At 68.8% G+C, this 54,366-nt stretch carries 67 protein-coding genes (2 of these 67 running past the window's edge); 56 read left to right on the top strand and 11 right to left on the bottom strand.

Annotated elements, in window-relative coordinates; translation table 11 throughout:
• The 4 genes in view from ABD793_RS10675 to ABD793_RS10690 are tightly spaced (at most 12 nt apart) and all read right to left on the bottom strand, a layout consistent with a single transcriptional unit that may run on beyond the window.
• Positions 1-183, bottom strand: partial view of a hypothetical protein gene (locus ABD793_RS10675; RefSeq protein WP_344858226.1) — the start only. 1,326 nt of this gene lie to the left of the window's left edge; 183 of the gene's 1,509 nt are visible here — the first part of the coding sequence; its start codon is at positions 181-183; its stop codon lies beyond the left edge, outside the window.
• Positions 184-193: 10 nt separating this feature from the next.
• Positions 194-1,351 carry a hypothetical protein gene (locus ABD793_RS10680; RefSeq protein WP_344858228.1) on the bottom strand — a complete coding sequence of 386 codons (1,158 nt, stop codon included), beginning with the start codon at positions 1,349-1,351 and terminating at the stop codon, positions 194-196.
• Between the two features lie 12 nt (positions 1,352-1,363).
• Entirely contained in the window at positions 1,364-1,684 is a 321-nt protein-coding gene (locus ABD793_RS10685; RefSeq protein WP_344858231.1) for a type VII secretion target, read from the bottom strand.
• The gene (locus ABD793_RS10690; protein ID WP_344858233.1) at positions 1,681-2,256 is read right to left on the bottom strand and encodes a YbaB/EbfC family nucleoid-associated protein; all 576 of its coding nucleotides are present in this window, start codon (positions 2,254-2,256) and stop codon (positions 1,681-1,683) included. Before ABD793_RS10690 ends, ABD793_RS10685 begins: the two co-directional genes overlap by 4 nt.
• A gap of 627 nt (positions 2,257-2,883) precedes the next feature.
• Between ABD793_RS10690 and ABD793_RS10695 the strand changes: the two genes are divergently transcribed.
• From ABD793_RS10695 to ABD793_RS10715, 5 genes are all read left to right on the top strand, one after another.
• The gene (locus tag ABD793_RS10695) at positions 2,884-4,746 is read left to right on the top strand and encodes a hypothetical protein (RefSeq protein WP_344858235.1); all 1,863 of its coding nucleotides are present in this window, start codon (positions 2,884-2,886) and stop codon (positions 4,744-4,746) included.
• Positions 4,747-4,810: 64 nt separating this feature from the next.
• Positions 4,811-6,571, top strand: a complete 1,761-nt coding sequence (locus ABD793_RS10700) for a hypothetical protein (protein WP_344858237.1) — start codon at positions 4,811-4,813, stop codon at positions 6,569-6,571.
• Positions 6,572-6,605: 34 nt separating this feature from the next.
• On the top strand, positions 6,606-6,836 hold the full coding sequence (locus ABD793_RS10705; protein ID WP_344858239.1) for a hypothetical protein: 231 nt from the start codon (positions 6,606-6,608) through the stop codon (positions 6,834-6,836).
• A gap of 18 nt (positions 6,837-6,854) precedes the next feature.
• The gene (locus ABD793_RS10710) at positions 6,855-7,103 is read left to right on the top strand and encodes a hypothetical protein (RefSeq protein WP_344858241.1); all 249 of its coding nucleotides are present in this window, start codon (positions 6,855-6,857) and stop codon (positions 7,101-7,103) included.
• Between the two features lie 70 nt (positions 7,104-7,173).
• Positions 7,174-7,671 (top strand): MmpS family transport accessory protein, encoded by a 498-nt coding sequence (locus tag ABD793_RS10715; RefSeq protein WP_344858243.1) that lies wholly within the window; start codon positions 7,174-7,176, stop codon positions 7,669-7,671.
• Positions 7,672-7,705: 34 nt separating this feature from the next.
• Here ABD793_RS10715 and ABD793_RS10720 read toward each other — a convergent pair whose 3' ends face one another.
• Positions 7,706-8,185, bottom strand: a complete 480-nt coding sequence (locus ABD793_RS10720) for a GNAT family N-acetyltransferase (RefSeq protein ID WP_344858245.1) — start codon at positions 8,183-8,185, stop codon at positions 7,706-7,708.
• A gap of 96 nt (positions 8,186-8,281) precedes the next feature.
• Between ABD793_RS10720 and ABD793_RS10725 the strand changes: the two genes are divergently transcribed.
• The 38 genes from ABD793_RS10725 to truA all read left to right on the top strand — a co-directional run bounded on the left by ABD793_RS10725 (position 8,282) and on the right by truA (position 31,349).
• Positions 8,282-8,431 carry a hypothetical protein gene (locus ABD793_RS10725; protein ID WP_344858248.1) on the top strand — a complete coding sequence of 50 codons (150 nt, stop codon included), beginning with the start codon at positions 8,282-8,284 and terminating at the stop codon, positions 8,429-8,431.
• A gap of 356 nt (positions 8,432-8,787) precedes the next feature.
• Positions 8,788-9,162, top strand: a complete 375-nt coding sequence (gene rpsL, locus ABD793_RS10730) for a 30S ribosomal protein S12 (protein ID WP_003102113.1) — start codon at positions 8,788-8,790, stop codon at positions 9,160-9,162.
• Positions 9,162-9,632, top strand: a complete 471-nt coding sequence (rpsG, locus tag ABD793_RS10735) for a 30S ribosomal protein S7 (protein ID WP_344858250.1) — start codon at positions 9,162-9,164, stop codon at positions 9,630-9,632. Before rpsL ends, rpsG begins: the two co-directional genes overlap by 1 nt.
• 63 nt (positions 9,633-9,695) lie before the next feature.
• Positions 9,696-11,795: an elongation factor G gene (gene fusA, locus ABD793_RS10740; protein ID WP_344858252.1), complete on the top strand. Its 2,100-nt coding sequence runs from the start codon at positions 9,696-9,698 to the stop codon at positions 11,793-11,795.
• A gap of 127 nt (positions 11,796-11,922) precedes the next feature.
• Positions 11,923-13,116 carry an elongation factor Tu gene (gene tuf / locus ABD793_RS10745; protein WP_344858254.1) on the top strand — a complete coding sequence of 398 codons (1,194 nt, stop codon included), beginning with the start codon at positions 11,923-11,925 and terminating at the stop codon, positions 13,114-13,116.
• 398 nt (positions 13,117-13,514) lie between these two features.
• Positions 13,515-13,820 (top strand): 30S ribosomal protein S10, encoded by a 306-nt coding sequence (rpsJ, locus tag ABD793_RS10750; RefSeq protein WP_098511615.1) that lies wholly within the window; start codon positions 13,515-13,517, stop codon positions 13,818-13,820.
• A 32-nt stretch (positions 13,821-13,852) separates the two neighbouring features.
• Positions 13,853-14,503, top strand: coding sequence for a 50S ribosomal protein L3 (rplC, locus tag ABD793_RS10755; protein ID WP_344858260.1), 651 nt, complete (start codon positions 13,853-13,855; stop codon positions 14,501-14,503).
• Between the two features lie 2 nt (positions 14,504-14,505).
• Entirely contained in the window at positions 14,506-15,195 is a 690-nt protein-coding gene (gene rplD / locus ABD793_RS10760) for a 50S ribosomal protein L4 (RefSeq protein WP_344858262.1), read from the top strand.
• Entirely contained in the window at positions 15,192-15,503 is a 312-nt protein-coding gene (gene rplW / locus ABD793_RS10765; protein ID WP_098511610.1) for a 50S ribosomal protein L23, read from the top strand. Before rplD ends, rplW begins: the two co-directional genes overlap by 4 nt.
• A 15-nt stretch (positions 15,504-15,518) precedes the next feature.
• A complete protein-coding gene (gene rplB / locus ABD793_RS10770) occupies positions 15,519-16,352 on the top strand; it encodes a 50S ribosomal protein L2 (RefSeq protein ID WP_344858266.1) in 834 nt (277 codons plus the stop codon).
• Positions 16,353-16,370: 18 nt separating this feature from the next.
• Positions 16,371-16,652 carry a 30S ribosomal protein S19 gene (gene rpsS, locus ABD793_RS10775; RefSeq protein WP_153035997.1) on the top strand — a complete coding sequence of 94 codons (282 nt, stop codon included), beginning with the start codon at positions 16,371-16,373 and terminating at the stop codon, positions 16,650-16,652.
• A gap of 31 nt (positions 16,653-16,683) precedes the next feature.
• Positions 16,684-17,112, top strand: coding sequence for a 50S ribosomal protein L22 (gene rplV, locus ABD793_RS10780; RefSeq protein ID WP_344858269.1), 429 nt, complete (start codon positions 16,684-16,686; stop codon positions 17,110-17,112).
• Positions 17,112-17,954, top strand: a complete 843-nt coding sequence (gene rpsC / locus ABD793_RS10785) for a 30S ribosomal protein S3 (RefSeq protein ID WP_344858271.1) — start codon at positions 17,112-17,114, stop codon at positions 17,952-17,954. The genes rplV and rpsC overlap by 1 nt, the downstream gene beginning before the upstream one ends.
• Before the next feature lie 3 nt (positions 17,955-17,957).
• Complete coding sequence (gene rplP, locus ABD793_RS10790; protein WP_344858273.1) at positions 17,958-18,377, top strand: 50S ribosomal protein L16; 420 nt, start codon at positions 17,958-17,960, stop codon at positions 18,375-18,377.
• Entirely contained in the window at positions 18,377-18,622 is a 246-nt protein-coding gene (gene rpmC, locus ABD793_RS10795; protein ID WP_020662794.1) for a 50S ribosomal protein L29, read from the top strand. Before rplP ends, rpmC begins: the two co-directional genes overlap by 1 nt.
• Positions 18,619-18,897 carry a 30S ribosomal protein S17 gene (gene rpsQ, locus ABD793_RS10800; protein WP_344858277.1) on the top strand — a complete coding sequence of 93 codons (279 nt, stop codon included), beginning with the start codon at positions 18,619-18,621 and terminating at the stop codon, positions 18,895-18,897. Before rpmC ends, rpsQ begins: the two co-directional genes overlap by 4 nt.
• Positions 18,898-18,987: 90 nt before the next feature.
• Positions 18,988-19,356, top strand: coding sequence for a 50S ribosomal protein L14 (gene rplN, locus ABD793_RS10805; RefSeq protein ID WP_004558867.1), 369 nt, complete (start codon positions 18,988-18,990; stop codon positions 19,354-19,356).
• On the top strand, positions 19,356-19,670 hold the full coding sequence (gene rplX, locus ABD793_RS10810; protein WP_020662792.1) for a 50S ribosomal protein L24: 315 nt from the start codon (positions 19,356-19,358) through the stop codon (positions 19,668-19,670). Before rplN ends, rplX begins: the two co-directional genes overlap by 1 nt.
• 1 nt (position 19,671) lies before the next feature.
• Positions 19,672-20,235, top strand: coding sequence for a 50S ribosomal protein L5 (gene rplE, locus ABD793_RS10815; protein ID WP_344858278.1), 564 nt, complete (start codon positions 19,672-19,674; stop codon positions 20,233-20,235).
• Positions 20,236-20,239: 4 nt separating this feature from the next.
• Entirely contained in the window at positions 20,240-20,425 is a 186-nt protein-coding gene (locus ABD793_RS10820; RefSeq protein ID WP_344858280.1) for a type Z 30S ribosomal protein S14, read from the top strand.
• Positions 20,426-20,533: 108 nt separating this feature from the next.
• Complete coding sequence (gene rpsH, locus ABD793_RS10825) at positions 20,534-20,932, top strand: 30S ribosomal protein S8 (protein WP_344858282.1); 399 nt, start codon at positions 20,534-20,536, stop codon at positions 20,930-20,932.
• Between the two features lie 16 nt (positions 20,933-20,948).
• Entirely contained in the window at positions 20,949-21,488 is a 540-nt protein-coding gene (rplF, locus tag ABD793_RS10830) for a 50S ribosomal protein L6 (protein WP_344858284.1), read from the top strand.
• A 2-nt stretch (positions 21,489-21,490) separates the two neighbouring features.
• Positions 21,491-21,892: a 50S ribosomal protein L18 gene (gene rplR / locus ABD793_RS10835; RefSeq protein WP_344858286.1), complete on the top strand. Its 402-nt coding sequence runs from the start codon at positions 21,491-21,493 to the stop codon at positions 21,890-21,892.
• A 31-nt stretch (positions 21,893-21,923) separates the two neighbouring features.
• Positions 21,924-22,571, top strand: coding sequence for a 30S ribosomal protein S5 (gene rpsE, locus ABD793_RS10840; protein ID WP_344858289.1), 648 nt, complete (start codon positions 21,924-21,926; stop codon positions 22,569-22,571).
• 1 nt (position 22,572) lies between these two features.
• Positions 22,573-22,758, top strand: a complete 186-nt coding sequence (gene rpmD / locus ABD793_RS10845) for a 50S ribosomal protein L30 (RefSeq protein WP_344858291.1) — start codon at positions 22,573-22,575, stop codon at positions 22,756-22,758.
• Positions 22,755-23,201 carry a 50S ribosomal protein L15 gene (gene rplO / locus ABD793_RS10850; RefSeq protein WP_344858293.1) on the top strand — a complete coding sequence of 149 codons (447 nt, stop codon included), beginning with the start codon at positions 22,755-22,757 and terminating at the stop codon, positions 23,199-23,201. The genes rpmD and rplO overlap by 4 nt, the downstream gene beginning before the upstream one ends.
• Before the next feature lie 354 nt (positions 23,202-23,555).
• The gene (secY, locus tag ABD793_RS10855; RefSeq protein WP_344858295.1) at positions 23,556-24,863 is read left to right on the top strand and encodes a preprotein translocase subunit SecY; all 1,308 of its coding nucleotides are present in this window, start codon (positions 23,556-23,558) and stop codon (positions 24,861-24,863) included.
• Complete coding sequence (locus ABD793_RS10860) at positions 24,860-25,414, top strand: adenylate kinase (RefSeq protein ID WP_344858297.1); 555 nt, start codon at positions 24,860-24,862, stop codon at positions 25,412-25,414. The genes secY and ABD793_RS10860 overlap by 4 nt, the downstream gene beginning before the upstream one ends.
• Before the next feature lie 44 nt (positions 25,415-25,458).
• Positions 25,459-26,244 carry a type I methionyl aminopeptidase gene (map, locus tag ABD793_RS10865; protein WP_344858300.1) on the top strand — a complete coding sequence of 262 codons (786 nt, stop codon included), beginning with the start codon at positions 25,459-25,461 and terminating at the stop codon, positions 26,242-26,244.
• Positions 26,245-26,452: 208 nt separating this feature from the next.
• A complete protein-coding gene (infA, locus tag ABD793_RS10870) occupies positions 26,453-26,674 on the top strand; it encodes a translation initiation factor IF-1 (RefSeq protein ID WP_098511584.1) in 222 nt (73 codons plus the stop codon).
• A gap of 37 nt (positions 26,675-26,711) precedes the next feature.
• On the top strand, positions 26,712-26,825 hold the full coding sequence (gene rpmJ / locus ABD793_RS10875; protein WP_004558882.1) for a 50S ribosomal protein L36: 114 nt from the start codon (positions 26,712-26,714) through the stop codon (positions 26,823-26,825).
• 197 nt (positions 26,826-27,022) lie between these two features.
• Entirely contained in the window at positions 27,023-27,403 is a 381-nt protein-coding gene (gene rpsM / locus ABD793_RS10880) for a 30S ribosomal protein S13 (RefSeq protein ID WP_344858304.1), read from the top strand.
• A complete protein-coding gene (locus ABD793_RS10885) occupies positions 27,400-27,585 on the top strand; it encodes a hypothetical protein (protein WP_344858306.1) in 186 nt (61 codons plus the stop codon). The genes rpsM and ABD793_RS10885 overlap by 4 nt, the downstream gene beginning before the upstream one ends.
• A gap of 18 nt (positions 27,586-27,603) precedes the next feature.
• Positions 27,604-28,008: a 30S ribosomal protein S11 gene (rpsK, locus tag ABD793_RS10890; protein WP_344858308.1), complete on the top strand. Its 405-nt coding sequence runs from the start codon at positions 27,604-27,606 to the stop codon at positions 28,006-28,008.
• Positions 28,009-28,031: 23 nt separating this feature from the next.
• Positions 28,032-28,637, top strand: a complete 606-nt coding sequence (gene rpsD / locus ABD793_RS10895) for a 30S ribosomal protein S4 (protein ID WP_344858311.1) — start codon at positions 28,032-28,034, stop codon at positions 28,635-28,637.
• Between the two features lie 121 nt (positions 28,638-28,758).
• The gene (locus ABD793_RS10900) at positions 28,759-29,835 is read left to right on the top strand and encodes a DNA-directed RNA polymerase subunit alpha (RefSeq protein WP_344858313.1); all 1,077 of its coding nucleotides are present in this window, start codon (positions 28,759-28,761) and stop codon (positions 29,833-29,835) included.
• 41 nt (positions 29,836-29,876) lie between these two features.
• A complete protein-coding gene (gene rplQ, locus ABD793_RS10905) occupies positions 29,877-30,440 on the top strand; it encodes a 50S ribosomal protein L17 (RefSeq protein WP_344858315.1) in 564 nt (187 codons plus the stop codon).
• A gap of 21 nt (positions 30,441-30,461) precedes the next feature.
• On the top strand, positions 30,462-31,349 hold the full coding sequence (truA, locus tag ABD793_RS10910) for a tRNA pseudouridine(38-40) synthase TruA (protein ID WP_344858317.1): 888 nt from the start codon (positions 30,462-30,464) through the stop codon (positions 31,347-31,349).
• A 583-nt stretch (positions 31,350-31,932) separates the two neighbouring features.
• Here the strand turns inward: truA and ABD793_RS10915 are convergent.
• Positions 31,933-32,652, bottom strand: a complete 720-nt coding sequence (locus ABD793_RS10915; RefSeq protein WP_344858319.1) for a hypothetical protein — start codon at positions 32,650-32,652, stop codon at positions 31,933-31,935.
• A complete protein-coding gene (eccE, locus tag ABD793_RS10920) occupies positions 32,649-33,878 on the bottom strand; it encodes a type VII secretion protein EccE (RefSeq protein ID WP_344859176.1) in 1,230 nt (409 codons plus the stop codon). Before eccE ends, ABD793_RS10915 begins: the two co-directional genes overlap by 4 nt.
• A gap of 810 nt (positions 33,879-34,688) precedes the next feature.
• Between eccE and eccB the strand changes: the two genes are divergently transcribed.
• The 3 genes from eccB to ABD793_RS10935 are packed head-to-tail and all read left to right on the top strand — an operon-like array spanning position 34,689 to position 37,728.
• Positions 34,689-36,320: a type VII secretion protein EccB gene (eccB, locus tag ABD793_RS10925; protein WP_344858321.1), complete on the top strand. Its 1,632-nt coding sequence runs from the start codon at positions 34,689-34,691 to the stop codon at positions 36,318-36,320.
• A 56-nt stretch (positions 36,321-36,376) separates the two neighbouring features.
• Positions 36,377-36,721, top strand: coding sequence for a hypothetical protein (locus ABD793_RS10930; RefSeq protein ID WP_344858324.1), 345 nt, complete (start codon positions 36,377-36,379; stop codon positions 36,719-36,721).
• Positions 36,718-37,728, top strand: coding sequence for a WXG100 family type VII secretion target (locus ABD793_RS10935; RefSeq protein WP_344858326.1), 1,011 nt, complete (start codon positions 36,718-36,720; stop codon positions 37,726-37,728). Before ABD793_RS10930 ends, ABD793_RS10935 begins: the two co-directional genes overlap by 4 nt.
• Before the next feature lie 59 nt (positions 37,729-37,787).
• Here the strand turns inward: ABD793_RS10935 and ABD793_RS10940 are convergent, their stop codons facing one another.
• A complete protein-coding gene (locus ABD793_RS10940; RefSeq protein WP_344858328.1) occupies positions 37,788-39,443 on the bottom strand; it encodes a S8 family serine peptidase in 1,656 nt (551 codons plus the stop codon).
• An 8-nt stretch (positions 39,444-39,451) separates the two neighbouring features.
• Positions 39,452-40,849, bottom strand: coding sequence for a type VII secretion integral membrane protein EccD (gene eccD, locus ABD793_RS10945; RefSeq protein WP_344858330.1), 1,398 nt, complete (start codon positions 40,847-40,849; stop codon positions 39,452-39,454).
• 320 nt (positions 40,850-41,169) lie between these two features.
• Here eccD and eccCa point away from each other — a divergent pair, with 320 nt between their 5' ends.
• From eccCa to ABD793_RS10970, 5 genes are all read left to right on the top strand, one after another.
• A complete protein-coding gene (gene eccCa, locus ABD793_RS10950; RefSeq protein WP_344858332.1) occupies positions 41,170-45,177 on the top strand; it encodes a type VII secretion protein EccCa in 4,008 nt (1,335 codons plus the stop codon).
• A 40-nt stretch (positions 45,178-45,217) separates the two neighbouring features.
• Positions 45,218-47,533: a type VII secretion-associated protein gene (locus ABD793_RS10955; protein ID WP_344858335.1), complete on the top strand. Its 2,316-nt coding sequence runs from the start codon at positions 45,218-45,220 to the stop codon at positions 47,531-47,533.
• A gap of 11 nt (positions 47,534-47,544) precedes the next feature.
• The gene (locus ABD793_RS10960; RefSeq protein ID WP_344858337.1) at positions 47,545-47,904 is read left to right on the top strand and encodes a hypothetical protein; all 360 of its coding nucleotides are present in this window, start codon (positions 47,545-47,547) and stop codon (positions 47,902-47,904) included.
• Positions 47,905-48,144: 240 nt separating this feature from the next.
• Positions 48,145-48,465 (top strand): WXG100 family type VII secretion target, encoded by a 321-nt coding sequence (locus tag ABD793_RS10965; protein ID WP_344858339.1) that lies wholly within the window; start codon positions 48,145-48,147, stop codon positions 48,463-48,465.
• A 55-nt stretch (positions 48,466-48,520) separates the two neighbouring features.
• Positions 48,521-48,811, top strand: a complete 291-nt coding sequence (locus tag ABD793_RS10970; protein ID WP_344858342.1) for a WXG100 family type VII secretion target — start codon at positions 48,521-48,523, stop codon at positions 48,809-48,811.
• A gap of 151 nt (positions 48,812-48,962) precedes the next feature.
• Here ABD793_RS10970 and ABD793_RS10975 read toward each other — a convergent pair whose 3' ends face one another.
• A complete protein-coding gene (locus ABD793_RS10975) occupies positions 48,963-49,256 on the bottom strand; it encodes a DUF4333 domain-containing protein (RefSeq protein WP_344858344.1) in 294 nt (97 codons plus the stop codon).
• Between the two features lie 592 nt (positions 49,257-49,848).
• Positions 49,849-50,706, bottom strand: a complete 858-nt coding sequence (locus ABD793_RS10980) for a hypothetical protein (protein WP_344858346.1) — start codon at positions 50,704-50,706, stop codon at positions 49,849-49,851.
• Between the two features lie 297 nt (positions 50,707-51,003).
• Between ABD793_RS10980 and rplM the strand changes: the two genes are divergently transcribed.
• From rplM to ABD793_RS11005, 5 genes are all read left to right on the top strand, one after another.
• The gene (gene rplM, locus ABD793_RS10985; protein ID WP_344858349.1) at positions 51,004-51,456 is read left to right on the top strand and encodes a 50S ribosomal protein L13; all 453 of its coding nucleotides are present in this window, start codon (positions 51,004-51,006) and stop codon (positions 51,454-51,456) included.
• A 14-nt stretch (positions 51,457-51,470) separates the two neighbouring features.
• Positions 51,471-51,971 (top strand): 30S ribosomal protein S9, encoded by a 501-nt coding sequence (rpsI, locus tag ABD793_RS10990; protein WP_344858351.1) that lies wholly within the window; start codon positions 51,471-51,473, stop codon positions 51,969-51,971.
• 245 nt (positions 51,972-52,216) lie between these two features.
• Positions 52,217-53,554: a phosphoglucosamine mutase gene (gene glmM, locus ABD793_RS10995; protein ID WP_344858353.1), complete on the top strand. Its 1,338-nt coding sequence runs from the start codon at positions 52,217-52,219 to the stop codon at positions 53,552-53,554.
• A gap of 74 nt (positions 53,555-53,628) precedes the next feature.
• Positions 53,629-54,063 carry a hypothetical protein gene (locus ABD793_RS11000; protein WP_344858356.1) on the top strand — a complete coding sequence of 145 codons (435 nt, stop codon included), beginning with the start codon at positions 53,629-53,631 and terminating at the stop codon, positions 54,061-54,063.
• 28 nt (positions 54,064-54,091) lie between these two features.
• Positions 54,092-54,366, top strand: the 5' portion of a protein-coding gene (locus ABD793_RS11005; RefSeq protein WP_344858358.1) for a hypothetical protein. It continues 43 nt past the right edge of the window; the window shows 275 of its 318 coding nt (coding positions 1-275); its start codon is at positions 54,092-54,094; its stop codon lies beyond the right edge, outside the window.

Raw genomic sequence — 54,366 nt, forward strand, 5'->3', positions numbered from 1 at the left:
GTCGCTGTCCGTGCCGGCGGACAGCCAGTACAGCGTCGACTCGGAGACTGCGATCCCGCAGAGCACGTAGCACACCACCGAGGCGGCCCGGCTCCTCCGTTCTGTCCACCCGGCGATCCAGAGCAGCACGAACGCGAGCAGGTAACCGCCGACGATGAACCAGGGGCCGAACAGGTCTTCCATCCGGCGGACCCTACTGGTCCATGTCGAGGTTCTTGCGGGTCTCCTCGGCGCTGTGGTGGCCTGCGTCGTCGCCGGCTCCGGACGCGCCGGAGATGTCGCGGGTGTTGCTGATCGCCTTGTCGGCGACATCGAACACGGCCTTGCCGTCGGATGCCGCACCCTTGCCCAAGTCGCCGGGTTTCACGCCGATCACCTGCTTGACCGCCTCGCCAGGGGCGTTCTTGAGCGTGTCCAGCGCGACGTCGCCGAAGGTGCTTGCCTTGGTACCGGTGGCGTTGGCGAACGCACCGGCGATCGCCTTCTCCTCGCCGGGGGTCACGAGCCTGCCCGAGCGGCTGAGCTTCGAACCCTGCTTGATCAGGTCGTCGGTCCACTTCAGCAGGAACGTCATGAACTTCTCGAGCAGCTGGCCGAGCTTGCCGAGGTGCTTGGTGATCTTGCTCATCACGCTGGCCGCCTTGGCCACCGAAGCGGCCATCGCACCGGCGACCGAGGAACCGAGACTGACCACGGAGGCCGCGAGTGCGGGTAGCCAGAGGTAGATCAGCCAGCTGACCAGTTCGGAGATGATGGCCTTGATGACCTCTTCGATGACGGTCATGACCATCGACCACATCTGCAGGGTCTCGGCGACCGCGCCTGCGCTGGAGCCGATGCCCTTGATGCCCTCGGAGAACTCGGCCAGCGCCTTCTTGGCCGCCGCCCCGCCCTCGCCCTGCCAGTCCTTGAGCGCCTCGTCTCCGGTCTTGACGAAGTCGTCGGCCAGCGTGACGAAGCCCTTGCCGATCTCGACGAAGTTGCCGGACGCGGTCTTGAGCGACGGGCCGTCGCCGGTCACGAAGTGCAGTGCGTCCTGGAGTGGCTGGATGAGCTCCAGCAGCATGTTCAGTCCGTTGCTGACCAGCCAGCCCACCGGGTCGAGCGCGAAGCTCGCGACGTCAACGGCCGCACCGGCGACGAAGCCGGCGCCGTCCTGCACCAGCTGCCCGCCGGCCGCGACGACGTCGCCTGCGTCCTTGGCCGAGCCGAAGTTCTCGATGGCGCCGGAGATCGTGCTGACCCCCTTGCCCGCGACCGGTACCTTCTTGGCCGCGTCGAGCGCGTTCTGCCCGAAGCTGTCGTCATAGCCCTTGACCTTGACGCCGTCGGCGACGCTGTCCTGTCCCATCGTTTCCCCCGCTCAGAGTGGTCCGTCGATCTCGGCCTTGAACTTGCCGAAGGTCAGCACGGTGTCCTTCTCGTGGCCGTCGTAGATGCCGGCCGCCTGGTTGAGCTTGCCCTGGAACGCCTCGACGCCGGTCTTCATGTCTTCGAGCAGTTGTTTCAGCTCGTCGAGTTTGCTCGTGTAGGTCTGTTTCACCGCAAGGCCGATCAGGCCCCACGACTTGTCGGTCACGTCCGCCTGGTCGACCAGGTTGCCGAACTTGCCCGCCTCGGACTTGTAGTGGTCCAGGCCGGTCGCGTACTTCGTGAGCGCGGCGGTGTCGACGGTGTGGCTCATCGCTGGTCTCCTCGGCCGAACAGGTTCTGGTCCTGGAAGTAGCCGTCGTCGTCCGGATCGGGGTCCGGGCGGCGTGCGCGCGGACGCGCGGGTGGCGCCGGCGGCGGGGCGGCCGCTTCGGCGGCTTCGCGGCGGAGGACGTCGTTGTGGTCGAACTCCGCGTTCGCGGGCTCCGGGGGCAGCTGTGCGGACAGCTCCTCCGAGGTGGTGCCCAGCGCTTCGGCCTGTGCTTCCAGCACCTGCTCGGAGACGTCGATGCCGAACGCCTCGCCCACGTGTGCGTCGACGATGCCGGCCTGCCGCCGGGCGGACTCGGCGACCGCCCGGTGCAGTGTCTGCAGGATGGTCGACGCCAGCTGCTGGGGCGCCAACCGCAGTGCGTCGGCGGTCAGCCGGATGTCCTTGATCGATCCGCTCGGTCCCGCGACGACGGTGATCGCCCGGTCCGGCGAGGTCGCCTCGGCCTCGAGGTCGGACAGCTCCTGCTGCATCTCGCCGACCTGGGCGAACTGGGTCTCCGCCTGTTTGATCTTCGCCTGGAACTTGTCGAACTCAGCGACGAGACGATCCATCTCTGCCGACACGTCGGTCCCCCTCACTTGCCTACGGTGTTGATGTGCGGATTATGCCGGTTCGGTCCGTTTCCCGCCGCAAGCCCGGCCGATGTCCGCTTTGCTTCGTCGGGCGGGCGGACGTCCGGGTTCCCGAAATTCGGTAACGAAATCATCACGAACATTAAGGCCGGGAGAGGGTGGCCATGGCGCCATGGTGACTACCCGTGATGCGTCCGAACGGCGGAGCGCAGGTCAGCGACTGCCGCACCGGCTCGATGCCGGAAATGTCGCGCAAGTCGAGTCCAGCGGGTGGGATTTTCACCCCTTCGGTGGATGTTCCAGCTATTGATCACAAGATTGACAGTAAGTCCGCTTCCGCACAGTATTCCGCGCATGTCCTCTCCGATTGCGCTGGTGTGGCGCCGGCACGTTGATCTGCGGCAGCAGGCCAGCGCGCTGTGCCGGAATTCCTGAAGTCTTTCCCGCACCGCGCTGACGCGGCGGGTTTCTCTTGCCCCGTAACGAATCCACGGTGATCGGGGCGAATGCTTTCCCCGTTCTCGCCGGTGTTTTCGCCGCTGGTCGCACAACGGGGAAAGAGGTGCCTTCAAGGCGCTTCGCCGGAACAAGAAACAGGGAGACACAATGCGATTCAGCTCCTCCTCGGGTGCCCCACCCCGATGGCGGAAAGCGCTGACCGTCGCGGGCGCGCTGGCGCTCGCGATCGGCGCGGTGACCTACACCGGGTCAACCACCAGCGCCTACGCCGACGTGCAGGTGGTCACCGACGCGAAAACCGCGGCCGACGGCAAGCAGTACTGGGTGCAGAATCACCTGGTCTCCAAGGACCTCGCCGCACAGGCGCGGTCGGCGGACGGCACGCCGAAGAAGTGGCTGCTGGTCTGGGCCGGTGACGAGAACATCGCGGACACCGCGGTGAAGGACGTCAAGAACCTGCCCGGTTCGCTCGGCGGCGGACTGGACAAGGCGAAGAACGCCTTGCCGGGTCCCGACTTCCTCGCCGTGATCGACGCGACGCAGGGCTCGCCGACCTACGGCAAGGTGGTGAACACCGCGACCGTCGGGCCGCTCGTCGAGAACGAGCCGCACCACATGCAGTACGTGTGGCACAAGGGCGACACGATCTACGCCGGCGCGCTGTTCGCCGCGGCGACGTACGCGTTCGACGTGAGCGCGCTGCCGCAGCTGAAGCTGAAGGGCGTGAGCCTGCCGACGCAGACGCTCGGCGGTTCCGTGCCGGACGCCTACTGGGTGCTCAAGGACGGCACCGCGTACGGCACGTACATGGGCGGTCCGGTCGCCCCCGGTCCGTACACCTACCAGGACGGTTCCACGCAGGTCGGCAACGGCTTCGCGGGCAGTCCGGGTGAGGTCGTGCACTTCGACCAGAAGGGGCAGGTGCTGTCGGAGAATCCGGCGGCGACCCCGCAGGGCGACAACCCCAAGCTGTGCGACAACCTCCCGCAGCTGGGCAAACCCTCCTGTGCGAACCCGCACGGCGTGCAGGCCCGTGAGGACCTCAACACGCTGGTCACCAGTGACTACGCCGAACCGCGCAACATCATCCTCGATCCGGTGAAGCAGCCCTCGCCGTACCTGCGCCGGCCGACCATCCGGACCTGGGACATCTCCGACCGCAACCACCCGAAGCTGAAGTCGGTGTCCTACCTGCAGGACGGTCCACGCGCCGATCCGAAGGACCCGCTGCACGCGGAGAGCCGCGCGGTGATGGAGACCACCGTGACGAACCAGCCGGGGCACAAGGGCGCGTTCGCCGAGACGATGCAGGGCGGCGCGGTCTACTACACACCGGACATCACGGCGAAGGACCCGCACTGGATCGAGGTGTTCGACGACGGCACCGCCAACAAGCCGATCTACGCGCAGAACGACTCGAACGGTGCCAGCTCGAACGGTGGCTGGATCCAGACCAGCCCGGACGACAAGTACCTCTACCGCGCGATCGTCGGGCGGCAGAAGGGCACGCTGGGTCCGGACGACCCGGGTACCACCGGCGGCGTCTACGTGCTCGACATCCAGAAGCTGGTGAACGCCGGCGACAAGGTCGAGGACATCAAGGGCCGCATCGACACCAAGGAGAAGGCGCAGCAGGGCGGTGGGGACGACCTCCCGACCGTCTCGGGCGCCGCGCCGATCAACCCGGGGCAGCCGGGTGCGGGCCCGCACTGGGGCGCGTACGACAACCTCACGCTCGGTTCGGACGGCTTCTACCACGAGACGGCCCAGCCGCAGCACCTCGCGGTGTCGAACTACTTCGTCGCCCGGTCCGGTTTGGACGGTGACCACAAGGTCAACCTGCTGAACCTGTCACCGGACGGGAAGGTCGACGTCGACCAGAACTTCCGGGACGAGTTCACCGGACAGGTCGGCATCAACTTCAACCGCAAATCGTGGCCACACGGAGACTTCGGCAACGCCAAGCCGCACTCCGAGCTGTTCGTGACCGCTGACGCGAACGTGAAGTGACCCCCGGGCCGGGGTGCGGGCACCGCCCGCACCCCGGCCTGCTCGCCCCTCCCGGAAGGTCCCCATGGATCACCACGTCACCCCGGTGAGCACCGGTTCGTCCGGTGTGGACAGTGCCGCGCTGGTGCTGCGGCTCGTCCTGCTGCTCGCGACGGCGTTCCTCGCCGGCACCGGGATCCTGCGTCCGCTCGTCGCCGCGCTGCCGCGCAGGCTGTGGTTCACCGTCGGTGCGCTCGGTCTGGTGTCGGCGGTGCTGGCCGGGGTCTCGGCGGCCACGGTCGAGGTCAACCCGGTCGCACTGATCATCCACATCCTGCTGGCGCTGGCCGTGCCGGTGCTGCTGCGGTGGCCTTCGGCCGGCCGCTGGGCAGCGCTCGCACTGGTGGTGCTCGTGGTGCTGGAGACGTCGATCGACGGCTCTGGCATCGACTTCGCCATCGACACCGTGTACGTCGCAGCTGCCGCGCTCTGGTTCGGCGTCACACTGCTGTCGGCCTGGGTGCCGTTGGACCAGTGGCGTTCCACGCCGTTGCGCGTCGGTCCGCTGTCGGTGACGCTCGGCGGTCTGCTGACCATCGCCGGTCTCGTGCAGCTCGCCGTGTCCGGGGTCGGATTCGACCGGCGGCTGTACGAATCGCTGTTCGGTATTTCCTTGATCGTCGTGGTGCTGCTGCCCGCGGCGGTCTCGGTAATCGCATTGATCTTCTTGTCCCGCAATGCTTCCAGCCGCGTCTACCGCTACGGCGCGGCCGGGGTCGCCGCGGGGTTCGTGGCGTGGAGCGCGCTGGCCGCCGTGCCGCAGCCGCCGCCGTTGCCGGTGCCGGGCGTTCCGCTGCTGGCCGATTCGACGGTCGGCGGGGCCTCGGTGCCGGTGCTCGTGAGCCCGCAACGACCGGGGCACAACCTCGTGCACTTCCCGGCGAGCGCCGGAACGGACCTGTCGACCGGGGTGGCGGACGGCATCGTCTCGCCCGCGGTGGCCCGAGCCGGTGCCGAGGGCAGCTGGGCCGAAGTGGACCTCCCGCCCGGCCGTAGCACGCTCGTCGTGCACAAGGGAGACGCCACCACCACTGTCGACGTGGACGCGGGCACCGCGCCGGGACCGACCGTCCCCGACGCCGACGCCCCGGAGTGCGCCGAAGCCGCCCTCGGCGGGTTGGTGGCGGAGAAGCACGACGTACTGACCAGCTGCCCGTCCGACGCACTGTCGCCGGAGGACAGCGGTTCCCTCGTGAAGCTCGTCGAATACCTCAACACGCGTAAGCCGTCCGCGATCACGCTCGTCGAAGATCGTTCTCCGCGTGGCGTACAGGCCGCGAAGCTCGTCCGTGACACTGCTGCGCGTTACGGCCTGCCGGTGCGTTCCGACGCCGCGGCCGACACCGCGCTCGTGGTCGTCTCCGGATGGTCCGACGGGTACCTGGCGATGAGCCGTGCCGCGGAGTCGCAACGGTTGAAGCCGACGCACCAGTTCGGCCTCTACCTGGCGCCGTGGCTGCTCAACGGGCCCATCGTGAACGCTGTGGCCAGTGCGGCGATGCCGTTGCGCTTCGATCCGCGCGACCAGCTGGCGGTGACCTACGCGGTGACCGTCGGCAGCTCGTTCGGCGGGGAAAGCCCCAGTCTCGGCGGTTTCCGGAGCTGGCTCGGCCCGCAGTGGCCGGAGGTCAACGGCGAGGTGCAGCTCTTCGCGGCCGCGCAGGTCAACGCCATGCCGATGTACCCGAACGAACCGCACGCGCCCGGGATGCAGGCCGCCCGCGACTACGCGGGCCAGTGGATCCCGGACGGCACCATCGTCCCGATCAGCGGCGTCCTGCGGTGATCGGGCACAGCCCATCCCAGAAAGAGAGGAATCCATGAAACGCACAGCTGCCCGAATCCTCCTGCCGCTCGTGCTGGCCGGCGGGTTCGCCGGGGTCGCCGGGGGAGTGGCGAGCGCCGCGACCCAGGAACCGCCCGCGGCCTCGGAACCGCCTGCGATCTGGGTGGTGCCCGGTCTCGACGCGGGCAGCCTGCTCGCCCCGACCGTGCAGGCACCGACCCAGCTGCTCGCCCCGGTGGTCAACCTCATCACGCCGATTTCCTGACCGGAAAGGACGAAGAACATGCGCAAGACCGTTGCTCGGGCCGCCGCCGTCGTGGCCATCGCCGGAGCCGGAGTGCTCGGGGTGGCCGTGCCCGCGCTCGCGGCCACCCAGGACGAGCCGGGCGTCACCGTGGTCGACGAACCGGACACCAGCGACCTCAACAACATCTGGACGGTCGCGCCGCTCGGCGTCCCGGTCCTCGGGCTGATCGACTCGATCAACGACGTGCCGGGCAAGATCCTGCCCTCGCCTGGCGGCGGGTACTGAGCCGATCCGCCTCCGGTGGCTCCCCGGCGCGGGGAGCCACCGGTCACCCGAGGGAGAAAGCGGACCGAACATGGACAGACAGCTCACCGGACGGCTCGCGATCGCGGGCATTGCGGTGGCGGCGGTGGCCGCGGTCGTGGTGATCCTCGGCACCGGCAACGATCCGGCCCCCGCTCCGGCCGCCGCCGACGCTCCCACGACCTCCGCGCCGGCGCCACAGCGCGCGCCGGACCGCACGGTGACCCGGACGCTGGCACCGTCGACTTCGGCCGGTCCCGCTCCGGCCGCCGCGGACGGCTGGCACATCACCTACGACCTGGCCGGCTCCGGCACCGCCACGGTGGTCTACGACGACAACGGCCTCGGCCTCGTGCACCAGGAGCTGTCCGTGGCGCTGCCGTGGCACCGGGAGCTGAACTGGCCGAAGTCCGCCGTGGCGCCGACCGTGCAGCTCATGGCGCAGTCGGCCGGCACGGTGGAATGCCGGGTCTCGGTCAACGGCGTCGTCGTCCGGTCGCAGAAGGCCGCGAACGGCGAAGTGGCCGGCTGCACCGGGCGGCTCGGCTGAGCCGTGGCTTCACCCCGGTCCGCGGAGAGTGCCCTCAGCCGAGCTGTTTCGCGAACCAGTGCTCGGCGTACTGGTCGTCGTTGAACGGTTCGACCTCGGCGTACCCCGTCGCCGCGTACAGCGCGCGAGCCTCCACCAGGTCGTGTCTGGTGTCGAGGCGCATGCGCACCGAACCCAGCCGCCTGGCCGCAGCCTCGGCCGCCGCGACGAGTCGGCGGCCGCTGCCGTGCCCGCGGTGCGCCGGTCGCACGTAGACCTTGGTCAGCTCGGTCAGGCCAGGGCACACCACTCGGACACCGGCACAGCCAACCGCTTCCGCGCCGTCCGTGGCGAGCAGGAACGCGCCTTGCGGCGGAACCAGATCGGCTGCGGGTTCTTCGGCGAGCGCAGCGTCCACTTCGGCCGGTGTCGCCTGCCGCCGGTAGTACCGCGACGCGACTTCACCGAGGTATTCCCTGATGATCGCCACGGCGTCCGCACACCCGGCCGGGATCTCGGTGACCGTCCACGCCATTCCCCCATCCTGGGGAGCTCGTCCACCGATTTCCGTGCCCGTTTCCGCGCCCGGTACCGTGCGATCCGCAGGGGAAGCCGAAATGAGGAGTGCGTCATGGACGGCAGCGAGAACGCCGACCGGCCGGGGGAGAAGAAGGGCGGCAGTCACGCCGCACCGGAGGGGGCGGGAGTGCACCCGCTGATCGATCTGTCGCGGGACCCGAACCCGGGGCACCCCGACCACGCGAAGCCGGACGAGGAATAGCAGGGACACCGGTCACGTTCCACTCCGCGGGTCCCCGCGCGGCACCGCCACGACAAGCGCGATCTGGGGTTACGATGGCCGGTCGCCGTCCGCCAAAGACCCCCCGCCCGTACCACGCGTGTGGTGGCCGGGTATCTTTGGAGACCGTGCCCGGCAGGCGTCGGGCCGCTCCGCGTGCCGTGCGGCATGAGCGGGGTGCTCGCGCACCCGGTTCACCGGCCTCGTCCACGTGGGGTTCCGACGGAAAACCCCTCCGGGAAGTTATCGGTCGCGAGACCGTGACGCGGGCCGACACGCCCGACCGCGGGGACCGGTGAAGACACGAAGAAGCAAGATCACGACAGGAAGCTGGTCCATTGCCCACGATCCAGCAGCTGGTCCGCAAGGGCCGCCAGGACAAGGCTGCCAAGCAGAAGACCGCGGCCCTCAAGGGGAGCCCGCAGCGTCGTGGCGTGTGCACCCGGGTGTACACCACGACCCCCAAGAAGCCGAATTCGGCGCTGCGCAAGGTCGCTCGTGTGAAGCTGACCAGCGGCATCGAGGTCACCGCTTACATCCCCGGTGAGGGCCACAACCTGCAGGAGCACTCGATGGTGCTCGTGCGCGGCGGCCGGGTGAAGGACCTGCCGGGTGTTCGGTACAAGATCATCCGCGGTTCGCTCGACACCCAGGGTGTGAAGAACCGTAAGCAGGCGCGCAGCCGCTACGGCGCGAAGAAGGAGAAGAGCTAATGCCTCGCAAGGGTCCGGCGCCGAAGCGGCCGCTGATCTCCGACCCCGTCTACGCCTCGCCGCTGGTCACCCAGCTGGTGAACAAGGTGCTCAAGGACGGCAAGCGGTCCCTGGCCGAGCGCATCGTCTACGGCGCGCTGGAAGGCGCCCGCGAGAAGACCGGCACCGACCCGGTCGTCACCCTGAAGCGCGCGCTCGACAACGTCAAGCCCACCATCGAGGTGAAGAGCCGCCGCGTCGGTGGTGCCACCTACCAGGTGCCGATCGAGGTCAAGCCCGGCCGCTCCACCACGCTGGCGCTGCGCTGGCTGGTCTCCTTCTCGCAGGCCCGCCGCGAGAAGACGATGGTCGAGCGCCTGCAGAACGAGCTGCTGGACGCGAGCAACGGCCTTGGCGCCAGCGTCAAGCGCCGCGAAGACACGCACAAGATGGCCGAGTCCAACAAGGCCTTCGCGCACTACCGCTGGTGATGACTGCCCGGCTGTCGAGAGAAGCCATGCCGGGCCCCACGCTTGAGACAGGGGAACATTCTCGTGGCACGTGACGTGCTGACCGACCTCAACAAGGTCCGCAACATCGGCATCATGGCGCACATCGACGCCGGTAAGACCACCACCACCGAGCGGATCCTGTTCTACACCGGGATCAACTACAAGCTCGGCGAAGTCCACGACGGCGCCGCCACCATGGACTGGATGGAGGAGGAGCAGAAGCGGGGGATCACCATCACCTCGGCTGCCACCACCACCTTCTGGGCCGACCACCAGATCAACCTGATCGACACCCCCGGGCACGTCGACTTCACCGTCGAGGTGGAGCGCAACCTGCGGGTGCTCGACGGCGCGGTTGCCGTCTTCGACGGCAAGGAAGGTGTCGAGCCGCAGTCCGAGCAGGTCTGGCGGCAGGCGGACAAGTACGACGTCCCGCGCATCTGCTTCGTCAACAAGATGGACAAGCTGGGTGCGGACTTCTACTACACCCTGAAGACCATCGAGGACCGCCTCGGCGTGCGACCGGTGGCGATCCAGCTGCCGATCGGCGCGGAGAACGAGTTCGAGGGCGTCGTCGACCTGGTGCGCATGAAGGCACTGGTCTGGCGCGGCGAGGTCAAGAAGGGCGAGGACTACGCCGTCGAGGACATCCCGGCCGAGCTGACCGAGCTGGCCGCGGAGTACCGCGAGAAGCTCATCGAGGCCGTCGCCGAGACCGACGACTCGCTGATGGAGAAGTTCCTTGAGGGCGAGGAGCTGACCGAGGACGAGATCAAGGGCGGCATCCGCAAGCTGGTCGTCACCCGTGAGGCGTTCCCCGTTCTGGCCGGCTCCGCGTTCAAGAACAAGGGCGTGCAGCCGATGCTGGACGCGGTCATCGACTACCTGCCGTCTCCGCTGGAGGTGCCGCCGGTCGAGGGCCTGCTGCCCGACGGCGAGACCGTGGTCAGCCGCAAGGCCTCGACCGAGGAGCCGTTCTCCGCACTCGCGTTCAAGATCGCCGCACACCCGTTCTTCGGCAAGCTGACCTACATCCGGGTCTACTCGGGCAAGGTCGCCTCCGGCGCCCAGGTCGTCAACGCGACCAAGGAGCGCAAGGAGCGCATCGGGAAGATCTTCCAGATGCACTCCAACAAGGAGAACCCGGTCGACGACGCACAGGCGGGCCACATCTACGCGGTCATCGGGCTGAAGGACACCACGACCGGTGACACCTTGAGCGACCCGCAGAAGCCGATCGTCCTCGAGTCGATGACCTTCCCCGAGCCGGTCATTCGGGTGGCCATCGAGCCGAAGACGAAGGCCGACCAGGAGAAGCTGTCGGTCGCGATCCAGCGGCTGGCCGAGGAAGACCCCACCTTCCAGGTCAACCTCGACGAGGAGACCGGGCAGACGATCATCGCCGGGATGGGCGAGCTGCACCTCGAGGTGCTCGTCAACCGGATGAAGTCCGACTACAAGGTCGAGGCGAACATCGGTAAGCCGCAGGTGGCCTACCGCGAGACCATCAAGAAGACGGTGGACAAGCTCGACTACGTCCACAAGAAGCAGACCGGTGGTTCCGGCCAGTTCGCGAAGGTCATCGTGAAGCTGGAGCCGCTCGAGCGCACCGACGGTGCCCTCTACGAGTTCGACAACAAGGTGACCGGTGGTCGCGTGCCGCGGGAGTACATCCCGTCGGTCGACGCGGGCGCCCAGGACGCCATGCAGTACGGCGTGCTGGCCGGCTACCCGCTCGTCGGGTTGAAGTTCACCTTGTTGGATGGCGCGTACCACGAGGTCGACTCTTCGGAGATGGCGTTCAAGATCGCCGGTTCGATGGCGATGAAGGAGGCCGCGAGGAAGGCCTCCCCGGCCATCCTCGAGCCGATGATGGCCGTCGAGGTCACGACTCCCGAGGACTACATGGGTGACGTGATCGGCGACCTCAACTCCCGCCGTGGCCAGATCCAGGCCATGGAGGAGCGCGCCGGTACCCGTGTCGTCAAGGCACTGGTCCCGCTGTCGGAGATGTTCGGTTACGTAGGCGACCTGCGGTCCCGTACCCAGGGTCGTGCGAACTACTCCATGGTGTTCGACTCCTACGCCGAGGTTCCCGCGAACGTCGCGAAGGAAATCATCGCGAAGGCGACAGGGGAGTAATCCCCTCCGCTCGCGGGCTTGAGGGAAATACTCCTGAACGTCCGCAGCACTGACGAGAAACATCGTGGGCCGGCAGCCACGCCGGGCCCGCGGGCACAAGCGAAATCCAGTCCAGGAGGACATTCCAGTGGCGAAGGCGAAGTTCGAGCGGAGCAAGCCGCACGTCAACATCGGCACCATCGGTCACGTCGACCACGGCAAGACCACGCTGACCGCGGCGATCACCAAGGTTCTGCACGAGGCGTACCCGGAGCTGAACGAAGCCCGTGCGTTCGACCAGATCGACAACGCGCCGGAAGAGAAGCAGCGCGGTATTACGATCAACATCTCGCACGTCGAGTACCAGACCGAGAAGCGGCACTACGCCCACGTGGACGCTCCCGGCCACGCGGACTACATCAAGAACATGATCACCGGTGCCGCCCAGATGGACGGCGCGATCCTGGTGGTCGCGGCCACCGACGGCCCGATGCCGCAGACCCGTGAGCACGTGCTGCTCGCCCGTCAGGTCGGCGTGCCCTACATCGTCGTGGCGCTGAACAAGTCCGACATGGTCGACGACGAGGAGATCCTCGAGCTCGTCGAGCTCGAGGTCCGTGAGCTGCTGTCTTCGCAGGAGTTCCCGGGCGACGACGCGCCGGTCGTGCGCGTCTCCGGTCTCAAGGCTCTCGAGGGCGACGAGAAGTGGTCGGCCGCCGTGCTCGAGCTCATGCACGCCGTCGACGACAACGTGCCGGACCCGGTGCGTGAACTCGACAAGCCGTTCCTGATGCCGATCGAGGACGTCTTCACGATCACCGGCCGCGGCACCGTGGTGACCGGTCGCGTGGAGCGTGGCCAGGTCAACGTGAACGAAGAGGTCGAGATCGTGGGTATCCGCGAGAAGTCGACCAAGACCACGGTCACCGGCGTCGAGATGTTCCGCAAGCTGCTCGACTCGGGCCAGGCCGGTGACAACGTCGGCCTCCTGCTGCGCGGTATCAAGCGCGAGGACGTCGAGCGCGGCCAGGTCGTCGTGAAGCCGGGCACCACCACCCCGCACACCGACTTCGAGGGCCGGGTCTACATCCTGGCCAAGGACGAGGGCGGGCGGCACACGCCGTTCTTCAACAACTACCGCCCGCAGTTCTACTTCCGCACCACCGACGTGACCGGTGTCGTGACCCTTCCCGAGGGCACCGAGATGGTCATGCCGGGCGACAACACGGACATCAGCGTTGTGCTGATCCAGCCGGTCGCGATGGACGAGGGTCTGCGGTTCGCCATCCGTGAGGGTGGCCGGACCGTCGGCGCGGGTCAGGTTACCAAGATCAACAAGTGATTTCGACGCCCGGCCCGGGGGCATACACCCCCGGGTCGAGGGCGTCAAATCACGTGTGCGACACTAATCAGGTTGCTCGTTCTGGGGCGGCCGAATCCTCCGGGGTTCCGGCCGCCCCCGTGCGAGTGGCCACGGTCCGTAGAGCTCTTCCTTCGGGTGAGGCTGGCGGGCAAGGGCCGGTGGGACGGCGCGGTGCTGATTCAGGACTGGCGGCCCGCGGCCTCCTCACGTAGAGGAAGACCAGGCACGACGACGATCCTGCGGGATCCGACTGTGCGGCGGGCGCGACACGCCCGACCGCGTGGACCGGAGACCGGGCCGTTGAACTGCTGAAACCCGGGTCCCGGCCCAGGGTTGACGAGACAAAGCGGCACGAGACGACAAGGAACGCAGCCACCATGGCGGGACAGAAGATCCGCATTCGGCTCAAGGCCTACGACCACGAGGCGATCGACAGCTCTGCGCGCAAGATCGTGGAGACGGTCACGCGCACCGGCGCCCGGGTTCTCGGGCCGGTGCCGCTGCCCACCGAGAAGAACGTTTACTGCGTCATCCGCTCGCCGCACAAGTACAAGGACTCGCGCGAGCACTTCGAGATGCGCACGCACAAGCGTCTGATCGACATCCTCGACCCGACGCCGAAGACGGTGGACGCGCTCATGCGCATCGACCTCCCGGCGAGCGTCGACGTCAACATCCAGTAAAGCGTTGGGCGAGCGGCGGAGATAAGAGACTCATGTCTGACAGGCAGGTAAAGGGCATCCTGGGCACCAAGCTCGGCATGACCCAGGTCTTCGACGAGCAGAACCGGATCGTTCCGGTGACCGTCGTCAAGGCCGGTCCGAACGTGATCACCCAGGTTCGGACCCAGGACAAGGACGGCTACGAGGCCGTGCAGCTGGCGTTCGGCGCGGTCGACCCGCGCAAGGTGAACAAGCCGCGCACCGGCCACTTCGACAAGGCGGGCGTGACGCCGCGGCGGTTCCTCGCCGAGCTGCGCACGACCGACGCCGGGACCTACGAGGTCGGCCAGGAGATCACCGCCGAGGTGTTCGACGCCGGCGCTTCGGTCGACATCACCGGCACCAGCAAGGGCAAGGGCTACGCCGGTGTCATGAAGCGGCACGGCTTCAAGGGCCAGGGCGCGAGCCACGGTGCACAGGCCGTGCACCGCAAGCCGGGTTCGATCGGTGGCTGCGCGACGCCGGGCCGGGTGTTCAAGGGCCTGCGGATGGCGGGCCGGATGGGCAACGACCGGGTCACCACGCAGGGCCTGACCGTGCACGCGGTGCGTGCCGACGACGGCCTGCTGCTGATCAAGGGCGCCGTGCCCGGTCCCAAGGGCGGCCTGCTGTTCGTGCGCAGTGCCGCGAAGGGTGGTAACTGACAATGACCAGCGTCGAGCTGAAGACCCCGGCCGGTAAAGCCGACGGCACCGTCGAACTCCCCGCGGAGATTTTCGACGTGCAGGCCAACATCGCGCTGATGCACCAGGTCGTGGTGGCCCAGCAGGCCGCCGCGCGCCAGGGCACGCACGACACCAAGACCCGTGGCGAGGTCGCCGGTGGCGGCAAGAAGCCGTACCGGCAGAAGGGCACCGGTCGTGCCCGCCAGGGTTCGACCCGCGCACCGCAGTTCGTCGGCGGTGGCACCGTGCACGGCCCCACGCCGCGTGACTACGCGCAGCGCACCCCGAAGAAGATGAAGGCCGCCGCACTGCGTGGCGCCCTCTCGGACCGGGCCCGCGCAGGCCAGTTGCACGTGGTGACCGAGCTCGTGAGCGGCGAGAAGCCGTCCACCAAGGCAGCGAAGACCGCGCTCGCCGCGGTCACGCAGGCCAAGCGCGTGCTCGTGGTGCTGCACCGGGACGACGAGCTGAGCTGGGTGTCGCTGCGGAACCTCGCGGAGATCCACCTGATCTGGGCCGACCAGCTCAACACCTACGACGTGCTCGTCAACGACGACGTCGTGTTCACCAAGGCCGCTTACGACGCTTTCGTCGCCGGTCCCGTTCGGGGCAAGGGCGCGAAGGCTGTCGCGCGGGAGAGCGAAGTTGCGGAAGGGAGTGACGCGAAGTGAGCTCGATCGCCATCCCCGACCCCCGCGACATCCTGCTCGCGCCGGTCATCTCGGAGAAGTCCTACGGGCTGCTCGAGGACCACAAGTACACGTTCATCGTGCGTCCGGACGCCAACAAGACCCAGATCAAGATCGCGGTCGAGAAGGTGTTCGGCGTCAAGGTGGTCAGTGTCAACACGGCCAACCGGCAGGGCAAGCGGAAGCGGACTCGCGCCGGCTTCGGCAAGCGCAAGGACACCAAGCGCGCCATCGTGACTCTTTCGCCTGAGAGCAAGGCGATCGAGATCTTCGGCGGACCCACCGCGTAAAGGACTGAGCTGACAATGGGCATCCGCAAGTACAAGCCGACGACCCCGGGTCGTCGCGGTTCGAGCGTCTCGGACTTCGCCGAGATCACCCGGTCCACGCCGGAGAAGTCGCTGCTTCGTCCGCTGAGCGGTTCGGGCGGTCGCAACTCGTCCGGCAAGATCACCACCCGGCACAAGGGCGGCGGCCACAAGCGCGCCTACCGCGTCATCGACTTCCGTCGCAATGACAAGGACGGCGTGCCGGCCAAGGTCGCGCACATCGAGTACGACCCCAACCGCACCGCGCGCATCGCGCTGCTGCACTACGCCGACGGCGAGAAGCGCTACATCATCGCGCCGGAGCGGCTGAAGCAGGGCGACACCGTCGAGAACGGTCCGCGTGCGGACATCAAGCCGGGCAACAACCTGCCGCTGCGCAACATCCCGGTCGGCACCGTGGTGCACGCGATCGAGCTCCGCCCCGGTGGCGGCGCGAAGATGGCCCGCTCCGCAGGCGCCCGCGTGCAGCTCGTGGCCAAGGACGGTCCGTACGCCCAGTTGCGTCTCCCCTCGGGCGAGATCCGCAACGTGGACGTGCGCAACCGCGCCACGGTCGGCGAGGTCGGCAACGCCGAGCACGCGAACATCAACTGGGGCAAGGCCGGCCGCAACCGCTGGCGCGGCAAGCGCCCCACGGTCCGTGGTGTCGTGATGAACCCGGTCGACCACCCGCACGGTGGTGGTGAGGGCAAGACCTCCGGTGGTCGCCACCCGGTCAACCCCAACGGTAAGCCCGAGGGCCGGACGCGTAAGCGCAAGCCGAGCGACGCCCTCATCGTCCGCCGCCGGCGTACCGGCAAGAAGCGCTGAGCAGGGAGGTAGAAGCACATGCCACGCAGCCTTAAGAAGGGGCCCTTCGTGGACGACCACCTGCTCAAGAAGGTGGACGCGCTCAACGAGGCCAACAAGAAGACCGTGATCAAGACCTGGTCGCGTCGTTCCACGATCATCCCGGACTTCCTGGGACACACGATCGCGGTGCACGACGGTCGCAAGCACGTCCCGGTCTTCGTCACCGAGGCCATGGTCGGTCACAAGCTGGGCGAGTTCGCCCCGACGCGGACCTTCAAGGGCCACATCAAGGACGACCGCAAGTCGCGCCGCCGCTGAGCGGGCACGAGACAAGACAAGGGAAGTAGCGATGAACGCCCAGAAAAACGTGGTAGCCGAGGCAGCGGAGACACTGCCCACGGCTTACGCGCGGGCTCGCTTCGTCCGGGACTCGCCGACCAAGGTGCGCCGGGTAATCGAGCTCATCAAGGGACGTAGCGCCGCCGACGCCTTGGCCGTGCTCCGGTTCGCCCCGCAGGCGGCCAGCGAGCCGGTCGCGAAGGTGCTCGCCAGCGCTGTGGCCAACGCCGAGAACAACCTTCAGCTCGACCCGGAGAGCCTCTGGGTCAAGAACGCGTACGCCGACGAGGGCCCGACCCTCAAGCGGATCCGTCCGCGGGCCCAGGGCCGCGCGTACCGGATCCGCAAGCGGACCAGCCACATCACCGTCGAGGTGGAGTCGCGTCCGAAGGCCGACGTGAAGAAGGCGCAGAGCAAGAAGAAGGCAGGTGGCCGGTAGTGGGCCAGAAGATCAACCCGCACGGCTTCCGCCTGGGGATCACCACCGACTGGAAGTCGCGCTGGTACGCCGACAAGCAGTACGCGGAGTACGTGGCCGAGGACGTCAAGATCCGCAAGCTGCTCTCCACCGGCATGGAGCGCGCAGGCATCTCCAAGGTCGAGATCGAAAGGACCCGCGACCGGGTTCGGGTGGATATCCACACCGCCCGTCCGGGCATCGTCATCGGCCGCCGCGGCGCGGAGGCCGACCGGATCCGTGGTGCGCTGGAGAAGCTGACCCGCAAGCAGGTCCAGCTGAACATCCTCGAGGTGAAGAACCCCGAGGCCGACGCGCAGCTGGTTGCGCAGGGCGTTGCGGAGCAGCTGAGCAACCGCGTGGCGTTCCGCCGTGCGATGCGCAAGGCGATCCAGAGCTCGATGCGTTCGCCGCAGGTCAAGGGCATCCGCGTGCAGTGCGGTGGTCGTCTCGGCGGTGCCGAGATGTCCCGTTCCGAGCACTACCGCGACGGCCGGGTCCCGCTGCACACGCTGCGTGCCGACATCGACTACGGCTTCTTCGAGGCCAAGACGACGTTCGGCCGGATCGGCGTGAAGGTGTGGATCTACAAGGGCGAGCTGGTCGGTGGCCTCAAGGCCCGCGAGGCGCGCGACGCCGCCGCGGCTGCCGAGCGGGCGCCGCGCCGCGACCGTGGCGACCGGCCGTCCCGTCCGCGCCGTTCCGGTGCGTCGGGCACGACCGCGACCTCGACCGAGGCCGGCCGCGCTGCTGCCGCCGCGAAGAGTGACACCGCGACCGAGGCGGCCCCGGCTGCCGAGACCGCAGAAAAGACGGAGGGCTGAGACGTGCTCATCCCGCGCAAGGTCAAGCACCGGAAGCAGCACTCCCCGAAGCGCCACGGCGCCGCCAAGGGCGGCACGAAGGTCAGCTTCGGTGAGTTCGGCATCCAGGCGCTCGAGCACAGCTACGTGACGAACCGGCAGATCGAATCCGCTCGTATCGCCATGACCCGCCACATCAAGCGTGGCGGCAAGGTGTGGACCACGATCTACCCGGACCGCCCGCTGACCAAGAAGCCTGCCGAAACCCGGATGGGTTCCGGTAAGGGTTCGCCGGAGTGGTGGATCGCCAACGTGAAGCCGGGTCGGGTGATGTTCGAGATCAGCTTCCCGAACGAGGAGACCGCCCGCGAGGCGCTCCGTCGCGCGATCCACAAGCTGCCCATGAAGTGCCGCATCGTGACCCGTGAAGGTGGTGAGTTCTGATGGCCAACGGAGCCGCCCAGGCATCCGAGCTTCGTGAGCTCACCGCGGAAGAGCTCGTGCTGCGTCTGAAGGAGTACAAGGAGGAGCTGTTCAACCTCCGCTTCCAGATGGCGACCGGGCAGCTGGACAACAACCGTCGGCTGCGCACCGTCCGCACGGACATCGCGCGGATCTACACGGTCATGCGCGAGCGTGAGCTCGGCCTGTCCGTGGCCCCCGACACCGAGAGTGAAGGTGCCGCATGAGCGAGTCCACCACCGAGAAGGTCGTGCGCAACTACCGCAAGGTGCGCGAGGGCTACGTCGTCTCGGACAAGATGAACAAGACGATCGTGGTCGAGCTCGAGGACCGCAAGAAGCACCCGCGTTACGCGAAGGTTCTTCGCAGCACCACCAAGGTCAAGGCGCACGACGAGAACAACGAGGCGGGACTGGGCGACCGGGTCACCCTGATGGAGACCCGGCCGCTCTCGGCGACGAAGCGCTGGCGCCTGGTGCAGGTCGTGGAGAAGGCCAAGTAAGCAGGGCTCTTTGCAGAGTCTTTAGTTCCGCAAGGCTCGCGGAAGTGGCATTGCACAACGTGAGAACCAGCGCGACATACAGGAGTTGACGTGATCCAGCAGGAGTCGCGGCTACGGGTCGCCGACAACACCGGTGCGAAGGAGATCCTTTGCATCCGGGTGCTCGGCGGTTCCGGGCGGCGCTACGCGGGCATCGGCGACATCATCGTCGCCACCGTGAAGGACGCCATCCCGGCTGCCGGGGTGAAGAAGGGCGACGTCGTCAAGGCGGTCATCGTCCGCACGGTGAAGGAGCGTCGTCGTCCGGACGGTTCCTACATCCGCTTCGACGAGAACGCCGCCGTGCTCATCAAGAACGACAACGAGCCCCGGGGCACCCGCATCTTCGGCCCGGTGGGCCGCGAGCTGCGCGACCGAAAGTTCATGAAGATCATTTCGCTCGCGCCGGAGGTGCTGTGATGAAGGTGAAGAAGGGCGACACGGTCGTCGTCATCGCCGGCAAGGACAAGGGTGCCAAGGGCAAGGTCATCCAGGCCTACCCGGAGCGCGAGCGCGTGCTGGTCGAGGGTGTGAACCGGATCAAGAAGCACACCCGGATCACCCAGACCCAGCGTGGTGCGCAGTCCGGGGGCATCGTCACCCAGGAGGCGCCCATCCACGTGTCGAACGTGATGGTCGTGGACTCGGACGGCAAGCCGGCCCGCGTGGGTTACCGCATCGGCGAGGACGGCAAGAAGGTCCGGGTCTCGCGCCGGAACGGCAAGGACATCTGACATGACGACCGCAGAGCAGAGCGTGCCGCGTCTGAAGACCCGGTACCGCGACGAAATCAAGGGTGAGCTCCAGAAGGAGTTCTCCATCGGCAACGTGCACCAGATTCCCGGCGTCGTGAAGGTCGTCGTGAACATGGGTGTCGGGGACGCCGCCAGGGACAGCAAGCTGATCGAGGGCGCGGTCCGTGACCTGTCCCTGATCACCGGCCAGAAGCCGGAGGTCCGCAGGGCCCGCAAGTCCATCGCGCAGTTCAAGCTGCGTGAGGGCCAGCCGATCGGTGCGCGCGTCACGCTGCGCGGCGACCGGATGTGGGAGTTCCTGGACCGGCTGCTCACCATCGCGCTGCCCCGTATCCGCGACTTCCGCGGCCTGTCGGCCAAGCAGTTCGACGGCAACGGCAACTACACGTTCGGTCTCAACGAGCAGTCGATGTTCCACGAGATCAACCCCGACGACATCGACCGTCCGCGAGGTATGGACGTCACCGTCGTCACCACCGCCACCACCGACGACGAGGGCCGGGCGCTGCTGCGCAAACTCGGCTTCCCGTTCAAGGAGAACTGAGCCGATGGCCAAGAAAGCGCTGATCACCAAGGCCGCGCGGAAGCCGAAGTTCGCGGTGCGCGGATACACCCGCTGCAACCGTTGCGGGCGGCCGCACTCGGTGTACCGCAAGTTCGGGCTGTGCCGGATCTGCCTCCGGGAGATGGCACACGCGGGCGAACTGCCCGGTGTCCACAAGTCCAGCTGGTAAGGCTCGAAACTCTATTTCCCAGTTCGCCACAGGCCCCGCTCGCTGCCGGCTCCGGGACACCGGAGCCGGACGGTCGGGGAACCAGGCGAGAAAGGTTGACAGGTCACCATGACGATGACCGACCCCATCGCAGACTTCTTGACCCGTCTGCGCAACGCGAACTCGGCTTACCACGACGAGGTCGTGCTTCCCCACTCGAAGATCAAGGCGAACATCGCCGAGATCCTCAAGCGCGAGGGCTACATCTCGAGCTACCGCGACGAGCCGGGCGAAAAGCACAAGAACCTGGTCGTCGAGCTGAAGTACGGCCCCAACCGGGAGCGGAGCATCGCCGGTCTCCGGCGCGTGTCCAAGCCGGGTCTGCGGGTGTACGCAAAATCGACCGAACTGCCGTCCGTGCTCGGTGGCCTCGGCGTCGCGATCATCTCGACGTCCGGTGGACTCCAGACCGACCGGCAGGCCAAGCGCAACAACGTGGGCGGCGAAGTCCTCGCCTACGTCTGGTAAGGAAGGGGGCACAGACATGTCACGCATCGGAAAGCTGCCGGTCGCCGTCCCCTCCGGGGTCGAGGTGACCATCGACGGTCAGCACATCTCTGTCAAGGGGCCCAAGGGCACCCTCGAGCACACTGTTGCGGAGCCCATCGTCGTCGAGCGCGACGAGGACGGCACCCTCCTGGTGAAGCGTCCGGACGACGAGCGGGTAAGCCGTTCCCTGCACGGACTCACCCGCACGCTGGTGAACAACCTCGTGGTGGGCGTGACCGACGGGTACGTCAAGAAGCTCGAGATCCACGGCGTCGGTTACCGCGTGCAGGCCAAGGGCTCGGACCTCGAGTTCGCCCTCGGCTACAGCCACCCGGTGAAGATCGAGGCCCCGGACGGCATCACCTTCACGGTGGAGTCGCCTACCCGGTTCTCGGTCTCCGGCATCGACAAGCAGAAGGTCGGCCAGACGGCTGCGGTCATCCGCAAGCTGCGCCGCCCGGACCCGTACAAGGGCAAGGGCCTGCGCTACGAGGGTGAGAAGATCCGCCGCAAGGTCGGAAAGACGGGTAAGTGATCATGAGCGACACGACTACCACCAAGCGCAAGCCGGTCGGCAAGGACATCTCGACCCGCCGCCGCGTCGCGAAGACCCGTCGGCACTTCCGCCTCCGCAAGAAGGTCAACGGGACGCCGGTGCGTCCGCGGCTGACCGTCAAGCGGTCCTCGCGGCACATCGCCGTGCAGGTGATCGACGATCTCGCCGGTCACACGCTGGTGTCGGCGTCGACCCTCGAAGCCGACCTCCGGTCGTTCGACGGCGACAAGACGGCCAAGGCCGCGAAGGTCGGCGAGCTCGTCGCCGAGCGGGCCAAGGCAGCCGGCATCGACGCGGTGGTGTTCGACCGTGGTGGCAACGCCTACCACGGCCGCATCGCGGCACTCGCCGACGCCGCCCGTGAGGCGGGGTTGAAGTTCTGATGCACATGCTCGTGAATGGAAGGAAAGCCTGATGCCGGGACGTACACGGCAATTCGGCGGCGGACAGGGCGGACCGGGAGGTCAGGGCGGCAACGACCGCAATGACCGTCGCGGTGGCGGTCGGGACCGGCGCGACAGCGGCCGTGGCGGGGCAGGCCAGGACAAGACCCCGCACCTCGAGAAGGTCGTGACGATCAACCGCGTCGCCAAGGTCGTCAAGGGCGGTCGTCGCTTCAGCTTCACCGCACTCGTCGTCGTCGGTGACGGTGACGGTCAGGTCGGCGTCGGCTACGGCAAGGCCAAGGAAGTTCCCGCGGCCATCGCCAAGGGCGTCGAGGAGGCGAAGAAGAACTTCTTCCGCGTTCCTCGCGTCGCAGGCACCATCCCGCACCCGGTGCAGGGTGAAGAGGCCGCCGGTGTGGTGCTGCTCCGTCCGGCGTCCGCCGGTACCGGGGTCATCGCCGGTGGTCCGGTGCGTGCGGTGCTGGAGTGCGCGGGCGTCCACGACGTGCTGTCGAAGTCGCTCGGCTCGGACAACGCGATCAACATCGTGCACGCGACCGTGGCGGCACTGAAGGGCCTGCAGCGCCCCGAGTCGGTGGCGGCCCGCCGTGGCCTCCCGCTCGAGGACGTCGCCCCGGCCCGGATGCTGCGTCAGCGTGCCGGCCAGGGGGTCTGACATGAGTCAGCTGAAGGTCACCCAGGTCAAGAGCAAGATCGGCACGAAGCACGCGCACCGCGAATCACTGCGCACCCTCGGGCTGCGCAAGATTCGCCAGAGCGTCGTGCGTGAGGACACCCCCCAGGTGCGCGGCCTGATCCACACCGTCCGCCACCTGGTGGAGGTTGAGGAGGTCCAGGCATGACCGCCATCAAGATCCACCACCTCCGCCCCGCTCCCGGCTCCAAGCGCGAAAAGATCCGGGTCGGCCGTGGTGAGGGTTCGAAGGGCAAGACCGCCGGTCGCGGCACGAAGGGCACCAAGGCCCGCAAGAACGTGCCCGCCGGCTTCGAGGGTGGGCAGATGCCCATCCACATGCGGCTGCCGAAGCTTCGCGGCTTCAAGAACCGCTTCCGCACCGAGTACCAGCCGGTGAACGTGGGCGACATCGCCAGGACGTTCGCCGATGGTGGTGCAGTGGACCAGCAGGAGCTGGCCGCGCACGGTCTCGTGCGCAAGGGCAAGCTCGTGAAGGTGCTCGGCAATGGTGACGTGAACGGCGTCAAGCTGGACATCACCGCCGACGCCTTCTCCGGTTCCGCCAAGGAGAAGATCGAGGCTGCCGGCGGCTCCGCCACCGTCAGCTGAGGGATGTGCACCAGCAGCGGCCCGTCCGGCACTCGCCGGGCGGGCTTGTTGCGTTTTCCCGCAATACCCGGGAAAACCCGTCGAACGGCGGGGGCCGAACAGGTGATCATCTCTCGTCTGACCGGCCGCACCTGCACCGCGACGTCGGCCTGCCCGGCGGGGGTGCTGCGGAAAACGCACACACGCTGCGGGCATGCCTGCCGAAGCTGTTACAGTCGGCGGCACGCTTCCGGGATAAGTGTGCCCTGAAGCGTTCCTGGCTTGCCTGCCAGTGAATTAGAGTTCCTGCCGGCCTCGTGCCGGCCAAGCCGATCGTCGGTCGGGACGACTGACGACGCCGAGGAGGTCCCCCGCGTGCTCAGCGCCTTCCGCTCGGCTCTCGCGACGCCGGATCTACGCAAGAAGATCCTGTTCACGCTAGCCATTGTCGCGGTCTACCGGATCGGTGCCGCCATTCCGGCTCCGGGGATTTCCTTCTCCGCTGTGCAGGCGTGCACCGCGCAGGCTGACCAGCAGGGCGTGTACCAGCTGCTGAACCTGTTCAGCGGCGGTGCGCTGCTGCAGCTGTCGCTGTTCGCGACGGGCATCATGCCCTACATCACGGCGAGCATCATCATCCAGCTGCTCACCGTGGTCATCCCTCGGTTCGAGGAGCTGAAGAAGGAAGGCCAGTCCGGCCAGAACAAGCTGACCCAGTACACCCGGTACCTCACGATCGCGCTGGCGATCCTGCAGGCCACCGGTGTGGTCGCGCTGGCCGACCGCGGCACCCTGTTCCAGGGCTGCTCGCAGCAGATCATCCCGGACAACAGCGTCTACTCGCTCGCGCTGATCGTGGTCACCATGACCGCGGGCACCGCGGTGATGATGTGGCTGGGCGAGCTCATCACCGAGCGCGGCGTCGGCAACGGCATGTCGGTGCTGATCTTCCTGAACATCGCGGCCCGCATCCCCTCCGAGGGCGCGAACATCCTGAGCAACGGCGGTGGCGTCGCGCTGGTCGTGGTTCTCGCGTTCGGCCTGGTGATCATCGCCAGTGTCATCTTCGTGGAGCAGGGCCAGCGACGGATCCCGGTGCAGTACGCCAAGCGCATGATCGGCAGGCGGATGTACGGCGGGACGTCGACCTACCTGCCGATCAAGGTGAACCAGGCCGGTGTCATCCCGGTCATCTTCGCCTCGTCGCTGCTGTACCTGCCGCAGTTGATCAGCCAGCTCATCGGTGACCCGAACAGCAACTCGGGCTGGCAGTCGTTCATCCAGAACTACATCGTGAACCAGGGCAGCTGGGTGCACATCCTGCTGTACTTCGCGCTGATCATCTTCTTCACGTACTTCTACATCACCATCACGTTCAACGTGGATGAGCGTGCCGAGGAGATGAAGAAGTTCGGCGGCTTCATCCCCGGCATCCGGCCAGGCCGTCCCACCGCGGAGTACCTGAGCTTCGTGCTCGGCCGGATCACCCTGCCGGGCTCGCTCTACCTCGGCATCATCGCGATCCTCCCGAACTTCTTCCTGTCCCTCACCGGTAGCGGGAACAACCAGAACTTCCCGTTCGGTGGCACAGCTGTGCTGATCATGGTCGGTGTCGGCCTCGACACCGTGAAGCAGATCGAAAGCCAGCTGATGCAGCGCAACTACGAAGGGTTCCTGAAGTGACGCGACTGGTTCTCGTCGGACCGCCAGGGGCGGGCAAGGGCACGCAGGCGGCGGCTCTGTCCGAGCAGCTGCGGATCCCGCACATCTCCACCGGTGACCTGTTCCGCGCGCACGTCGGACAGGAGACTCCGCTCGGCCAGGAGGCCAAGCGCTACCTGGACTCCGGCGAGCTCGTGCCGGACTCGGTCACCAACGAGATGGTGCGCGAGCGGCTGGCCGAACCGGACGCCAAGGCCGGGTTCCTGCTCGACGGCTTCCCCCGCAACACCAAGCAGGCCGAGGTGCTCGGCGAGATGCTGACCGGGGCGGACTCCCGGCTCGACGCGGTGATCCAGCTGCAGGTGCCGGAAGACGTGGTGGTCGGCAGGCTGATGTCGCGCGGCCGCTCGGACGACACCGAGGACGTGATCCGCCGGCGCCAGCAGGTCTACGTGTCCGAGACCGCGCCGCTGCTGGAGTACTACGCGGACATCCTGGTGACCGTCGACGGCGTGGGTGCGGTGGACGAGATTTCCGACCGCGTGCTGAAAGCGCTGCGCGACCGCACGTGAATCTCGGAGGACTGCGTGTTCTGCACCTGCTCCGGCGTGGGCGCATGATCGAGGTCAAAACCCCCGGTGAGCTGCAGGCGATGCGGGCGGCCGGGCTGGTCGTGGCCCGCACGCTGGCGGCTGTCCGGGACCGGGCGGTGGCCGGGGTCAGCACGGCCGAACTCGACGAGCTGGCCGAGCAGACCATCCGCGACGCGGGAGCGGTGCCCTCGTTCAAGGGCTATCACGGATTCCCCGGTTCGATCTGCGCCTCGGTGAACGAGCAGATCGTGCACGGCATCCCGTCGAAGGAGCAGGTGCTCGCCGACGGCGATCTGCTCTCCGTCGACTGCGGAGCGATCCTGGACGGCTGGCACGGCGATTCCGCGGTCACGCTGGCCATCGCGACCGTGACCGAACGGGACCGGAAGCTGTCCTCAGCCACCGAGCGGGCGATGTGGGCCGGTATCGAGGCGGTCCGCGCCGGTGCCCGGCTCACCGACGTCTCGTACGCCGTGCAGACCGCCGCCGAACAGGCCGGCCGCGACCACGGCATCGACTACGGGATGATCCTCGAGTACGGCGGGCACGGGATCGGCAGGCAGATGCACATGGAGCCGTTCCTGCCGAACGTCGGCAAGCCGGGCAAGGGCCCTCGGCTGAAGCCCGGTATGGCACTCGCGGTCGAGCCGATGCTGACCGGCGGCGGTGGCGAGACGCTGGAGCTGGAGGACGGCTGGACGGTCGTCACGGCCGACGGCTCGCAGTCCGCGCACTGGGAACACACCGTCGCGATCACCGAAGACGGCCCCTGGGTGCTGACTGCCCCCGAGGACTCCGCCGGCGCCTAGCACGCCCACCCCCCGTTCGCCGGACGCGACACGGGTTGCGTACACTGTCAACTCGGCGTGCTCATACGCCGGTTCCAGTGTGCTCGTGAATTGTCGCGGAACTTGGGGTCGGGGTGGAGTGTGCCGGACGCACCACCCGGTAAGCAAGGACTCGAGCTCAGATCGATCACGCTGTGTGTGTCGGGCGTGTATCAGGATTGCGGAGGACATGGCTAAGAAAGACGGGGCCATCGAAGTAGAGGGCCGCGTGGTGGAGCCGCTCCCCAACGCGATGTTCCGCGTCGAACTGGAGAACGGCCACAAGGTTCTCGCGCACATCAGCGGCAAGATGCGGCAGCACTACATCCGCATCCTGCCGGAGGACCGGGTACTCGTGGAGCTTTCGCCCTACGACCTGTCCCGCGGCCGCATCGTCTACCGCTACAAGTGATCGCGCCAGAGCCGAGAAGAGCAGGAAGCAGGAAGACGTGAAGGTCCAGCCGAGCGTCAAGAAGATCTGCGACAAGTGCAAGGTGATCCGCCGGCACGGCCGGATCATGGTGATCTGCGAGAACCTGCGTCACAAGCAGCGTCAGGGCTGACCACCGCACTGCAGCAGGCCGCTTGACGGCTACCCACCCTCCCCGTACCTGCCGGACCGCGTACGCGGTCCGGTTCGCCCCCGGACTTCAGGCCGGGGCCGGGACACCCGAGGCGCAAGCCACGGGCACGACAGGCGAGTCGGTTCCGGAACCGGACGGGGAGAAGACCTGAAGACGAAACCGAAGAAGGAGCACCAGTGGCACGACTCGCTGGCGTAGACCTCCCCCGCGAGAAGCGGTTGGAGATCGCGCTGACCTATATCTACGGCATCGGCCGTACCCGCTCGAAGCAGATGATCGCGGCCGCCGAGCTCAACGCGGACACCCGTGTGAAGGACCTCGCGGACGAGGACCTGATCAAGCTGCGCGAATACATCGATGAGAACTTCAAGGTCGAGGGTGACCTTCGCCGTGAGGTGAACGCCGACATCCGGCGCAAGATCGAGATCGGCACCTACCAGGGCCTGCGCTGGCGTCGTGGGCTGCCGGTCCGCGGTCAGCGGACCAAGACCAACGCCCGTACCCGGAAGGGCCCGAAGAAGACGGTCGCCGGCAAGAAGAAGGCTGGCAAGAAGTGAGCGTGCGAGGCAAGAAGGTCGTGCAGATGGGCGGCGGAAACCGTCGCGGTACGGCTTGTGTCTCGCCCAAGGCGCTCTACGCCCGCCCGATGGCGCTGCGCAACCTCTACACCGACGCCGGGTCCATCATCCGGCGCGGGCAGCAGGAAGCGGTCGCCGCTCACCAAGAGAACGCGCGTTAACAGGAGAACCCTCACAACATGCCACCGAAGTCTCGCACTACGGGGACCAAGAAGGTCCGCCGCAAGGAAAAGAAGAACATCGCGCACGGTCACGCGCACATCAAGAGCACCTTCAACAACACCATCGTCTCGATCACGGACCCGACCGGTGCCGTGATCGCGTGGGCCTCGAGCGGGCACGTGGGCTTCAAGGGCTCGCGCAAGTCCACCCCGTTCGCCGCGCAGATGGCCGCCGAGAACGCCGCCCGCAAGGCGGCCGAGCACGGCATGAAGAAGGTCGACGTGTTCGTGAAGGGTCCCGGTTCCGGCCGGGAGACCGCGATCCGCTCGCTGCAGGCCGCCGGTCTCGAGGTCGGCACCATCCAGGACGTGACCCCGCAGCCTCACAACGGCTGCCGCCCGCCCAAGCGGCGCCGGGTCTGAGGAACGGGGAGGAGTACTAACCAATGGCTCGTTACACCGGCCCCGCGACGCGCATCTCGCGTCGCCTCAAGGTCGACCTCATCGGCGGCGACCAGGCTTTCGAGCGTCGCCCGTACCCGCCCGGCCAGCACGGCCGCGGCCGGATCAAGGAGTCCGAGTACCTCCTGCAGTCGCAGGAGAAGCAGAAGGCTCGCTACACCTACGGCGTGCTCGAGCGGCAGTTCGTCCGGTACTACAAGGAGGCCGTGCGGCGTCCTGGCAAGACCGGTGAGGTGCTGCTGCAGATCCTCGAGTCCCGCCTGGACAACGTGATCTACCGGGCAGGCATCGCCCGCACCCGCCGTCAGGCGCGGCAGCTGGTGAGCCACGGCCACTTCCTGGTCAACGGGGTCAAGGTCAACGTCCCGTCGTACCAGGTGTCCAAGTGGGACATCATCGACGTGCGGGCGAAGTCCGCGGGCATGCTGCCGTTCGTCGCCGCGAAGGAGTCCTTCGGCGAGCGTCCGATCCCGGCATGGCTGCAGGTCGTCCAGTCCAACCTCCGCGTGCTGGTCCACCAGCTGCCGGAGCGTGCGCAGATCGACGTTCCGGTTCAGGAACAGCTGATCGTCGAGCTCTACTCGAAGTGATCCGGTGCCGGGCCCCTCGGGGTCTGGCCCGGTTCGCCGGCGGTCGCGCCCAGAGCGCGCGGCCGTCTCGCCATCCCTTCGGCGTCAAATGGCGGGCGCCGTCTGGAAAGGAAACGAAGGAATGCTGATTTCCCAGCGGCCGGCTCTCGGTGAAGAGACGGTCAACGAGACCCGCTCCCGGTTCACCATCGAACCGCTGGAGCCCGGCTTCGGCTACACGCTCGGCAACTCCCTGCGGCGCACGCTGCTGTCGTCCATCCCGGGCGCGGCCGTGACGAGCATCCGCATCGACGGCGTGCTGCACGAGTTCACCACCGTTCCCGGGGTGAAGGAGGATGTCACCGACATCATCCTGAACCTCAAGGAGCTCGTGGTGTCCTCGGAGGAGGACGAGCCGGTCACCATGTACCTGCGCAAGCAGGGCCCCGGTGAGGTCACGGCTGCCGACATCGTGCCGCCTGCGGGCGTCACCGTGCACAACCCGGATCTGCACATCGCGTCGCTGAACGGCAAGGGCAAGCTCGAGATCGAGCTCGTCGTCGAGCGCGGTCGCGGGTACGTTCCGGCCCTGCAGAACAAGCAGGCGGGCGCGGAGATCGGCCGGATCCCGGTCGACTCGATCTACTCGCCGGTGCTGAAGGTGACCTACAAGGTCGAGGCCACCCGTGTCGAGCAGCGCACCGACTTCGACAAGCTGATCCTTGACGTCGAGACCAAGCCGTCGATCACGCCGCGCGACGCGGTCGCCTCGTCCGGCAAGACGCTGGTGGAGCTGTTCGGTCTCGCTCGCGAGCTGAACGTCGACGCCGAGGGCATCGAGATCGGCCCGTCGCCGCAGGAGGCGGACACCATCGCCGCCTACGCGATGCCGATCGAGGACCTGGACCTCACCGTCCGGTCGTACAACTGCCTGAAGCGCGAAGGCATCCACACCGTCGGCGAACTGGTCTCGCGCAGCGAGGCCGACCTGCTCGACATCCGCAACTTCGGTGCCAAGTCGATCGACGAGGTCAAGCTGAAGCTGGTCGGTCTCGGTCTGGCGCTCAAGGACAGCCCGCCCGGGTTCGACCCGTCCGCGGCCGCTGCCGGCTACGACGGTGAAGGCTGGGCATCGGATGGGGTCGCCGGTATCGGCGGCGGGATTTCGGATGAGGGCCACGACGATGGCCAGGACTACGCAGAGACCGAGCAGCTCTGAGGCCTCGTGCCCGGACGCTGTGAGCTGAACGAGGAGAACCCATGCCCACCCCGACCAAGGGAGCCCGGCTCGGCGGGTCCGCCGCGCACGAGCGGCTGATTCTGGCCAACTTGGCCACGCAGCTGTTCGAGCACGGCAAGATCACCACCACCGAGGCGAAGGCTCGCCGGGTGCGCCCGCTGGCCGAGAAGCTCATCACCAAGGCGAAGCGGGGCGACCTGCACAACCGCCGCCAGGTGCAGCGGGTCGTCCGGGACAAGGACGTCGTGCACAAGCTGTTCGCCGAGATCGGTCCGCACTTCGCGGAGCGTGCGGGTGGTTACACCCGGATCACCAAGACGCTCCCGCGCAAGGGCGACAACGCCGCGATGGCGGTCATCGAGCTGGTCGCGGAGAAGACCGTGACGTCGGAGGCCGAGCGGGCGCGCAACACGAAGTTCGCCAAGGACGCCACTCCTGCCGAGGCACCGGCTGCCGTCGAGGAGACCGCTGCCGAGGAGACCACCGAGGAGGCCACCGCTGCTGCGGAGACCACCGAGGAGGCCCCGGCCGAGGCTGCTGCCGAGACCGACGCCGACGCGGACGCGGACGCCACGAAGGACTGAGTCCTGACTGCACCGTCGAACATGGACGAGCCCGCCACTTCCCCAGGGGAGGGCGGGCTCGTTCGTCTGCGCCTGGACGTGAGCTACGACGGCACGAACTTCTCGGGCTGGGCCCGGCAGCCGGGCAGACGCACCGTGCAGGCGTGCCTGGAGGAGGCACTGCACCGTCAGCCGCCGGGGGCCGAGGTGCCGAAATCCGTGGTCGTTGCAGGGCGTACCGACGCCGGGGTGCACGCGAGCGGGCAGGTCGTGCACGTCGACGTGGTCCCGTGCGAGCCGGATGTCCCCGGCCGGATCCCGGTGGACGAGCACGGGATCCCCGATCTGACCCGGATGCGGGGACGCTGGAACAAGCTGCTGCCCGCCGACGTCCGGGTGCTGCGGGCGCAGGTGGCGCCGGACGGTTTCGACGCCAGGTTCTCCGCGATCCGGCGGCACTACCGTTACCGCGTCTCGGATGCGCCGTGGGGGGTGGATCCGTTGCGCCGCAACGACACCCTCGCCTGGGGCCGTCCGCTGTCGACGGACCGGATGAACGAGGCCGCGCGGTCCCTGCTCGGCCTGCAGGACTTCGCCGCCTACTGCAAGCAGCGCGAGGGCGGCACCACAATCCGTGAACTGCAGCTGCTGGAATGGACGCGGATCGACGAGCACCTGCTGGAGGTCCACGTCACCGCGGACGCGTTCTGTCACTCGATGGTCCGCAGCCTGGTCGGGGTCCTCCTGCACGTCGGAGACGGCCGTCGCGGCGTCGACTGGCCGGGTGCCGTCCTGGGCAGCCGGCGGCGGGAAAGCACGGTAGCCCCGGCACACGGCCTCACCCTGACCGCAGTGGACTACCCACCGGAAGAAGAGCTGGCCGCACGCGCGGAACAAACCCGCAACGTGCGTTCGGCACCGGATCGGTAGGCGTGTCCGGTATTTCGGCGTAGCCAGAGGACCGATCCGCTCGACGTGAATGCGGTGCCGAGCACCTCGTCCAGGATCTTCTGCCAGACGCCGTCATGGTCCAGAGTGGACTTCAGGACGGAGTCGAGCAGCATCCGGTCGACGTGGTTGTTGAACAGCGCGCGAGATTCCGCGCCGAGCGCGGTACCCAATCCCGCGCGGCGGGAAGCCGATGGGGTCGTGGTGCACGCCGATTCCCGTGACCTTCGTCGCGAGGAGCTCGCGCGGAATGCTCATCCCGGACGCCTCGGTCCGCCCGGGATGAGCAGAGCGGCTCCCGGAGGCCTTGCTGCGGCCGGAAGGTGCACCCGTCCGGTTTCGCGTAGTCGGGCACTTTCAGCGACGTGCATTCGGTGCGCTGGTCGTCCGAGGGCCAGCTGCCCGCGGCTTCCGGTCCAGGTCGGTCGCTGCCGTCGGGACGCCTGGCGCCGGCAGCCGTCCGGCGAGCACCGGGACGATCAGCGTGGTGATTTCCTCCGGCCATTCCGGGCACGCTGCCCGCCGCGGCCGATCGGCTGCGGCGGGGACGCCGATCGGCCTGCGGTCAGTCGCCTCGGCGGACCGGGCCGAGCAGCTGCTGTTCCTTCTGCGTGGTGACCAGGCGCAGCGGGCGCCACAGATTGCGGCCCAGTGCCACCACTTGGTCGTCCTTGAGCGTGGTCAGCTGGCGCATCATCTGCGGCGGCAGCCGCCAGATCCGGGCGGCCAGTTCCGCCTGCCCCGCGGGCAGCCGCTGCATCAGCACGAGGTCCGCGGCGTTGGCCGTGGCGCCCGCCTGCGGGTGCAGGTACGGCAGCACGTACACCGTGGTCTGCCACGGCGATCGGGGCGGGAACAGGTCCTGCGGGGTCGGCCCGCCGTCGGTCACCACAAGCAACGGGGCGTCCTCGGACGGGCGCGGCAGCTCGACCGGGGACAGCCGGCGGATCTGCACCAGAGGCGACGGCCGTCCGTCCGGCCCGCCTGCGGCCTGGGACAGCACCTGCCACGCTGCCGGACGCCCGGTGGCCACGACCACCCATGCGCCGACGGCCATCGCCCGCAAGGCCACCTGGCGAGCCAGGTAGAGCCCGCCGACGAGCACGATGCGCGTCGGGGTCGACCGCAGTGCCGACACGGTGAGCGGTTCACCCTTGAGACCGGAGCCGAGGACGATGCCGCCGCGGTCGCCGGACGGGCTGATCGCGTCGAGCATCGCGGGGTCGACGGCGAACTCCGGCGCCACCCCGACGTTCTGGCCTGCGTCGCGGACGCGGGTGGTCATGCCGTACCTCCGATCGGCAGGGTCGCGGCGAACGCGGAGACCTGCAGGCCCCGCAACGGGGTCAGGTCGACGCCGAGCCGCTCCGAGATGGTCTGCAGCCGCTGGTCGGCGGCGTCGAGCTCGCGCGGGTTGCGGGCGCTGAGCCGGACCACGCCGCGCAGGCCGATGCGGCCCTCGTCGACGGACGGCGAAATCGACATGGCGACCGTGGCCGACAGCGCCCGCACACTGGTGAGTGCGTTCAGGCTGCCGTTGATCTTGCCCTTCGGCCAGTTCGTGATCGCGTAGCTGGAGTGCCCGATGCCGGCTGCGGTGACACCGGTCCAGTTCTCCTGCAGGCCGACCTTCGTGGCCGAACCGGCAACCGACGTGAGTTCCGCCGCGGAGATGCTGGCCCGCAGCAGCTCGTCCGGATCAAGCGGACGCGTCGGGACACCCTGCGATTCGAGCGCGTTGCGCACTCGCGAGAGCGCGCCGATCAATGCCCGGTGCGCACCGACGACACCGCCACCACGTTCCCGGATCGCGTCCGGGCAACGCCGCGGGTCGAGCCGGACGGCGATCCAGGTGGTGCGCCGCGCCGCCGCGGGCAGCGGGCCGAGCACCTCCATGTACGAGCTGAGCGCAGGCGAGTCCGACGGCAGCGCCGCCGAACCGGGGTAGCTGTGCCAGATCATCTGGATGGAATCGAGTACCACGCCGCGGTCTTCGAGGCACGGAGCCAGCGCGGACAGCGGCAGGCTCGGCGCGCCGCCTGCCTGGCTGATCAACGCCGGTGCCGGCTCCACGAGCAGCACCGCGGTCCACGTGCCGTCGTTCCAGGAGATCCCGACCTGCTGCCGCTCGTGGTCGACGCCGTGCGCCACCACGAGGTCCGGCACGGCCAGCCGCAGCAGGTTCACCCGCGCGTCCTCCGGGCCGGTGACCGTGCTCTCCTCCGGCAGCTCCTCGAGGTCGGGCGGCGGCGGAGTCGCGACCCGGCCGCGCGAGCGGAACCGGTAGCGCAGGGTGAGGCCGAGCCATTGGGTGAACCAGAGTCCGCCCCAGCGCAGGAACGCCAGGATCAGCCCGACGACGGCCACCCCGATCGCGACGTACTTGAGCGACATGGTGATCGCGAGCAGCACCAGCCCGATCGCGACGGCGATCTCCAGCAGCACCAGGTTCGCGACCGGCAACGGGCCGAGGGTGATCCCCCCGGAGCGCTGCCGGGAAGGCGGCGCGATCCGCACCCCCGCCGACTGCGGGGCGGATTCACCACTGCCCTCCGGCGACCCACCGGGACCGCCGGTGCCACCGCCCCCGGGACCGCCAGGCCCACCGGGACCACCGCCCCCGGGCCCACCGGGACCACCAGGTCCGCCGGGGCCGCCAGGTCCACCGGGACCGCCGGGTCCGTTACCGCCGGGACCGCCGGGCCTGCCCGGTCCACCGGGGCCGGGCCGCCCGGTCCGGGGCCCGCCGGGACCACCCGGACCATTCGGTCCACCAGGGCCGTTCGGTCCACCGGGCTTGCCGGGACCACCGGGGCCTGCCGGGCCGTTCGGTCCGCCGGGTTTGCCGGGGCCGCCAGGACCGGGACCGGGCTTGCCCGGTCCACCGGGGCCGCTCGGCTTGCCGGGACCGCCGGGTCCGGGCCGTCCGGGACCGCCAGGACCACCGGGACCGCCAGGACCAGGCTTGCCCGGTCCGCCCGGTCCGCCCGGTCCGCCGGGACCACCAGGTCCGGCAGGGGCGCGAGGGGGCATTCCCGGCCCGCCCGGTGCCACGCCAGGGCCGCCGGTTCTCCCCGGCCGCTGAGGCGGGCCCGGGGGCCGTCCTCCGGGCGGCGGTGGCGGTCCTTGCGGACCAGGCGGACGTGGAGGCGTGCTGACGGACATCCGCGCGTTCTCTTCCCCTCGTGAGTGCTACGTACCCGGAAAGCCGGTCCCGGGGTGTCCGACCCTAGCCGGAGTTGGTAGAAACCCCACACCAGACGGTCCCCGTACGGCTATCCTGCGGAACCGTACCGCGACGGGGAGGACTGTAGGTCGAGAATGCCATCAACACCCACGACTAAGTCTCAGGTTCAGGCTTACAAGTTCGTGCTGCGTCGGATGCAGTCGGCCCTCGTCCGCCGCGACGCGGTGATGCTGCACGATCCGATGCGCACTCATTCACGCGCCACCGTCGTCGGGGTCATCCTCGGCGTGCTCGGCGCGGTCGTCTTCGTGTTGTGGGGCCTGCTCAGCCCTGCTCCCTCGGTGCCGTCGTCGGACAGCATCGTGATCGGCGAGCAGTCCGGCACGGTGTACGTCGTCAGCGGGAATCCGCAGCGGCTGATCCCCACCTTCAACCTTGCGTCCGCGCGGCTGATCCTGATGGCGCAGAAGCAGCAGGCCGCCGATCAGCAGCAGGGTGGTCAGCAACAGGGCGCGCAGCAGGCGCAGGCCGAAGTGAAGCCGGCCACTGTCGTGTCGGATGAACAGCTGAAGAACATCCCGCGCGAGAAACTGACCGGGATTCCGGACGGACCGCAGCTGCTGCCGGACGCCGATCAACGCATTTCACCCGATTGGGCGGTCTGCGATGAGGTGAAACTCGATCCGCAGCTGCCGCAGCCGGACAGCGTCGGCCAGACCGACACCGACGTGCTCGCCGGCGTTCCGAACCCGGGCACCGAACTGCAGGACAACCAGGCACTGCTCGGCGATGCAGGCAACGGCAAGACCTACCTGATCTACCGGCTGGCGCCGACGCAGAGCCGGCCGAACGCGAACACCGTGCGGGCCGAGATCCCGCTCGGCGTCAACGATCCGGTGCGTGCCGCACTGCAGCTGCCGACCAAGTCCCGCAAGGTGTCGCAGGCCTTCCTGAACGCGATCCCGGAGGTCGCGAAGCTGGTGCCGCCGGAGGTCCCCGGGGCGGGGCAGCCGCCGTCGCAGAACTTCCAGGGCCTGAGCATCGGTGACGTGTTCTCCACCCAGCCCGCCGGCTCGGCTCCGGAGTTCTGGCTGATCACGCAGAACGGCATCCAGAAGGTCTCGCCCGCTGTCGCGGACATCGTGCGCACCGCTCGCAGCGGCAGTACCGGCAGCACACCGGTGCTCCCGCTGCCGAGCATCAACAACGTCCAGCAGCTGCAGAAGAACGACCCCGGTTACATCAAGGTCGACGACTACCCGACCACGGTGCCGACGGTGCTGGACGCCGCGCAGGGCTCGCCGGTCGCCTGCCTCGGCTGGTCGCTCAACGCCGCGCACAACCAGGCGCACACGTCGGTGTACGTCAACAACCGGATCCCGGTGGACAAGAACGCGGACGGCACGTCGCGGATCCTCGGCGTCAGCAACACCGGCCCGAACGGACTGCCGATCACCGGCTTCTACATGCCCTCCGGGTACGGCGCGGTGGTGCAGTCGGCCACCGAATCGGATGCGACCCTCGGCAAGGGTCCGATCCAGCTGATCTCCGACCGCGGCCTGCGCTACGGGATACCGGACACCGCGACCGCGGACGGACTGGGACTGGACAACCGGTTGCCTGCACCGGAGTCGATCATCGGGCTGCTGCCGACCGGATCGTCACTGAACACGCAGAACGTGCTCAAGCAGTTCGACTCGGTGCCCATCGACCCGAATGCCGGATCGTTCCCGCAGGCGAACAACCAGCAGGCCGCGGGGAACTGACCGGCGGTCCCGTCCGTCACACTCGACACACCACCGGGTGAAGCGGAGGGAATGTCGTGACAGCGCCGGAAAGCATGCCGGAAACAGCTGCCGTGCGGATCGACGGTGCGATCGTCGGCGGCTACGCGGCGAAGGTCGCGCGGGCGGCCGACGAACTGTCGGCGGCCGCGGCCGAGGTCGGGCAGGGTGCCACGGCGCCGGAGACGTACGGCGGGCTCGGCGCGGAACTCGGTGTCGGCGAGTCGTACGCACGCGCCGCAGAGGCGCTGCGACGCCAGCTCGGCGCCGGGGTGAGCGCGTTGCAGTCGGTCACCGAGGCGCTGGAACAGCTCAGCACGGGCCACGCACAGCGCGACGCCGACGCGGCCGAGCAGATCGAGCGTGCCGGGAGGATCTCGTGACCGAGCCGTCACTGGCATTCGTGTCCGAGCTCGCCAGGGAACTCGGCGCGGCCGATCCGGTCGAGACGTACTACCGGCCGCTGACCGGACGGTGGGCGGAACTGACCGAGGAGTCCGGCAGGCTGCGAGCGGCGGCAGGTACCGCCGCCAGGGTTTCCGCGGACCTGGCGGAGGACCTCGGCAGGCTCGACGCCTCGTGGACCGGTCCGGACGCAGACGCGTTTGTCGCCTACCTGAGCGAAATTCGGTCGGCCAGCGAAGGTGCCGAGGACGCTCTCGAGGCGCTCGCAGGCGCGCTCGACGAACTGGCCGAATCGGTGCGCCGGATCGTCGACGCCGCCGAGGAGGTCATCGTGGACGCGGCCGATCTGCTTTCCGAGTCGGCCATGTTGCCTGCCGGCGGGACCGGCAGGGCCCGGGCGCAGCTGCGGGAGACCGGCCAATCGCTGCAGTCACTCCACTCCTCGGCACAGGACGTGCTCCAGCAGTTCGCCCGGCTCTGCGACGGGGTGGACGCGCCGTCGAACCAGGAGTCGAGCATCGAGCTGCGACACCGCTATCCGGCTGAGCAGTTCCGGCTCCAGTCCGCCGCTGCCGGGACCGCATTCGATCCGCAGGACGCGGACACGACGGCTGCCGCTGCAACCGATCCGCAGGACGCGACGTCGAGCGACGACTCCGTTGCCCCGTCGTCGGTGGAGCAGGGCAAGCAGACTGCTGCCGACCCGCGGGCGGAGCCGGGACAGGCCGCTGTGCCGCCGCCGGTCGAGCCGGCACCCGCGCCCGCGCAAGGGGAGGCGAACCAGGGCGCCGGCATGCCGATGATGCCGATGATGGGTTTCGGCGGCCTCGGCGGCGGTGGTGGCGGCGACTCCCGGAAGGGGCGGCAGCGCACCGCCGCCAAGCCGTCGGAGATCTTCGGCGAGCCGGAGCCCGTCACACCACCGGTGCTCGGCGTGGATCCCGCCGCCGAGAAGGCCGGTAAGCGCGGAAAACCCCGGAAATGACCAGCGGGGCCGCCCGCCGCGGCAGAACGCGGTGAGCGGCCCCTGAGCCGTTTCCGGGGTCAGCGAGTCGGTGTGGTCGGCCGCCGGTTGCGCCGGATCGTGTGCATCACGAACAGGGTGATCACCAACGCGGCCAGCCCGCCGCCGGTGCCCGCGAGCGCGACGATCATCGGCGTGCTGCTGACGCCGTCGCCTGGCGGCAGATTCGCCTGCTGCACCATCGGTTTCGGTACGGCGAGGTTGCCGACGTCGCCCGGCAGATTGGCGGTGAGCGCGGCGACCGGGTCGATCACGCCGTAACCCACGAAATCGTCGTGCCCGCCCGGTGCGGCCGGGTGCTGCGCGGTCGCCTCGATCCGCTTGATCACTTCGCGGGCCTGGAGATTCGGGAACATCGACCGCACGAGTGCGGCGACCCCTGCTACGTACGGCGCGGCGAAACTGGTGCCCTGGATGGGCGTGGCCTGGTCGCCGTTGGTGATGACCCGGTTGGCCAGCCCGCTCGAGCCCTCGGCCGGGTCCAGCGACACGATGTCGGTACCCGGCGCAGCCACCCCGACCCACGGACCGTGCACGCTGAAGTTCGCGACGCCGCCCTTTTCGTCGATCGCGCCGACGGACAGCACGTCGTTGACGAACCACGGTGGCGTGACGATGGATTTCGGCTTGTTCGGGTCGGCCTGGTCGTTCTGCGGGCAGCCTTCGGACACGTTGCCCGCCGCGGCGACCACGACGACGTTGTTGTCCGCGGCGTACTTGACCGCGGCCTGCACCTGCTGCTCGCCTTCCTGGATGTCACCAGGTCCGGTGGCCGCGCGGCAGTGGTCCAGCGACATGTTGATCACACCGGGCCGCTGGTCCAGCGGCTTGTCGGCGATCCCGCGGATGATCTCCGCGAGGGTGCTCAGCGTGCCCGCGGTGCCTTCCTTCTGGATCTGCCGGTTGTCCCCGTCGTTGTTGCCCTGCTGCGGCCCGGTGCCGCCGACCTCGCCGCCGCCGTTCGCGGGCGGCAGTTGGCTGCCGGTGTTGCCGGGCGGATTCCCGCTGTCGCCCCCTGCGGGCGGATTGCCGCTGTCGCCGCCTGCGGGCGGCGAGGAGGACTTGTCGTCGGGCGCGTAGTTTTCGCTCAGCTGCCGGTAGGACACGATCCGGGCGTCCGGCGCGACGCCGATGAAGCCGACCTTCGGGTCCTGCGGGTTCCCCGCGATGATGCCCGCGACCTCGGTGCCGTGGCCGTCGCAGTCCTCCAGGCCACCCGCCTGGCCGTGGGTCGGGGTGGCGACGTACTCGCCGCCGCTTTCCACCCGGCCCTGGAACCACGGGTGCTGGGTCACGCCGGTGTCGACCACCGCGACCCGCTGATTGCCGCCGACGCTCTTGGTCGCCGCGCGGACGATGTCCTGTGCCTTCTGCAGCTGCAGGTAGTCCTGGCCCCACGGGCGGAAGTTGATCTCGACGTTCTGGCCGAGGCTCCGCTGCACACAAGCCGTCTTCTGGGTGTACGCCTTGTCCGGCTGCTTGGTGTCGACCGGCAGTCCGTCGTAGCCGTTCAACGGCGGGGGACTGGCCCAGGTGCCCGCCGGGGCTTCGGTGACCTGTGCGGACGCCGGTGCGGCCGCGAACGGGGACAGCACCCCGAACCCGGCCGCGAGCACGGCGACCCCGGCCCGGCCGGGAAGGCCGAGCCTGCGGTGGAGGAAACGTCGCGCGGCCATGTCGGGGCTCACTTGAGGTTGAGGTGGCGCAGCGTCATGTAGAGGTCCATCACGCCGAGCGCGAGCGGCAGTACCACCGCGATGCAGATCGCCTCGATGATCTCCACGGTCCGCCGCAGCGGAGGCGAGAACCGCTGGTTCGGGAAGATCACCCCGACCACCAGCGAACCCGCGGCGACCAGGACCAGCACGACGAACACGTACAGCAGCCGGTACTCCGCCTGCACCGAGAACAGCCAGCCGAGCAGGATGCCCGCCGCGGCGATCATGCCCGTGGTGAGCAGCGCGATCGCCTGTGCGCCGTTGGCGTAGGCCCGCGCCCGCAGCAGCAGCACCAAGGTGGCGACGACGCCGAGGATGGGGCCGAAGACGTTCGGCGCGGTGGCCGCGATGACCGCGGACAGCGCGGCGGTGGCCCCGCAGCCGATCATCAGGCCGGTCATGTAGTCGTGCGCGACCGAGGTGCGCTGCTCGATGGCGTGGTAGTCGGGGAAGCCGGAGTCCTCCTTGAGCTCCTCCGCGGTGCCCGGCACGTGCGGCAGCGGCAGCTTGGCCAGCCAGATCGTGGTGCGTGGCAGGAGTGAGATGCAGGCGAGCGCCACCGCGACGACACCCGCGGCGACCGCCGGCGTCGTGGCCGAGGTGACGAGCGTGGCCACGAGGAACGCGACCGCACCGAAGGCACCTGCGGTGGCGGCGGCGATGAAGACCCGGATACCCGCGCCGACGACCAGGATGCAGACCGCCGCGACGATCAGCATCAGCACCGCGCCGAGCAGCAGGTTCGCCCGGACGGACAGCCCCGGCACGATGTAGAACCCGCTCACGAAGGCCAGCGGCACGCCGCCCGCGGCGGCGATCAGCACGCCGGTCGCCTCCGCCTGGTAACCCTTGGCTAGCGTTGCGCCGACCGCGACGCAGGCGATCGCGCCCAGGCCGCCGGCGAGAGCCGAGCCGAGCGCGGACCCGCCGTAGAGGGAGCCGCCGAAGAACAGTGCGAGTGCCGAGGCGATCAGGGCCAGGCCACCGGCCACGTGCCCGAAGCGCTGGGCGGTCTCCTTCGTCCACGGCCGGAAGGAGTCCGGATCGGCCTCCGCGATGGCGTCCACGACGTCGTCGTACAGCGGCGGCGGCGGGTTCTCGTTGCGTTTGCGCAGCTGCAGCAGCTCACCGTCGATGACACCGAGCGAGGCCAGCGTGCGGCTCGGGTCCAGCGGGGCGTCGCCGAGCTTGGCCAGTGCCCATCCACCGTGCCGGGCGCCGCCGTCCGGGGTGACCTCCTTGGCCATGTCCAGGAGCATCGGCAGCAGGTCGGCGACCGCGACGTCGGCCGGCAGCGCGACGTCGATGCGTGTCGTCGGCGCGACTACCGTGACCCTGCTGAATACCGTCGTGCCCGTTGCCACTAGATGCCCCCGCTCTGATGAGTCAGCTCCCGGGGGAACTTATACCGAACCCGGTGACAGGTTTCAGCGGCTGTCCGTAAATCGTCGTCGAAAATACCCGGACAGGCGCTCCGGGCGGCTGCTCGGCGCTTACTGTCGGTGGTGGTCCCTACACTCGAGCGCGACGAGGGAGGGGTCCGGCCGTGGCCGGGAGAGGGGAGTGGGCGATGCTGATCCGGGAGTTGCCCGGATTTCCGGGACGACGTTCGATAGGTTGTCCCGCGCACCCGGGTGCAGGTCGCCGGACGGCAGGCGTCGAGCAGGAGTAGAGGGGTCCTTCGATGAGCACGCTGCAGTTCAAGAAGTCGCCGCGGCTGGCCGCGCCGCGTCCACCCGGCGGCGAGGTGCACCTCGAGCCGCCGCCCGAGGTGCCCCGCACGATCCCCGGCAACATCGTCGCGAAGGCGATTCCCGGCGTGATGATCTTCGCCTCGCTCGGGATGATGGTTTTCATGTTCACCGCCGGCGGGCGGCAGCCGACCACGATCATGATGAGCGGCATGATGCTGATGGGCACCGTCGGCATGCTCGCCGGTGGCGGCGGCAAGGGGGGCGGCGCCAAGAAGGCCGAGATGGACGAGGACCGCAAGGATTATCTGCGGTATCTGGGGCAGATGCGGGATCGTGCCCGTGAGGCGATGGTTGATCAGCGGGCGGCGTTGGAGTGGGTGCACCCGGATCCGCAGTCGTTGTGGTCGTTGGCGGCGAGCCGTCGGATGTGGGAGCGGCGGCAGAACGATCAGGATTTTCTGCATTTGCGGGTAGGACGGAGTTCGCATCGGCTGGCGACGCGGCTGGTGCCGCCGCAGACGGGTCCGGTTGACGAGCTGGAGCCGATTGCGACGTTGGCGTTGCGTCGGTTTGTGCGGGCGCATTCGATTGTGCCGGATTTGCCGACGCAGATCACGTTGCGTGGTTTTGCTGCGGTCAGCATGCAGGGTGAGCGGGGTCTGACGCGGGCGTTGACCAGGGCGATGGTGGCGCAGCTGGTGTCGTTTCACAGTCCGGACGACGTGATGATCGCGGTGGCCACGAGCGGTCGGGCGAAAGAGGAGTGGGAGTGGGCCAAGTGGCTTCCGCATGTGCAGCATCCGTCGGTGTCGGATGGTATCGGGCAGTTGCGGATGATGGCCGGGTCGTTGGCTCAGGTGGAAACGTGGCTGGACGAGGAGTTGCGGGAGCGGCAGCGGTTTTCGCGGAATGCGACGCCGCCGCCGGATCAGCCGCATGTGGTGATCATTGTTGATGACGGTGAGGTGACGCGGGAAGAGCAGATCATTCTGGAGGAGGGTCTGGTCGGCGTCACGTTGATTGATTTGTCGGATTCGATCGGGAATCTGGCTGCGCGGCGGGGTTTGCGGTTGGTGGTGGAGGAAGAGCGGTTGGGTGCTCGGAGTGCCGGCGGGGTGGAGTGGTTCGGCCGGCCGGATCGGTTGTCGGTGGTGGAGGCAGAGGCGTTGGCGCGGTTGATTGCGCCGTATCGGGTGAGTTCGGGTGGGGTTGAGGCGACCGACGACGAGCCGTTGTTGTCGAATCCGACGTTGTTGGAGTTGCTGGGGATTCCCGGGGATCCGATGACGTTTGACGTGCAGGGGGCGTGGCGGCCGCGGCCGGTGCGTGATCGGTACCGGGTGCCGTTCGGGGTGGGTGAGTACGGGCAGGCGGTGGAGCTGGACATCAAGGAAGCCGCGATGGAGGGCATGGGCCCGCACGGGTTGTGCATCGGGGCGACCGGTTCGGGTAAGTCGGAGTTTTTGCGGACGTTGGTGCTCGGGTTGCTCGCCACGCATTCGAGCACGGCGTTGAACATGATTCTGGTGGACTTCAAGGGTGGCGCGACGTTCCTGGGGTTGGACAAGGCGCCGCACGTGGCGGCGACGATCACCAACCTGGCGGGTGATCTGACGTTGGTCGACCGGATGAAGGACGCGATCGCGGGAGAGGTTGCGCGCCGGCAGGAGGTGCTGGCGAAGGGCAACTACAAGAATGTGTGGGATTACGAGAAGGCCCGGGAGAACGGGGCTGATATCGACCCGCTGCCGGCACTGTTCATTTGTATTGACGAGTTTTCGGAGATGTTGACGGCGAAGCCGGACTTCATCGATATCTTCCTGCAGATCGGCCGGGTGGGCCGGTCGCTGCAGATGCATATGTTGCTGGCGTCGCAGCGGCTGGAAGAGGGCAAGCTGCGTGGTCTGGACACGTTCTTGTCGTATCGGATCGGGTTGAAGACGTTTTCCGCGGCGGAGTCGCGGGCGGCGATCGGGGTGCCGGATGCGTTCGAGCTGCCCTCGATCCCGGGGTCGGGGTATTTGAAGTTCGACACGTCGACGATGGTGCGGTTCAAGGCGTCGTATGTGTCGGGCCCGTATCGGCCTGCCGGGATCAAGGCGGCGGGGCCGGCGGCGACGGTGGTGCGAGCGGACAAGCGGCCGCAGTTGTTCGTGCCGGATTTCGTGGAGTTGCCGCCGGAACCGGAGCCGGAGCCGGAACCGGTCGAGGATGAGCCGAAGCAGCAGGAGTCGGAGGAGACGACCGAGCCCAGTGAACTGGAGGTGATCGTCGATCGGCTGATCGGGCAGGGCCCGCCCGCGCATGAGGTGTGGCTGCCGCCGTTGGACGAGCCGAGTTCGCTGGACACGATGTTGCCGAACCTGAATCCGACCGAGGATCGCGGGTTGTCGCCGGTCGGGTTTTTCGGCAACGGCCGGTTGCAGGTGCCGATCGGGATTGTGGACCGCCCGTTCGAACAGCGGCGTGACCTGCTGTGGGGTGATTTCTCCGGGGCCGCCGGGCACGGCATCGTGGCGGGGGGTCCGCAGTCGGGCAAGTCCACGATGCTGCGGACGTTGATCATGTCGATGGCGTTGACCCACACCCCGGAGGAAGTGCAGTTCTACTGCCTGGATCTCGGTGGTGGCACGCTGGCCGGGCTGGCGGACCTGCCGCACGTCGGCGGGGTCGCCGTCGCACGGCGGGAGCCGGACAAGGCACGGCGGATCGTGGCGGAGCTGACCACGCTGATGACCGAACGCGAGGGCCGGTTCGGGGCGCTGGGCGTCGACTCGATGACCGAGTTCCGCAACCGGAAACGGCGTGGGGAGATCACCGCCGAGCAGGACGGGTTCGGCGACGCATTCCTGGTGGTGGACAACTGGCGGGCGTTGCGTGACGATTTCGACGAACTGGAACAGTCGATCACCCGGCTTGCGACCCAGGGCCTGGCCTACGGGGTGCACGTGGTGATTTCCGCGAACCGGTGGGCCGATCTGCGCCCGGCGATCAAGGACATGCTCGGCACCCGGTTCGAGCTGCGGCTGGGTGATCCGACCGAGTCGGAGATGGACCGCCGCACCGCGGGCAACGTCCCGCCAGGGCGTCCGGGCCGCGGCCTGACCCGCGACAAGCTGCACCTGCTGACCGGGCTGCCCCGGATCGACGGCTCCAGCGATCCGGACACCGTCGCCGCCGGGGTCGCCGACGCGGTCGCGAAGATCCGGGGCGCGTGGCGCGGCCGGGTCGCGCCGCAGGTGCGGCTGCTGCCGGAACTGATCACCTACGAGGACGTGGTGGCCCAGGATCCGCACCGCGACTCCAAACTGGTGCCGTTCGGGGTCAACGAGGAAAACCTCGCCCCGGTGTATCTGGACTTCGACGCCGAACCGCACTACTTCGCGTTCGCCGACGGCGAGTCCGGGAAGACGAACCTGCTGCGCCAGATCGCCCGCGGGATCACCGAGCGCTACTCCCCGCAAGAAGGCGTCATCCTGCTCGTGGACTACCGGCGCACGATGCTCGGCTTCCTCCAGGGCGATTCGCTGCTCGGCTACGCGGTGTCCTCGGCACAACTGGACAGCATGATCCAGGACGTGCACGGATCCATGACCCGGCGGCTGCCCGGCCCCGACGTCACCCAGGAACAGCTCAAGAACCGATCCTGGTGGACCGGACCGGAACTGTTCATCATGGTCGACGACTACGACCTGGTCGCAACCCAGACCTCGAACCCGCTCAAGCCGTTGTCCGAGTTCCTCGCCCAGGCCAAGGACGTCGGCCTGCACCTGATCGTGGTCCGCCGCACCGGTGGCGCCTCGCGCGCCTCCTACGACCCCATCATCGGGAAACTCAAGGAACTCGCCGCACCCGGCATGGTGATGAACGGCTCCAAGGACGAAGGCGCCCTCATCGGCAACATCAAACCCGGACCCATGCCCCCCGGCCGCGGCACCATGCTCAGCCGCAAGGGCGGCCGCCAACTCATCCAGGTCTCATGGATCCAACCCGACTGACAAGCACAGACGCCCGCTCGTGCGGCGGTAGGGGTATCGGGTGACGGTGCGGGTCGCGGTCGACTTCGGGACGTCGAGCACTTGTGTCGTCGCTTCGGTCAACGGCCGTGAACCGCAGGTTGTGGTCATCGACGGGCAGCCGCTGATGTCGTCCGCGGTCTACGTGGCCGCGGACGGCACGCTGTTCGTCGGGCAGGAGGCGGAACGGCAGGCGGCCGTCGACCCGTCGCGCTACGAGCCGAACCCGAAGCGGCGGATCGACGAGGGCGATCTGCTGCTCGGTGACTCCGTGCTGCGGGTGACCGACGTGGTGCACGCGGTGCTGGCCCGCGCCGTCGCAGAGGCGAGGCGGATCGCCGGGCAGGCGGAGGTCGACCTCCTGGTGCTCACGCATCCGGCGGACTGGGGCGCGATCCGTACCCGGCTGCTGCGGCAGGCCGCGGGACGGCTGGCCCGCGAGGTCGCCCTGGTGCCCGAGCCGGTGGCCGCGGCGGTGTACCACGCGGCCACGTTCGCGCCGAGCGACCAGCCGGACGGGCGCACGGTCGAGTTCTCCGGCCGTCCTGGCGAGGCGCTGGCGGTGCTCGACCTCGGCGGCGGCACGGTGGACGTCAGCGTGGTCCGCCGTTCGCCGGAGGCCGGACGGGCGCGCAGCGGTCCCCCGCGGCGGGGCGGGTTCCAGGTACTGGCCACCCGCGGCGATCCCGGGTTCGGCGGCGCGGACATCGACCAGGCACTGCTGGAGCACGTCGGATCGCTGGTGTCGGAGGCAGATCCGCAGGCGTGGCGGCAGTTGGTGGAGGGCAGGGAACTGGCCGACCGACGCCGTCGCCGGGTGCTGCGGCAGGACGTGCGCGGTGCGAAGGAGACGCTGTCGCGGCACGCTTATACGGATGTGCCGCTGCCACCGCCGTTCCCGGACGCGCACGTGACCAGGGAGGACCTGGAGCGGCTGATTGCCGCTCCGCTCGGCCGCGTGGTCGAGCTGACCAGCGGGGCGATCGCGGATGCCGTCCTGCGGCCGAAACAGCTCACCGCGATCTTCCTGGTCGGCGGATCGAGCCGGATCCCGATGATCTCGCGGCTGGTGCACGAGCGCACCGGCGTCGTGCCCACGAGCCTTGACCAGCCGGAGACGGTGGTCGCCCGCGGTGCGTTGCGCGCGGTGCAGCTGGACCCCGACCGGACGGGCGCGCTGCCCGGCACGGCGATTGCCGGCCTGCAGCAGGAACAGCGCACCGAGGTGGTCCGTCCGGCTGATCAACCGGACTCCGATCCGCGGGCCCGCCGCGGGCCGCCACCCGCGTCGCCAGGTCGGGGATCGCCCGTGGATCCCTTTGCCTCGCCGCCGCCCGGCCAGGCCGCGAGCCGCCCCGGTGGCCCGTTCGGTTCGGGGTCGAGGTCCGGTCCCGGCGGATCGGGCGGTGCTTTCGGACCCGGTTCCCCCGGCGGCCCGTCCGGTCCGGGTGGCCCGGCTGGCGCGGCTGGCCCGGGTGCTCCGGCCGCGCCGGGCGCTCCGGCGGCTTCGAACCACCCGCACAGCTTCTCCGGCACCCCGTTCGGTTCCGGTCAGCCCGGCAGCGGCCCCGGTTCCGCCGGTCCGCCCGGTAGCGGTCCGCCCGGCTCGCCCGGTAACGGTCCCGGCTCCGGTCGGCTACCCGCTTCCGGCGCGGCCGGTCCGCTCGGTAACGGCCAAACCGGTCCGTTCGGGCACGGTGCCGGCCCCGCCGGTCCGCCCGGCAACGGCCCCGGCGGCTCGACCGGTTCCGGTGGCGCGGCCGGGCCGGGTGCGTCGGCCGGTGCGGTTCCGGCGAAGCGGCGCCGGTTGCCGTGGTTGATCGGGGCGGTCGTGGTGGTCGCCGCACTCGTCGTGACGGGCGTGGTGATCTTCGTCAACCGCAGCCAGGACCAACCGGTGGCAGGCAAGACGCTTCAGCAGTACGACTTCAGCATCATCGCACCGCAGGACTGGGTGCAGACCAGCGACGCGGTCGCCGATCGGCAGGTGATCCTGCATCCACAGGACGACCCGAACGGCGCGGATCTCGTCCTCGCACAGGAATTCGTGATGGACTACGACGCCACCGCGGATCCGCAGCGGCTGCGGGACTATTTGCAGTCGCTGGCCGGCGGAAGTTCGAACTACAGCGCGTTCCAGCCGGATCTGCCCTACGGTGGCCGGAGCGTGATCGGGTACCACGAGAGCACCGACGACGGGCGCCAGGTGGACTGGTACGTCGTCGCACAGGACCGGATCCGGGTGCACGTCGGTTGTCAGTACGACCGTCCGGCGATGCGGCAACGCGTCGGCACGGCTTGCGAGCAGATCGTGCGGACGCTGCAGATCAGCAGCTGAAGGAGTGGCCCATGCCGTCCGAACCGGAGTCCGCCGCGGCGGCGTTCACGCGAGCGGGCCAGGACGCGGTCACGTTCTCCCGCCGGGTCGCCGGCACCGCGCTCGCCAGGGCCGAGCAGCACCGTGGCGAGAACCGGGAACTGCTCAAGGAGTTCGGCAGGCAGCGGCTCACCGGCGGCGCGGCTGCGACGCCGTCGGCGTTGCGCGGGGCCGCGCAGCGGTTCCGCAAGTCCCGCGGACTGCCGCTGCCCGCCGTGCCCGCCGACGCCGAGCCGGTTCCGGAAACCCCGGCGGTTCCCGCGAGTTCGCCACGGACGGGTGAAGAGGACGAGGACTTTTCGCAGTTGCGAATCATGCGCAAAGTACTGTGAAAGTCCTTCGCGGCGCACTGTGCGTGTGCTAACCATGCTGGTGGACAACGTCTTTTCCGGTGTGCGCCGCCGTGCCTGCCGGAGCATCCGCGGATCGGTTCCCCCGATCGGCGTTCACGCAAGCAACTACTTGCCATGAAATCGCGACAAGTGCGAACCGAACTGGCACTGTCTTCGTCGTAGGTGCGTACCGGGAACACAGAGCGGTACGCACAACCACTAACGAAGGGGGTAACTCCCATGGCTGGCGGCTTTACTGGGACACCGGCTCAGTTCACGGAGGCGGAAGGTCGCGTTGTCGACGTCCGTGCGCAGATGGACCAGCAGCTCTCCAAGCTGGAGGGCGAGATCGAGGCCACCCGCGCCGGATGGGAAGGCGACGCGCAGCGTGCGTTCGACAACGTGATGCGCCGCTTCAACGACGCGGGCAAGGGTCTCAACGACGCCCTCCAGCGCATTGGTGAGCTGCTCAAGGAAGCCGGCTCGACCTACCAGCGCAGTGAGGCTCAGCAGCACGAAATCGTCGAGTCGCTCAACAAGGGCTTCGGCGTCCTCGGCTGAATCGGTTCGTTTCCTTTCACTTCATCTCGTTTTCGCTCTTTGATGGGAGTTAGCCATGCCTGACGGCCGCATTGTCGTTGATCCGTCGACCATCCACCGCGCTGCCGAGGACTGCACCGCCACCGGTACGCAGCTGGGCAACCTGTTCGACCACCTGAAGCAGGACCTGAACCCGCTGGTCACCGACTGGACCGGTGAAGCCAAGGACCAGTACATGCAGGCGCAGAACGAGTGGGACCAGAAGTTCGACGAGCTCAAGCAGCTCCTCGCGCAGGTCGCCGCTGTGCTGCCGCAGATCGCCGACGGCTACCAGTCCACGGACCGGAACGTGCAGAACCTGTTCTGATCCCGGTTGCCGAAACCACGGCGGGCCGTGCACCTTCGGGTGCGGGCCCGCCGTTTTCGTGTGCCGGTGCGGATTCCGGCGGACGGCAGTGTCCGCCGATCCGGTCGTGCCGCCAGTGTGTGCACGCATCGGTTGGGTCGGGCGGGGTTGTTCAGTGCGGTGCGCCGACCGAGTACTCCGGTTTGTCGTTGAGCACTCGTACGGTCACGGTCTTCGCCTGCCCGCCGACCTGGGCGGTGCAGTCGAAAGTCGTCCCGTTCGTGGCCGAGCGGCCCGACGGGCACTCCACGTGCTGCACGTCCGGCTCGCCGTAACTCTCGCTGAGCACCCGGGAAACGCCGTCCTGCAACGAATTCTGCTCCAGCGTGTCCCCGCCGAACGCGCCGAACGCCCACGCCGCACCGAGTCCGGCGATCACCACCACAACGGCAATTCCGCCGAGCACGAACGGTTTCTTGTTTCGCGGTGGCTTCGCCTGCGGCGTCCCGAACGCGCCGAGCCCGCCGTACTGAGCCGCCGGTGTCCCGCCGCTCGGGGTTGTCGGCCACCCACCGTCCACACCGGACGCTTGCGGTCCCGCCGCATGCTGCTGCGGCCAGCCGCCGCCGTACTGGCCGGCGACCGGCTGGCCACCCCAACCACCGGGAGCCCACCCCGCCTGCCCGGGTGCGGCTTGCCCCGGCTGCGGTCCGGGTGCGGCTTGTCCGGGTGGCTGCTGCCCGGGAACCGACTGTCCGGGCGCCGGCGGTCCGGACGGCTGCGGTCCGGGTGCCGGCTGCCCAGGTGCGGCCTGCCCGGGTGCGGCCTGCCCTGGCGGCTGCTGTCCGCCGGCCGGGGGCCACTGCCCGCCCTGAGCCGGGGGCCAGTGCGATCCGCCGCCCCATGGCGCGCCGCCCGGAGCGGGGGCTCCCGGCGTGCCCGGAGCGCCGCCGGTCCGGTAGGTGCCCTCCGGATCCGGTTGTGCGCCCGGTTGCGGTTGCCACCACTGTGGCTGCTGGTCGGAAGGACGGCTCATCGGTGATCACCCCGGGTGCGCATCAGTTGCCCTGCAGCTGGCTGAGGCGCTGGTAGAAGTCCTGTTCCGCGGCACTGTCCGGCAGGGCCGTGACCTGTGCCGCGTCCGGGACCTTCGGCAGGTCCTGTGCGGTGGCCGCGCCGGTGAAGCGGAAGTCGTAGCGCAGTTCGAGCTGGTGGCCGTCGCCGCTGAGCTTCGCGGCCATCACGAACTCGGCGAGCGAGCCGTCCGGCTTCAGCTTGATCGTGGTGGGCACGACGGATTTGCGCAGCTGCGGGCCGACCTTCGAGAGCAGGCTGTCCGGCAGTACCTCCACCCGGTCGTCGAGGAACTTCGAGAACGCCACGTTCACGGTCAGCTCCGCGGACCCGTCCGCAGCACTCTTCGCACTCCGCACGGCCTTCTTGTCCGCCTTGTACGAGCCGTCCACGGCCTCGGCCATCTTGCAGGCCGTCTGCACCCCGCCCCAGGAGCACTGCTGCACCAGTCCGGCCTCCGGCTTGGGCATCGACACCCACTGCGTCGGCGCCAGCGATTTGTAGGCCGGGCCGAGGTAGACGTACTCGACGGCGCCGTCGGCGGGGGTGAACGTGTCGATGATCTCGTCCGGGTTCTTCTGCGACCGGTTGTGCACCACCCGGCTTTCCGGGCTCCCGGTGCGGGCCGAGGTGATCGTGTTGTGCACCCATTTGTCGTCGAAGCGGAAGTAGGTGTCCGCGGAGTTGGTGACGTTGCGCGCGTCGAGGACGGAGTCCGCGAGCTTCGACATCGCCTTCTCGAACTTGGCACCGACGTACGCCGCGGCCTGGTCGCCGTCCGCGAGTGCGGTGCCGGCCCGGGACTGCCCGCACGCCGCGGCGAGTGCCAGCACCGCGGCCACCGCACCGATCGTCCGTGTGGTCCTCGCTCGTCGACTCACCGCATGTCCCCAGATCCTCGGCTTCCTCGCGCGACCCGCGCTCGGCGATGGTCTCATCCTGGCGCGTCACCGGCAGCGGCGTGGTCGTTTCGCCGCACCCGGACCGGTAGACTCCTGCGGCGGGTGGCACCCGGTCTGCGGACCCCGCTGCACAGGTCCTTCCGCACCGGGGGTATCGTCCTATGTCGTTGTGCGTTGCGGCGCGTCAGCGCTAGGCCCGCACAGAACCCACACGCAAGTTGACGACGAGGTAGACCCTTGCCCACGTACAGCCCCAAGCCCGGCGACGTCACTCGTGCCTGGCACGTGATCGACGCCGAGGATGTCGTGCTCGGACGGCTCGCGACCGAGGTCGCCACGCTGCTGCGCGGCAAGCACAAGCCGACCTACGCCCCGCACGTGGACACCGGTGACTTCGTCATCATCGTCAACGCCGACAAGGTGGCGCTCACCGGTAACAAGCGCGAGCAGAAGTTCGCGTACCGGCACAGCGGCTACCCCGGTGGCCTGCGGAAGCGCTCCTTCGGCGAACTGCTCGACAGCAAGCCGGAGCGCCTTCTGGAGAAGGTCGTCAAGGGCATGCTGCCGAAGAACAAGCTGGGCCGCGCCCAGGCCAAGAAGCTGAAGGTGTACGCCGGTGCGACACACCCGCACGCCGCGCAGCAGCCGCAGGCGCGCGAGATCACCAAGATCGCGCAGGTCGCGCAGTGAGTGAGGAACAGTCTGTGACCAGCACCGAGACCGAGGTCGTCGCCTCCACGGAAACCCCCGCGCCCGCCGCGGGCGAGGCCGTGGCGACCAGCGAGACCCCTGCTGCCGCGCGTCCGTCGCGGGCTGCCGGGGGCAACGCCCAGACCGTCGGCCGCCGCAAGGAGGCCGTGGTCCGCGTCCGCGTCGTGCCCGGTACCGGTGAGTTCAAGCTCAACGGCCGCAGCCTCGAGGAGTACTTCCCGAACAAGGTGCACCAGCAGCTCATCCGCGAGCCGCTGGTCACGGTCGAGAAGCCGGAGTCCTTCGACATCTTCGCCAACCTGCACGGTGGCGGGATCTCCGGTCAGGCCGGTGCGCTGCGCCTTGCCATCGCCCGTGCGCTGGTCGAGGTCGACGCCGATGACCGCCCGGCGCTGAAGAAGGCCGGCTTCCTCACCCGTGACGCGCGCGCCACCGAGCGCAAGAAGTACGGCCTCAAGAAGGCCCGTAAGGCTCCGCAGTACAGCAAGCGCTGATTCGGTGCTCGTGGGCAAGCCCTGCTCGCGCCTGCCGGTGCTCGCTCCATGATCACAGTGGGGGTCGAACCCCCCAAGCCCCCGCCAGGGGTAAGCCCCTGGACCTCCGGCGGGGCACGTAGGTTCTTCCTCGTGCGCCGCCGGTTGCGTTTTCGGGGGTGGGGCAAGGGGAGTCGCGGCCGTACTTCGCCGTTAGGTTGTCCGGGTCGCCGTGGCGGTACCGTTCGTTTGACAAGGAGGTCGAGATGGCTCGACTGTTCGGCACCGACGGGGTACGCGGTCTGGCCAACGCCGACCTCACCCCGGAGCTGGCATTGGCGGTCGCGGCGAGCGCCGCCAGGGTGCTCGCCGCGCACGACCGTTCGCACCGTCCGGTGGCCGTGGTCGGGCGCGACCCGCGTGCCAGCGGCGAGATGCTGGAGGCCGCCGTGGTGGCCGGCCTCGCCTCGGCAGGCGCGGACGTGCTGCGGCTCGGCGTGCTGCCGACACCCGCCGTCGCGCACCTGGTCGGCGCGCTGGAGGCGGACCTCGGCGTGATGATCTCCGCCTCGCACAACCCCATGCCGGACAACGGCATCAAGCTCTTCGCCGCAGGCGGGCACAAACTGCAGGACAGCATCGAGGACGAGATCGAGGCCGCGCTCGACGTGGCCGGGGTGACCCGGCCGACCGGGTCGGGGATCGGCCGGGTCACCGAGGTCGCCGACGCGGTCGACCAGTACGTCGCGCACCTGGTGGCGGCGACCCCGCATCCGCTGGCCGGGCTCAAGGTCGTGGTGGACTGCGCGAACGGCGCGTCGTCGGTGGCCGCCCCCGAGGCCTACCGCAGGGCAGGCGCCGAGGTCGTCGCGCTGCACGCGGAGCCGGACGGCATCAACATCAACGACCGCTGCGGCTCCAACCACCCCGACGCGCTGCGGGCCGCCGTCGTCGAGTACGGCGCCGACCTCGGTATCGCGCACGACGGCGACGCCGACCGTTGCGTGGCGGTGGACGCCGCAGGCGAGCTGGTGGACGGCGACCAGATCATGGCCGTGCTCGCGCTCGCGCTCGCCGAAGAAGGCGGGCTGGTGAAGGACACCCTGGTCGCCACGGTGATGAGCAACCTCGGCCTGCACCTGGCGATGAAGGCACACGGCATCACCGTGCTGACCACTGCCGTCGGCGACCGGTACGTGCTGGAGGAGTTGCGTGCGTCCGGCCTCGCGCTCGGCGGCGAACAGTCCGGTCACGTGGTCCTCCCCGCCCACGCCACCACCGGCGACGGCCTGCTCACCGCGCTGCGCCTGATGGCGAGGATGGCCGCCACCGGCAAGCCGCTGGCCGAACTGGCCGCGGTGATGAACCGGCTCCCGCAGGTGCTGGTGAACGTTCCGGTCGCGGACAAGTCCGCGGTGGCCGATTCGTCCGAGGTCCGCGACGCGATCGGCGAGGTCGAGGCCGAGCTGGGCGAGCAAGGCCGGGTCCTGCTGCGCCCCTCGGGCACCGAACAGCTCGTCCGGGTGATGGTCGAAGCTCCGGCGCACGCCACCGCCCAGGCCGCGGCCGACCGTCTCGCCGGAGTGGTGTCCGCGGTTTCTTGATCGAAACCCGGTGAACGTCCTGCGTCACCCGTGGCCCGGCGAGTAGATTTCGGGTGTGACCACGGGGAGGGGCGATGTACGGGGAGGACGAGCTGCCACCTCAGTTCGCCGCCGGCCTGGCGGCGATGGAGGAGGCGCGGGCGCAGTACCGGGCTGATCACGAGCGTGCGCTCGCGGATGACGAGGCTCGGCAGGCCGAGTTCGCGAAGCTCGTCGAGCAGCACCGGGAGCAGGCGGAGCAGGCTCGCGCCGAGCGGGAGGCCGCGGCGGGAACCGAGGCCGATCCGGCCGCGTCCGAGGAAGCGGAAGCGGAAGCCCGGCGTGCGGCCGAGGAGGCGGAGCAAGCCGCCCGGCGAGCGGCACAGGACGAGCAGGACGCCGCTGTCTTCCGGTTCGAGGACCAGACCGCGGAGAAGGCCGGATCGGCCGACCCCGTGCCGCGTGCCGTGCCGCGGCGTCCGGTGTGGGACGAGGACGACTTCTCGTCCACGAACTGGGTCGACGACTGAGCAGCTGCGCGCGCGAGGGGAGAGGGCGATGGCGAAGTTCCACATCGAGCCGGACCAGGTGAAGAAGGTCGCGACGGACGTGGCGTCGATGGCCACGTCGTTCAAGGAGATGAAGACCTACACCAGCCAATCGCAGCTGGCCGCGGCGCACTTCGGCAAGATTCCCGGACTGTCCGCCGCGGCCGCCGCGTACGTCGCGAAGGCACAGGCGCTGGGTGATTCCGCGACGAAGGGCGCCGCGTTCCTCGACGACTACGCGACGCGGCTGAACAAGTCGGCGACCCTGCACGCGGAGAACGAGCA

This window comes from Amycolatopsis ultiminotia (assembly GCF_039536925.1).
Classification (GTDB): Bacteria; Actinomycetota; Actinomycetes; order Mycobacteriales; family Pseudonocardiaceae; genus Amycolatopsis; species Amycolatopsis ultiminotia.

What these genes read in the sequence shown, in the direction of transcription:
- rpsG (WP_344858250.1), top strand. Translation starts at nt 9,162, where the DNA reads ATGCCTCGCAAGGGTCCGGCGCCGAAGCGGCCGCTGATCTCCGACCCC.
- rplV (WP_344858269.1), top strand. Translation starts at nt 16,684, where the DNA reads ATGAACGCCCAGAAAAACGTGGTAGCCGAGGCAGCGGAGACACTGCCC.
- ABD793_RS10680 (WP_344858228.1), bottom strand. Translation starts at nt 1,351, where the DNA reads ATGGGACAGGACAGCGTCGCCGACGGCGTCAAGGTCAAGGGCTATGAC.
- ABD793_RS10725 (WP_344858248.1), top strand. Translation starts at nt 8,282, where the DNA reads ATGGACGGCAGCGAGAACGCCGACCGGCCGGGGGAGAAGAAGGGCGGC.
- rpsH (WP_344858282.1), top strand. Translation starts at nt 20,534, where the DNA reads ATGACGATGACCGACCCCATCGCAGACTTCTTGACCCGTCTGCGCAAC.
- ABD793_RS10700 (WP_344858237.1), top strand. Translation starts at nt 4,811, where the DNA reads ATGGATCACCACGTCACCCCGGTGAGCACCGGTTCGTCCGGTGTGGAC.
- rpmD (WP_344858291.1), top strand. Translation starts at nt 22,573, where the DNA reads ATGAGTCAGCTGAAGGTCACCCAGGTCAAGAGCAAGATCGGCACGAAG.
- rplE (WP_344858278.1), top strand. Translation starts at nt 19,672, where the DNA reads ATGACGACCGCAGAGCAGAGCGTGCCGCGTCTGAAGACCCGGTACCGC.
- truA (WP_344858317.1), top strand. Translation starts at nt 30,462, where the DNA reads ATGGACGAGCCCGCCACTTCCCCAGGGGAGGGCGGGCTCGTTCGTCTG.
- ABD793_RS10915 (WP_344858319.1), bottom strand. Translation starts at nt 32,652, where the DNA reads ATGACCACCCGCGTCCGCGACGCAGGCCAGAACGTCGGGGTGGCGCCG.
- ABD793_RS10710 (WP_344858241.1), top strand. Translation starts at nt 6,855, where the DNA reads ATGCGCAAGACCGTTGCTCGGGCCGCCGCCGTCGTGGCCATCGCCGGA.
- ABD793_RS10720 (WP_344858245.1), bottom strand. Translation starts at nt 8,185, where the DNA reads ATGGCGTGGACGGTCACCGAGATCCCGGCCGGGTGTGCGGACGCCGTG.
- ABD793_RS10690 (WP_344858233.1), bottom strand. Translation starts at nt 2,256, where the DNA reads ATGGATCGTCTCGTCGCTGAGTTCGACAAGTTCCAGGCGAAGATCAAA.
- rpmC (WP_020662794.1), top strand. Translation starts at nt 18,377, where the DNA reads ATGGCCAACGGAGCCGCCCAGGCATCCGAGCTTCGTGAGCTCACCGCG.
- ABD793_RS10715 (WP_344858243.1), top strand. Translation starts at nt 7,174, where the DNA reads ATGGACAGACAGCTCACCGGACGGCTCGCGATCGCGGGCATTGCGGTG.
- rplX (WP_020662792.1), top strand. Translation starts at nt 19,356, where the DNA reads ATGAAGGTGAAGAAGGGCGACACGGTCGTCGTCATCGCCGGCAAGGAC.
- eccCa (WP_344858332.1), top strand. Translation starts at nt 41,170, where the DNA reads ATGAGCACGCTGCAGTTCAAGAAGTCGCCGCGGCTGGCCGCGCCGCGT.
- rpsD (WP_344858311.1), top strand. Translation starts at nt 28,032, where the DNA reads ATGGCTCGTTACACCGGCCCCGCGACGCGCATCTCGCGTCGCCTCAAG.
- ABD793_RS10695 (WP_344858235.1), top strand. Translation starts at nt 2,884, where the DNA reads ATGCGATTCAGCTCCTCCTCGGGTGCCCCACCCCGATGGCGGAAAGCG.
- rplC (WP_344858260.1), top strand. Translation starts at nt 13,853, where the DNA reads ATGTCTGACAGGCAGGTAAAGGGCATCCTGGGCACCAAGCTCGGCATG.
- rpsJ (WP_098511615.1), top strand. Translation starts at nt 13,515, where the DNA reads ATGGCGGGACAGAAGATCCGCATTCGGCTCAAGGCCTACGACCACGAG.
- ABD793_RS10940 (WP_344858328.1), bottom strand. Translation starts at nt 39,443, where the DNA reads ATGGCCGCGCGACGTTTCCTCCACCGCAGGCTCGGCCTTCCCGGCCGG.
- rpsE (WP_344858289.1), top strand. Translation starts at nt 21,924, where the DNA reads ATGCCGGGACGTACACGGCAATTCGGCGGCGGACAGGGCGGACCGGGA.
- rplQ (WP_344858315.1), top strand. Translation starts at nt 29,877, where the DNA reads ATGCCCACCCCGACCAAGGGAGCCCGGCTCGGCGGGTCCGCCGCGCAC.
- ABD793_RS10820 (WP_344858280.1), top strand. Translation starts at nt 20,240, where the DNA reads ATGGCCAAGAAAGCGCTGATCACCAAGGCCGCGCGGAAGCCGAAGTTC.
- ABD793_RS10965 (WP_344858339.1), top strand. Translation starts at nt 48,145, where the DNA reads ATGGCTGGCGGCTTTACTGGGACACCGGCTCAGTTCACGGAGGCGGAA.
- glmM (WP_344858353.1), top strand. Translation starts at nt 52,217, where the DNA reads ATGGCTCGACTGTTCGGCACCGACGGGGTACGCGGTCTGGCCAACGCC.
- ABD793_RS10960 (WP_344858337.1), top strand. Translation starts at nt 47,545, where the DNA reads ATGCCGTCCGAACCGGAGTCCGCCGCGGCGGCGTTCACGCGAGCGGGC.
- infA (WP_098511584.1), top strand. Translation starts at nt 26,453, where the DNA reads ATGGCTAAGAAAGACGGGGCCATCGAAGTAGAGGGCCGCGTGGTGGAG.
- map (WP_344858300.1), top strand. Translation starts at nt 25,459, where the DNA reads ATGATCGAGGTCAAAACCCCCGGTGAGCTGCAGGCGATGCGGGCGGCC.
- ABD793_RS10970 (WP_344858342.1), top strand. Translation starts at nt 48,521, where the DNA reads ATGCCTGACGGCCGCATTGTCGTTGATCCGTCGACCATCCACCGCGCT.
- rplF (WP_344858284.1), top strand. Translation starts at nt 20,949, where the DNA reads ATGTCACGCATCGGAAAGCTGCCGGTCGCCGTCCCCTCCGGGGTCGAG.
- rplD (WP_344858262.1), top strand. Translation starts at nt 14,506, where the DNA reads ATGACCAGCGTCGAGCTGAAGACCCCGGCCGGTAAAGCCGACGGCACC.
- rplB (WP_344858266.1), top strand. Translation starts at nt 15,519, where the DNA reads ATGGGCATCCGCAAGTACAAGCCGACGACCCCGGGTCGTCGCGGTTCG.
- rpsS (WP_153035997.1), top strand. Translation starts at nt 16,371, where the DNA reads ATGCCACGCAGCCTTAAGAAGGGGCCCTTCGTGGACGACCACCTGCTC.
- ABD793_RS10900 (WP_344858313.1), top strand. Translation starts at nt 28,759, where the DNA reads ATGCTGATTTCCCAGCGGCCGGCTCTCGGTGAAGAGACGGTCAACGAG.
- rplR (WP_344858286.1), top strand. Translation starts at nt 21,491, where the DNA reads ATGAGCGACACGACTACCACCAAGCGCAAGCCGGTCGGCAAGGACATC.
- ABD793_RS10705 (WP_344858239.1), top strand. Translation starts at nt 6,606, where the DNA reads ATGAAACGCACAGCTGCCCGAATCCTCCTGCCGCTCGTGCTGGCCGGC.
- ABD793_RS10685 (WP_344858231.1), bottom strand. Translation starts at nt 1,684, where the DNA reads ATGAGCCACACCGTCGACACCGCCGCGCTCACGAAGTACGCGACCGGC.
- ABD793_RS11000 (WP_344858356.1), top strand. Translation starts at nt 53,629, where the DNA reads ATGTACGGGGAGGACGAGCTGCCACCTCAGTTCGCCGCCGGCCTGGCG.
- eccB (WP_344858321.1), top strand. Translation starts at nt 34,689, where the DNA reads ATGCCATCAACACCCACGACTAAGTCTCAGGTTCAGGCTTACAAGTTC.
- rpsQ (WP_344858277.1), top strand. Translation starts at nt 18,619, where the DNA reads ATGAGCGAGTCCACCACCGAGAAGGTCGTGCGCAACTACCGCAAGGTG.
- rpsK (WP_344858308.1), top strand. Translation starts at nt 27,604, where the DNA reads ATGCCACCGAAGTCTCGCACTACGGGGACCAAGAAGGTCCGCCGCAAG.
- rplO (WP_344858293.1), top strand. Translation starts at nt 22,755, where the DNA reads ATGACCGCCATCAAGATCCACCACCTCCGCCCCGCTCCCGGCTCCAAG.